This window comes from Blastococcus saxobsidens (assembly GCF_010682065.1).
Lineage (GTDB): Bacteria > Actinomycetota > Actinomycetes > Mycobacteriales > Geodermatophilaceae > Blastococcus > Blastococcus saxobsidens_B.
Genome location: NZ_JAAGWG010000019.1, coordinates 55,698 through 105,114, shown reverse-complemented (window position 1 = coordinate 105,114; position 49,417 = coordinate 55,698). Strand labels below are relative to the sequence as shown.

The following is a 49,417-nucleotide window of genomic DNA, read 5'->3' as shown; positions in this document are numbered from 1 at the left end:
CGGAAGTGGAAGCACCGCAAGGTGTGGAGCTGACCGGTACTAACAGGCCGAGGGCTTGACCACACACACCTACCCACGGCTGTTGCTACGGGTTGTCAGGTCAACAAGATGATTGTCGCGTCCACTGTGCGGTTCTGAACGCACGAACCAGTCGATGGTTCGTACATGTTCACAGAGTTACGGCGGTCATGGCGAGAGGGAAACGCCCGGTCACATTCCGAACCCGGAAGCTAAGCCTCTCAGCGCCGATGGTACTGCCCTGGAGACGGGGTGGGAGAGTAGGACACCGCCGGACATACTTTATGGAGGGGCCCCAGCATTCGTGCTGGGGCCCCTTCGCCATTCCCGGAACACCGGCGCCAGAAAGTGCACCTTCTGCCCGGCAGAAAGTGCACTGAATGCCCGGGTGGACGCTGCATCAGCGGCGGGGGCGGGGTTCCTTCGTGGTGGCTCCGACGTTGTCGGCGAACCACGCGTTGAGGGTCACCAGGTCCCGCCAGGACGTCCGCACGCGGTCGAGGGTGGCCGCGGTGTGCAGCCACTCCTCGGGCGTCCAGTGGCGGGTGGCGTGCAGGGAGCGGTGCTTGAGGAGGTCAATGCGGTCGTCGTCGGCGGAGAAGCCGGCCGGCACCCGGACCAGGCGGTCGCCTTCGATGTCCCAGCCGCCGACGCGCAGACGGTCGACCTCGGCCGCCAGTCGCGGGCCCTGCACGTCGTCGGCCACGGCGCGGCGGTAGCGGGCGACCTGGTCGGACTCCAGCCGCCAGCACCCGCCCGACACGAGCAGCCCGTCGGCGGAGATCTGCACGTACCAGGAGCCCGCGCCGCGCCCCTCGGGCGTCACGACGGCGCCCTGGTGCGTCTTGTACGGCGTCTTGTCGTGGCTGAAGCGCACATCGCGGTAGGGGCGGAACACCTTGGCGGTGCCGAACTCCGGTGCCAGCTCCTCGAGCAGCGCCGTCATGGGGGCGCGCACGTGGGCCTCGTAGGTGGCGCGGTGCGCCGTCCAGAAGGTCCTGCTGTTGTCGGCCTCCAGGCCCTCGTAGAAGACCAGGCCCTCGTCGGGGAAGCCGTCGAAGGTCATGAGGTCCCGTCCTCGTCGTCCAGCGCGGTGTGCCAGCGCAGCTCCCGGAGGGGCGCGGCCCCGGTCTCCAGCGTCCTGGCCCAGCCGTCGGCCGCCCAGCCCGCGGACTCGAAGAAGTCCGCGGAGGGCCGATCGGATTCCAGCAGCCACGCTTGGAGCCGCGTCACGCCGTCCGCAGTCGCGAGGTCGGCGACGGCGGCGAGCAGCCGGCTGCCGTGGCCCCGGCGGCCCCACCTCGGCTCGACCAGCAAGGGACCCACCTCGGCCGCTGAGGGGTCGTCCTCGACCGGCGCGACACCGACGAAGCCCACCACCTGGTTGCCCTCGAGCGCGACGAGCACGCGGTGCCGGGACGTGGGTGGGGACGCCACCGCGGCCGCCCAGGAGGCAGTCACCGCACCGTCGTCCCACTCGTCGAGCACGGCGGCTGGGAGGACCGTGCGGTAGGCCGTCCGCCAGGTGGTGGCCTGCACGCGGGCGATCGCCGGGGCGTCGCCGGGTTGGGCCGGGCGGACGGAGACGTCGGCCGACCCCGTGAGGCGGGGGAAGGGCGGCAGCGAGGTCACCCGGGCAGCGTAGGTGCCCGGCCCCGGGCCGCGGACGTCGTACCCGGGCGGCAGGATCGGACGGCGTGACCGCTGTGGAACGGCTGCCCGCCGCGCTGGCCAGGCGCATCGCCCTCGCGGCCCAAGGGTTCGCGGAGCCCCGACCTGCCACCGCGGTCGGCACGCGCCAGCTGCGCCGGCTCACCGACCGGCTCGCGGTGCTGCAGATCGACTCGGTGAACGTGCTGTCCCGCTCCCACTACCTGCCCGCCTTCAGCCGGCTCGGCCCCTACCCCCGGCCGGTGCTCGACGCGCTCTCCAACCGGCGGCACGAGCTGTTCGAGTACTGGGCGCACGAGGCCTCCTTCCTCCCCGCCCGGCTGCACCCGTTCCTCCGCTGGCGCATGGCGGCCGCCGAGCAGGAGGCGTGGGGCTCGATGACCCGTGTCCAGCGCGAACGGCCCGAGTACGTGGCCGCCCTGCTCGACCGCATCCGCGTCGACGGTCCGCTCAAGGCCAGCCAGCTGCAGGAGGAGCGCCCCAACCGCCCCGGCAGCATGTGGAACTGGCATGCCGGCAAGGCCGCGCTGGAGTACCTGTTCTTCACCGGTGCGCTCACCGCCACCGCGCGGACCGCCGGCTTCGAGCGGGTGTACGACCTGCCCGAGCGGGTGTTGCCCGCCGACGTCCTGGCGGTCCCGACCCCGTCGCGGCCCGACGCCGTCCGCGAGCTCGTCCGCACGGCCGCACGCGCCCTCGGGGTGGCCACCGAGACCGACCTGCGCGACTACTTCCGCCTCACCCCGGCCGATGCGAGGGCCGCGATCGCCGAGCTGGTCGAGGCCGGCGAGCTGCAGCCGGCCGAGGTCGCCGGGTGGGCTCGCCCGGCGTACCTGGACCCGGCCGCCCGGCGACCCCGGTGGATCCGGGCGCGCGCCCTGCTCAGCCCGTTCGACTCGCTGGTCTGGGAGCGCCCGCGCGTGGAGCGCATCTTCGGGTTCCGGTACCGGCTGGAGATCTACACGCCGGCGGAGAAGCGGGTGCACGGCTACTACGTGCTGCCGTTCCTCCTGGGTGATCGGCTCGTCGCCCGGGTCGACCTCAAGGCCGACCGGCAGGCCGGGGTCCTGCGCGTCCAGGCCGCGCACAGCGAGGAGGGGGTCGACCGGCCCGGGGTGGCGGCCGCGCTCGCCGAGGAGCTCCGGCTCATGGCCGGGTGGATGGGGCTGAGCGACGTCGTCGTCGCCCAGCGGGGCGATCTGTGGCCGGACCTCGATCGCGCCCTGGGCGCCGGGTGAGGCCGGCGAGCCGCCGCACCACCTCCAGGCCGGCCGGCTCGCCCGGCCAGTGCCGCACCAGTGCCTCCTCGCCGGCGGCGCGGACCACCGAGCGCAGCGCCCAGGCCACGACCACCACGTCATCGGCATACCCGAGGACGGGGACGACGTCGGGCACCAGGTCGACCGGCGACAGCAGGTAGCCCAGCAGCAGCCACAGCCGTACCCGCAGGCCGCGGGGGAGGGTGCGGTCGGCGGCCAGCCGGCGCACCAGCCGCACGACGTCGGGCAGCAGGCGCAGCCCGTCGCGGACCGTGAGCCCGTCGGGCCGGGTCCGCCAGAGGACGGCGAGCAGCAGCAGCCACACCAGCAGCAGCCCGCCGGCCACCGTCAGCAGCACCCGCACCCAGTCCACGCCGTCAGTGTGCCGGGCGCCCGGCCGTAGGCTCGGTGCGTGCCAGAGGTCGCGCCGCTCCGGGTCCAGATCATCGCGCAGACGCAGTTCACCCCACCGGCGGACGTCCCGTGGGACACCGACGCCGAGGGCGGTCAGGCGCTCGCCGAGTTCGCCGGACGGGCCTGCTACCAGTCCTGGGACAAGCCGGTTCCGGCGACGGCGACCAACGCCGGCTACCTGCGGCACATCCTCGAGGTCGGCCACCTCTCGGTGCTCGAGCACGGCAGCGTCACGATGTACCTGACCGGCATCTCCCGGTCGCTCGCCCACGAGCTGGTGCGCCACCGGCACTTCTCCTACAGCCAGCTCTCCCAGCGCTGGGTCCCCGAGCACGACGCCGCCGTCGTGGAGCCGGCGGTGATCGCCGCGGACCCGGAGCTGCACGCCCGGTTCCTCGCCGCGACCGAGGCCGCCGCCGCCGCGTACGGCGCGCTGCTGGAGGGTCTGGAGCAGCGCCTCGCCGACGGGCCCAACGCCGTCCTCCGCCGCAAGCAGGCCCGCCAGGCGGCCCGCGCGGTGCTGCCCAACGCGACCGAGACGCGCATCGTCGTCACGGGCAACTACCGGGCCTGGCGGCACTTCATCGCCATGCGGGCCAGCGAGCACGCCGACGTCGAGATGCGCGAGCTGGCGGTCGCCTGCCTGCGCGAGCTGCAGCGGGTGGCCGGCAACGTCTTCGGCGACTTCCGGATGAGCGCGCTGGCCGACGGCACCGAGGTGGCTGCGAGCCCGTTCGTCACGGAGGGCTGAGCGCACCCGCGCGGCGCGTGTGGCGGGTGTTCCCGGCGACCTCGGTGCTGTCGGCGGGCGGTCGTAGGCTCGGACCCGTGGCTGCGCCGATCGACACCCAGTACGAGGACCTCCTGCGGCGGATCCTGGAGCAGGGCACGCCCAAGCAGGACCGCACGGGCACCGGCACGGTCAGCCTCTTCGGCGAGCGGCTCCGGTACGACCTGTCGGAGACCTTCCCGCTGGTCACCACCAAGAAGGTCCACTTCAAGTCGGTGGCCGTCGAGTTGCTGTGGTTCCTGCGCGGGGAGAGCAACGTCGGCTGGCTGCGGGACAACGGCGTCACCATCTGGGACGAGTGGGCCTCGCCGGAGGGGGAGCTCGGCCCGGTCTACGGCGTCCAGTGGCGGTCGTGGCCCACGCCGGACGGCGACCACGTCGACCAGATCGCGAACCTGCTGGAGACGCTGCGCACCGACCCCGACTCCCGCCGCATGATCGTCTCGGCGTGGAACGTGGCCGCGCTGCCGGACATGGCGCTGGCGCCCTGCCACGCGTTCTTCCAGTTCTACGTCGCCGACGGCAGGCTCTCCTGCCAGCTCTACCAGCGCAGCGCCGACATGTTCCTCGGCGTGCCGTTCAACATCGCCAGCTACGCGCTCCTGACGAAGATGATCGCCGCCCAGGTGGGCCTGGAGCCGGGCGACTTCGTGTGGGTGGGCGGTGACTGCCACATCTACAGCAACCACGTCGAGCAGGTGCGCGAGCAGCTCTCCCGCGAGGTGCGCTCCTTCCCGACCCTGGAGCTGGCGCCGGCCCCCTCGCTGTTCGACTACACCTACGAGCACTTCGGGGTGCACGGCTACCAGCCGCACCCGGCGATCCGGGCAGCCGTGGCGGTGTGAGCAGGGTCGGGATGATCTGGGCCCAGGCCCGGGGCGGGGTGATCGGCGCCGCCGGCGGGCTGCCGTGGCACCTGCCGGAGGACCTGAAGCTCTTCCGGACGACGACGACCGGCTCCACCGTCGTCATGGGCCGGCGCACCTGGGAGTCGCTGCCCGAGCGGTTCCGGCCGCTGCCCGGGCGGGTCAACGTCGTCCTCACCTCCGACGCGGGCTGGGCGGCCGACGGGGCGCTCCGCGCCGGCTCGGTGGAGCAGGTGCTCGCCGAGCACGACACGTTCTGGGTGATCGGCGGGGGAGCGGTCTACGCGGCCTTCCTGCCGCACGCCGACCGGCTCCTGGTCACCGACATCGACCTGGCCGTGGCGGGCGACACCTGGGCGCCGGCCCTCGACGAGGGCTGGGTGCGCACGTCCCGCGTCCCGACCGAGGGGTGGTCGGTGTCGACCGCGGAGGGGCTGGGCTTCGCCGTGTCGGAGTACGCGCGGGGCACCGTCCCCGCCGCTGGGTAGATTCACCTCATGACCACCGACCCAGCCCGTCCGTTCGGGCGCGTCCTGACGGCGATGGTCACCCCGTTCGCCGAGGACGGCTCGATCGACCTCGCCGGGGCCCAGCAGCTCGCCGCGCACCTGGTCGACCGGTGCGCCAGCGACGGGCTGGTCGTCTTCGGCACGACGGGGGAGTCCCCGACGGTCGGCGACGCCGAGCAGCACGCCGTCCTGGAGGCCGTGCTGGACGCCGTCGGTGACCGGGCGACCGTCGTCGCCGGCGTCGGCACCAACGACACCGCGCACTCGATGGAGCTGACCCGGTCCGCCGAGCGGCTCGGGGTGCACGGCCTGCTGGTCGTCACGCCGTACTACAACCGGCCGCCGCAGGCCGGCCTGCTCCGGCACTTCACGTCGATCGCCGACAGCACCGAGCTGCCGATCATGCTGTACGACATCCCGATCCGCACCGCGATGCCGATCGAGGTGGAGACCCTCGTCCGGGCCGCCGAGCACCCGCGGATCGTCGCGGTCAAGGACGCCAAGGGCGACCTCGGCGCGATGGCCTGGACGATGGCGCGCACCGACCTCGCCTACTACAGCGGCGAGGACATGCTCAACCTGCCGATCCTGGCGCTCGGCGGCGTCGGCATGGTGAGCGTCGTCAGCCACCTCGTCGGCCCGCGTCTGGCCGAGATGCTGGCAGCCGTCGAAGGCGGCGACCTCGCCACCGCCCGGTCGATCAACCAGAGCCTGCTGCCGGTCTACACCGGCATCTTCCGCACCCAGGGCGTCATCACGGTGAAGGCCGCGCTCAACGCGCTCGGCCTGCCCGCCGGTCCCGTCCGGCCGCCGCTGGTCGACGCCACCCCCGAACAGCTCGCGCAGTTGCGCGACGACCTCGCCGCTGGAGGCGTACCCCTGTGAGTGGTCAGGTCACCCAACCGCACCTCGATCTCAAGGCGCCGCCGCCGCTGCCCGAGGGCGGCCTGCGCGTCATGGCCCTCGGCGGCCTCGGCGAGATCGGCCGCAACATGGCCGTGCTGGAGTTCGACGGGAAGCTGCTGATCATCGACTGCGGCGTCCTCTTCCCGGAGGCCGACCAGCCCGGCGTCGACCTGATCCTGCCGGACTTCGGCGTCATCGAGCACCGCCTCGACGACGTCGTCGCCGTCGTCCTCACCCACGGGCACGAGGATCACATCGGGGCCATCCCGTACCTGCTGCGCATGCGCGAGGACATCCCGCTGGTCGGCTCGCGGTTCACCCTGGCGCTGGTCGCGGCCAAGCTCCGCGAGCACCGGCTGGACGCGACGTTGGTGGAGGTGACCGCCGGTGACGACCACCTGGCCGGGCCGTTCCACTGCGAGTTCATCTCGGTCAACCACTCGATCCCCGACGCGCTGGCCGTCGCGGTGCACACCCCGGCGGGCGTGCTGGTGCACACCGGCGACTTCAAGATGGACCAGCTGCCGCTCGACGGCGTCCTCACCGACCTGGGCGCGTTCGCGCGGCTCGGCGTCGAGGGCATCGACCTGCTGCTGGCCGACTCCACCAACGCCGAGGTGCCCGGCTTCGTCACCCCGGAGCGGTCCATCGGCCCGGTGCTCGAGGACGTCTTCGCCCGCGCCACCCAGCGGCTGATCGTGTCCAGCTTCGCCAGCCACGTGCACCGCATCCAGCAGGTCCTCAACGCGGCCGACAAGCACGGCCGCAAGGTCGCGCTGGTGGGCCGCTCGATGGTCCGCAACATGGGGGTGGCCCGCGACCTCGGGCTGCTGCACGTGGCGCCGGGCCTGATGGTCTCCCTGGACGACGCGGCGAAGATGCCGGCGGAGCAGGTCGTGCTGGTGAGCACCGGGTCGCAGGGCGAGCCGCTGTCGGCGCTGGGGCGCATGGCCCGCGGCGACCACCACCAGGTCACGATCGAGGCCGGCGACACCGTCGTCCTCGCCTCGTCCCTGGTGCCGGGCAACGAGACCGCGGTCTACAAGGTCATCAACGGGCTGGCCCGGCTGGGCGCGACCGTGGTGCACAAGGAGACGGCGCGGGTGCACGTCTCCGGGCACGCGCCGGCCGGTGAGCTGCGCACGCTGCTCAACGTCGCCAAGCCGCGCTACCTGATGCCGGTGCACGGGGAGTGGCGGCACCTGCGGGCGCACGCCAAGCTCGCCGAGGAGACCGGCATGGCCACCGACCGCATCCTGCTCGCCGAGGACGGCGTCGTCGTGGACCTCGTCGACGGCAAGGCGACGATCGTCGGCTCGGTGCCGATCGGCAACGTGTACGTCGACGGGCTGAACGTCGGCGACGTCGGCGAGGAGTCGCTGCAGGCCCGCCGGATCCTCGGCGACGAGGGCTTCGTGGCGCTGACCGTGGTGGTCGAGCCGTCCACCCGCACCATCGTGCGGCCGGTGCACCTGTCGACGAAGGGGTTCTCCGACGACCCGTCGGCCTTCGACGAGGTGCTGCGCCTCGTCGAGGACAACCTGCGGCGGGCGCTGCAGGACGACGACGTCGACGCGCACCGGATGTCGCAGATCATCCGCCGGACGGTGGGCAAGTGGGTGTCGGACAAGCACCGCCGCCGCCCGATGATCATCCCCACCGTCCTCGAGGTCTGAGGGAAGCGCGGTAGCTCAACCGGAGCGGAGGCCGGTGTCCAACGCGGACAGAAGGCGGGCGACCCGGCCGGCTCCGGTCGGAGCGGACGGGTAGCGACGGAGGACCTCGACGAGTCGCGGTGTCGCGCGACGACGGGCCCGCTCGATCCACTCGTCCCCGACCGAGGGGTCGTCCCCGGCCGCCGCCTCGGCCGCGCGTGCGGCCCGCGCGGCCGAGCCCAGGATGTGACCGACCTGGGTCGCCTTCGCCAGCGGGTGCAGGTAGGCGGCCGCGGCCGCATCGCCGGCCGCTCGGGCTGCGTGCGCGGCGGCCTCGCTCGTCGCGCTCCTCGCCGCCCGGTGCGCCTCCACCGCGGTGGAGCGCTGCAGGTTGGTCCGCTCCGCGCCGAGGACGAAGGCCCAGGCGGCGTCGACGGCGGCTCGGGCACGCAGGTCCGTGGGGTGGTCCTGCTCGACGAGGGGCAGCACCTCGACGGCTGCCTCCACGGCGTAGCGCACGACGACCCGCAGGTCCTCGGCGCTCAGCTCGATGTCGTTCCCGCCGACCACCACGCCGTCATCGTGGCAGGCGCTCGGCGGTGACGACCAGGTTGTCCGTGTAGCTGCGGGCGCCGGAGTCGAAGTCGCCGGTGCAGGTGATCAGCCGGAGCACGTCGGCGGCGGTTGCACCGAAGACGGCAGCGGTGGGGAACTCGCCCTTGGCGACCTGCTGGGTCTGCGACACCGCGTAGCGCGCCGTGCTCCCGTCGGCCACCGTCACCTCGACGACGTCGCCGGGTTCGAGTGCCCCCAGTTCGTAGAAGACGGCCGGGCCAGCGGTGGAATCGACGTGGCCCATGAGCACGGTCGGCCCGCGTGCACCCGGTCGACCACCGCCGGTGAACCAGCCGACGCGGTCGTAGTCGGCGGGCACCTCCGCGGTTCCGTCCGGGGCCACCCCGAGGTCGACGAGCTCCTCGGAGAGCCCGAGCGCCGGCACCGACACGGAGACCGGGACGGGCACCGAGGCCGGATCGACCACGGGGGAGGCCGGCGGAGCCCCGGTCCCCGCCCCGTCCGTCGGTGCGGACGGGGCGCTGGACGCGGGTGCGGAGGGGAAGGCGGCCCCGGAAACGCCGTCGCCCTGGCCGGCGCAACCGACCAGGAGCGCCGCGGCTCCGGTGCCGGCCAGGAGCCGACGGAGCAGCGCCGCGGATCCGGGGCGCACCGTCAGTTCTCCGTGGTGGCGCGGCGGCGGAGGACGACCGCCCCGGCCGCGGCGAGCGCACCCAGGCCGGCCACTGCGGGCAGGACCGCAGAGGACGAGGAGTCCACGGCCGTGCCACCGGCGCCGGTCTCGACGCCGCCGACCGGGATCTCGGTCAGCTGGCCGCGGACCGCTCCGGCCGGGTTGGCCGCGGTGTGGGTGTCGGTGAAGAAGGCCGACGGGTTCGCCTCGATCTCGGCCAAGGTGAAGCCCTCACCGGTGTCGGTGCCCTCGGGAGCCACTCCGGTCGTGAACGGGCCCTCCAGGCAGCCGCTGCTCACCAGCGTGCCCGAGCCGTCGTCCTCGGGGTTGGGGAACGCGATCCGCGGGGGACCGGACTCGCCGGCACCGGCCTCGTGGATGTGGGTGGCCGTCTTCGCGGGGCTCTCGTAGGGCGGCGTGATGCCCTGGACCGAGATGTCGTAGCAGATGACCTCGAGGTCGGCATTGATCCGGTACGTGAAGGTCCCGGACGCCCCGGCCGTGCCCGGCGTGGGCTCCCCGTCGGAGTTGACGACCATGTCCGGCGTCGCCATGGCGGTGAAGGCGCTGGTGAAGGTCGAGGGCGGGGACACCTCGGTCTCGGCGGAGGCGACGGCGCCACCCGTGAGGACGAGGGCGCCGGCGGCACCGGCGACGAGGGCGGTTCGGGCGGCGGTGGGGCGCATGCGGGTCACGGGAGCTCCTGGGATCGGTGGACGGTCACCCGTACCTACGGAGCCCGGCCGGCCCACGTTCACCGATCACTCAGAAAGTCGAGCGGAGGACCACCGAGCCGTCGGCGTCGACCACCTCGAAGCCCGCGGCGTCCTCCCGGAGCACCGACGAGTTCAGGTTGCACACCAACCGTGCGGGCCCGACCCCGAGGAACTGCCCGGCGGGCACGACGTCGCCGTCCTCCTCGGTGACCGACACGCGGTAGACCTCCCCGGCGGTGAAGCCCTGGCCGGCGAGCTGCACCTCCACGCCCCAGGTGTGCGGAACCACATCGGCCGACGCGGTGATGTCCTCGGCCGCGACCTGGACGGCGACGGCCTCGCGCGGTGGCTGCTCAGGAACCGGCCGGACCAACCAGCCGGCGCCGAACCCGGCCGCCGCGACACCCACCGCGGCGGCCGCGGCCAGCGTCCGGTTCCGACGCCGCCGGGACCCCAGGTCCACCGGCCGCTCGGCCTCCTCGGCCGCGATGCGGGCCAGCACGGCCTCGCCCAGCCCCGGCGGGACCGGCGGTACCTCGTCGAGCCGTGCGGGATCGGCGTCGGCCAACCGGGCCCGCAGGGGGGCCAGTGCTGCCAGCTCCGCCCGGCAGTCGGCGCAGCCGTCGAGGTGGGCGCGTACCGCGGCTCGCTCGGCGGCGGTGCCGTGGCCCAGCGCGTAGACCCCCAGCTGCTCCCGCAGGGCCCGGTGCCCGTCCGCCGGTCGCTCGTTCACGGCTCCACCCCCATCTCCTCCATCGCCAGGCGCAGGGCCTTCAATCCGTAGAACACCCGGCTCCGCAGCGTGCCCACCGGGATGCCCAGCTCGGCGGCGACCTCGTCGTGGGACCTACCGCGCAGATGGGTCTGCACGATCGCGGTCCGGTGATCGTCGCTGATCCGCCGGAGAGCCTCCTCGACCACCCACGAGTCCACGAGCCGCTCGTCCAGGGCCGCACCCCCCGTGCCGACCGTGGCATCGAGGTCGCTGCCGTCGGTGAGGTCCCGCTGCCACGGACGGACGGCGAATCTGCGCGCCTCGTCGACGACGACGTTGCGCGCGATGGCGAACAACCAGGTGCGCAGGCTCGCCAGCTGCGGATCATAGGAGTGCATCGCGCGCCAGGCCCGCAGGAACACCTCCTGGACGACGTCCTGCGCCGCGCCGCCGTCCCCCAGCTGGCGCAGGGCGAAGCGGTAGATCTCGGGCCCGTGGGCGTTGTAGGCGGCGCGGACGTCGAGCTCCTGGGATGCCGCGTGCTCGCGCCGTCGCGCCACAGCCGTTCTCCCTCCGTGCCTGTACCTGTCCCGTTGGTACGGCCGCCACGGCTGCAGCGTTCACCGGACCTCTAGCGGCCCACGACCTCGATCGGCGCGATGCCCTCGGCGGCCGGCAGCTCGAAGCCCCAGACCTGCGCGTAGAAAGAGAGCTCGCCGTCCAGGGCCGCGCGGATGTTCTCCGCCTTGCGGAAGCCGTGCTGCTCGCCGGGGAAGAGCAGGTAGGCGTGCGGCACGCCCCGCTCCCGCAGCGCCGCCACGATCGCCTCGGCCTGCGACGGCGGGACGACCGCGTCCTCGGAGCCCTGGAACACGGCGAGCGGGGTGTCGAAGCTGTCGACGTGGTTGATCGGCGACCGCTCGGCGTGGACCGGGTTGCCCGAGGGGCCCGCATCCGGGTCGTAGGGCGCCACCAGGCCGTCGAGGTACCGCGACTCGAACTTGTGGGTCTCGGCGGCCAGTGCCCCCAGGTCGGCGACGCCGAAGTGGCTGGCCCCGGCGGTGAAGACGCCCGGGCGCATGCTGAGCGCGGCGAGCACCGTGTAGCCGCCGGCCGAGCCACCGCGGATCGCCATCCGCCGAGGATCCACCCGTCCGGCGTCGGCGAGGTGCTGCGCGCAGGCCACGACGTCGTCCAGGTCGACGACGCCCCAGCGGCCCTGCAGCGCGTCGCGGTACCGGCGGCCGTACCCGGTGGAGCCCCGGTAGTCCACGTGCGCGACGCAGAAGCCGCGGGACGTGAAGTACTGGATCTCGAGGTTCAGCACGCGGTCGTGGCTGGACGTCGGCCCACCGTGCACCATCACGATCAGCGGGGGGAGCTCGCCCTGCGGGGCGCTCGCCTCAGGGTTGGTGGGCGGGTAGACCACCGCGTGGGCCACCTCGATGCCGGTGCCGTCGTCCGGGGTCGGGAAGGTCACGAACTCGGGGCGGGAGAACCAGGCCGGGTCGAGCCCGAGGTCGCGGGCGGGGCGCAGCACCTCGACGGACCCGCCGTCGGCGTCGACGGACAGCACCACCCGCTCCGCCGCCGGTCCGCCGGCCGCGCAGACGATCCGGGCGCCCTGCGCGCGCACGAAGGAGAACGAGGCGTAGGGCAGGTCGAGCTCGCGGAGGTCGCCGCCGGGGGAGAGGACCGCGAGCCGGTCGGCGCCGTCACGGCCGTAGGCGAGCGCGATCCGCCCGTCGTCCATCAGGGCGAACCGGCTCTGGTCGAACCGCCACTGCGGGCCGGCGATGTCGCTGCCGACGTCCAGCACCAGGTCCGTCCCGCCGTCCGGGCGCCACCGGTAGAGCGACCAGACGTCGGTGCGGTCGCAGAGGAACCACAGCGAGCCGTCGGGCCCCCACGTCGGCTGGACCACCGACTCGCCGGGGCCACCGGCTACGACCATCTCGTTACCGTCACCCGACCGAACGACCAGCTGGGCGGCGTCCCAGGGCATGGCGGGGTGGTCCCACTGCAGCCAGCACAGCGATCCGTCGGCCGACAGCCGCGGGTCGGAGACGAAGTCCGGCCCCCTCACCAGCACCTGGGAACCGCCGTCGGGTCGCACCCGGACGATCTCGTCGACCACGTCGGCCGCGGCACCCGACGCGCTGTGCGTCTCGCGCACGGCCAGCACGCCGTCGGGGGTGATCCGCAGGTCCGCGTACCGCACGCCCGCCGGGATCGCCGGCTCCGGGCTCACGACGACGGGAGAGCCGTCGGTGCCGATCCGGTACAGCCGCTGGTCCGAGTAGTCCGTGAACCACAGGACGCCGCCGGAGACCGTCCACGAGCCACCGCCGTACTCGTGCACCCGGGTGCGCGCGTTCCACGGGGCGGGGAGGACGTCGACGACCGCGCCGTCGGCGGAGCGGCGGACGAGCACCGACCGGCCGCCCTCGGCCGGGCGGGCCTCGGACCACCAGACGTCGCTGCCGTCAACGACGACCTCCTCCAGCCTGGCCGCCGTGCGGACCACCAGCTCGGAGGTGATCGGGGTGGGCCAGCTGCCGTGGGGGAGCGGGGCGCTCATGCCGGTCACGGTAGCCGCGTTCGCCCGGGTGGTCGGACCTCGGCGGACCGGTCCGGACCTGTAGCCGGTCGGCAGACCGGCCACTAGCGTGCGTGCACAGTGGTTCCGGACGCCGCTCCGGGCAGTGGATGCCTCGCGACGGACGGCGCCGCAGCGCCCGCGGCGAGCCACCGTCCCTCCACCGGGGACGGCACGGTCGACCGGGGCGGGACGCACCTCCGAGAGGGAAGGGGGATGGGGCGGTGGGGCCGCCGAGCGGCCCGGAGCCCCGACCACCGATGAGCGATCACGACCACGACCACGACCACGACCACCCGCAGTACAGCGAACTGTCCGAGATGGAAGCGAAGGTCCGCGCGCTCGAGACCCTGCTGACGGAGAAGGGCCTGGTGGACCGGGCCGCCCTGGATGCCGTGGTGGAGCGCTACGAGAAGGAGGTCGGTCCGCACAACGGTGCCCAGGTCGTCGCCAAGGCCTGGACCGACGCGGACTACCGGCGGTGGCTGCTCGAGGACGCGGACGCCGCCATCGCCTCGCTGGGGCACGTGGGGCGCCAGGGGGAGCACATGGTCGCCCTGGAGAACACCCCCGAGCGCCACAACATGGTGGTGTGCACCCTCTGCTCGTGCTACCCGTGGCCCGTGCTCGGGCTTCCGCCGGTCTGGTACAAATCGCCGGCCTACCGGTCGAAGGTGGTCATCGACCCGCGCGGAGTGCTGGCGGATTTCGGCGTCTCGTTGCCCGAGGGCACCGAGATCAAGGTCTGGGACTCGACGGCGGAGATGCGCTACCTGGTCATCCCGCTGCGTCCCGAGGGGACGGACGGCATGAGCGAGGAGCGACTGGCCGAGCTCGTGACCCGGGACAGCATGATCGGCACCGGGCTCGTCCACGCACCGTCGGGAGCCGCCCGGTGAACGGCGTGCACGACACGGGGGGCATGCAGGGGTTCGGACCGGTCCTCCCGGAGCCCGGGGAACCTCCGTTCCACGCCGAGTGGGAGAGGCGCGCCTTCGCCATCACGCTCGCACTGGGCGCGCTCGGGCTCTGGAACATCGACCAGATGCGGCACGAGCGCGAGTCCCTGCCCCCGGCCGAGTACCTGGCCAGCAGCTACTACCGCATCTGGTTCCGCGCGGTGGAGAACGCGGTCCGCGAGCTGGAGCTCCTGGACCGGGAGGGCCTCAGGGCGCGCACCGCCGAGGAGCTCACCGGGCTGTTCTCGTCACGGTCGAGCTACGAGCGGCGCATCGGGGCCGGGCCGGTCTTCCGGGCGGGCCAGCCGGTGCGGACCCGCACCATCAACCCGAGCGGGCACACGCGCCTGCCCCGCTACGCGCGTGGCCGGGTCGGCACCGTGCTCGCGGTCCGTGGCGCGCACGTCTTCCCCGATCGCCATGCCGTGCCGCTCGGTCAGGAGCCGGACCCCACCCCCGAATGGCTCTACACCGTCGAGTTCCGCGCAGAGGAGCTCTGGGGCCAGGACGCCGACCCCACCGTCACCGTGTCGATCGACGCCTGGGAGCCCTACCTGGAGGCCGCCTGATGGACACGACCGCCGCCGCGACGCTGGCGCGCATCTCCGCGGCTGCGGGCACCGAGCTGCCGCTGCCACCGCCCGGCGGCGAGCAGGTCTTCGCCGCTCCCTGGCAGGCTCAGGTCTTCGCGATGACCGTGACCCTGCACGAGGCGGGTGCGTTCACGTGGTCGGAGTGGGCGCGCACCCTGGGGCGGCACGTCTCCGATGGCCGGCCCGACGGCAGCGACTACTACGAGCGCTGGGCCGACGCACTGGCAGAGATGCTCCGGAACCGCGGCATCGCGAGCCAGGAGGACATCGAGCGGGCGACGAGAGCCTGGCACGAGGCCGCCGCACGCACGCCGCACGGGATGCCGATCGAGCTGTGATCGACGGAATGCCGACCCGATCCGTCGATCCCCGGGCACGTCCGACGGCCGTTTCCCGTGCGTGTGACGTTATGGGGGAGCTGGCGAGGTGGGGGACACGATGCCCGGCCTGCCCGTTCCGGGCCCTCGGCGGGCTTACCGTCTGACGCATGCCTGCCCGCACCACGTCGACGCGCCGGCCGGCCGCCACCCGCAGCCGGTCCGGATCGACGGCGGCGAGCAAGAAGCGGCCGCCCGCCAAGCGCGCTCCCAATCGCCGTCCGGCCGCCAAGAAGAAGCAGCCGTCCGGTCCCGGTTTCTGGCGCATCGCCAGCGGGGGGTGGAACCTGCTCGCGCGGGGGGCCGGCGGGCTCGCCCGCTCGGTCGCCCGGCCGGAGGAGGCCGAGCCGCTCGCCCCGGAGCACCGCCGTGACGGGGTCGGCCTGGCCGTCCTCGGGCTCGCGATCGTGCTCGGCGCCGCCGCGTGGAGCAACGGCATCGGGCCCGTGGGGACCGCGCTGACCGACGGCGTCCGCTGGGTCATCGGGTCGCTGGTGATGGCGCTGCCCGTCGTCCTCTTCTTCGCCGCCCTGCGGCTGCTGCGCCGCGGGCCGCGTCCCGAGGCGCGTGGCCGGCTGGTCATCGGCTGGCTGTGCACGATCGCCTCGATCCTCGGCATCGCCCAGGTGCTCGGTGCCGGGGGCGACCCGCAGAACGGCGTCCCGGGCTCCGGTGGGCTCGTCGGCTGGGCGGTCGGCACGCCGCTGGTCGCCGGGCTGGGGGCGGTCGTCGCCGTCGTCCTGCTGTTCCTGCTCGCGTTCTTCGGGCTGCTCGTCATCACCGCGACGCCGGTCCACCAGATCCCCGAGCGGCTGCGTGAGTTCACCGACCGCCTGCTGGGCCGGGACGACTACGACGAGGACTACGACGAGTACGACGACGAGGAGGAGGACGAGGAGCCGGCTCCCAAGAGCCGCCGTCGCCGTTCCCTGTCGGAGGACCTGCTCACCACCGGGCCCATCGACCACGCCGCCTACGCCGAGGCCCCCGAGGCGACCCGCACCACCGAGCCCGAGCACACCGTGCTGGCGTCCCCGCCGCCGGTACCGGCCGCGCGACCGCCGATCGTGGACCGCACGTCCCCGCCCGAGGACCTGCCGCCGATCACCGAGCCGGAGCAGCTGTCCATCCAGCCGGTCGAGGGCGACTACGTCCTCCCGGCGCTGTCCATGCTGCGGCCCGGCGACCCGCCGCGGGCCCGGTCGAAGGCCAACGACGTCGCCATCGAGGCGATCAGCGGCGTGCTCGACCAGTTCAACATCGACGCCGCCGTCACCGGCTTCACCCGCGGCCCGACGGTCACCCGGTACGAGGTCGAGCTCGGCCAGGGCGTCAAGGTCGAGAAGATCACCGCGCTGACCCGCAACATGGCCTACGCGGTGGCCAACGACAACATCCGCATCCTGGCGCCGATCCCGGGCAAGTCCGCCGTCGGCATCGAGGTGCCCAACACCGACCGCGAGAAGGTGTCGCTCGGCGACGTCCTCCGGTCCGGCGCGGCCAAGCAGGACCCGCACCCGATGCTGGTCGGCCTCGGCAAGGACATCGAGGGCGGCTTCGTCTGCGCCAACCTGGCGAAGATGCCCCACCTGCTGGTCGCCGGCGCCACCGGTGCCGGTAAGTCCAGCTGCGTCAACTCGATCCTGACCTCGCTGCTGCTGCGCGCGACGCCCGACCAGCTGCGGATGATCCTGGTCGACCCGAAGATGGTCGAGCTGACGCCCTACGACGGCATCCCGCACCTGATCACGCCGATCATCACCGACCCCAAGAAGGCCGCCACCGCGCTGGCCTGGCTGGTCGAGGAGATGGAGCAGCGCTACCAGGACATGAAGTCCACGGGTGTGCGGCACATCGACGACTTCAACCGCAAGGTCGACAAGGGCGAGATCACCGTGCCCCCGGGCAGCGAGCGGGTCTACCGCCGCTACCCCTACATCCTGGCGATCGTCGACGAGCTCGCCGACCTGATGATGGTGGCCCCCCGCGACGTGGAGGAGCACATCGTCCGGATCACCCAGAAGGCGCGTGCCGCGGGCATCCACCTGATCCTGGCCACGCAGCGCCCGTCGGTCGACGTCGTCACCGGGCTGATCAAGGCCAACGTGCCCTCGCGCCTGGCCTTCTCCACCTCCAGCCTCACCGACAGCCGGGTCATCCTCGACCAGCCCGGCGCGGAGAAGCTCATCGGCATGGGTGACGCGCTCTTCATGCCGATCGGCGCGGGCAAGCCGATGCGCGTCCAGGGCGCCTTCGTGTCCGACGCCGAGATCGAGGCGGTCGTCGAGTTCAGCAAGCGGCAGGCCGAGCCCGAGTACCGCGAGGAGGTCTTCTCCGCCGGCTCCGCGGCCGGTGAGCAGAAGGAGATCGACGAGGACATCGGCGGTGACCTGGACCTGCTGCTGCAGGCGGTCGAGCTCATCGTCACCAGTCAGTTCGGCTCCACGTCGATGCTGCAGCGCAAGCTGCGGGTCGGCTTCGCCAAGGCCGGGCGGCTCATGGACCTCATGGAGAGCCGCGGCATCGTCGGCCCCTCCGAGGGGTCCAAGGCCCGGGACGTCCTCATCAAGCCCGACGAGCTGGAGTCGGTGCTGTTCACCCTGCGCGGCGGGGCGGCCTGATCCGGCTGACGGCCGCGGAGAGGGGCGAGGTCGTCGCCCGGGCTCACCCTGCGCGGCGGGGCGGCCTGATCCGGCTGACGGCCGCGGAGAGGGGCGAGGTCGTCGCCCGGGCTCACCCTGCGCGGCGGGGCGGCCTGATCGGGCGAGCAGTGGGGGAGACCTCATCAGGATCACCCCGCCGAGCGGTGGGGACGGCTCCGACGGTGACTACGATGGTCGGGTGACAGCCGCGCCCGACCATGCCCGGACCGTGGCGGTGGTGACCCTCGGATGTGCCCGCAACGAGGTCGACTCCGAAGAGCTGGCCGGCCGGCTGGCCGCGGAGGGGTACCGGCTCGTCGAGGACGCCGACGGCGCCGACGCCGTCCTGGTCAACACCTGCGGCTTCATCGAGACGGCCAAGAAGGACTCCGTCGACGCCATCCTGACCGCCACCGACTCCGGCGCCTCCGTCGTCGCCGTCGGCTGCATGGCCGAGCGTTACGGCTCGGAGCTGGCCGGGGCGCTGCCAGAGGCCACGGTCCTGGGGTTCGACGACTACGCGGACATCGGCGGCCGGCTGGACGACGTCCTCTCCGGTCGCCCCCTGGTGCCGCACACCCCACGGGACCGCCGGACGCTGCTGCCGATCAGCCCCGTCCAGCGGACCGCCGCGGTGTCGGCGCCGGACTCGCCCGCCATCCCCGGGCACGACTGGCTGCGCCGCATGCGGCTGGCCTCCGGCCCGACGGCGGCGCTCAAGCTCGCGTCGGGCTGCGACCGGCGCTGCGCCTTCTGCGCGATCCCCACCTTCCGCGGCGCGTTCGTGTCCCGGCCGCCGGCCGAGGTGCTCGGCGAGGCGCAGTGGCTGGCCTCGCAGGGCGTGACCGAGCTCGTGCTGGTCAGCGAGAACTCCACGTCCTACGGCAAGGACCTCGGGGACCTGCGCTCCCTGGAGAAGCTCCTCCCGGAGCTCGCGGCCGTCGAGGGCATCGTCCGCGTGCGGGTGGCCTACCTGCAGCCGGCCGAGCTCCGGCCGGGGCTGCTGGAGCTGATCGCCACCACGCGGGGCGTCGCGCCGTACTTCGACCTGTCCTTCCAGCACTCCTCGCCGACGCTGCTGCGCCGCATGCGCCGATTCGGCGGCACCGAGGACTTCCTGCGCACCATCGAGCGCGCCCGTAGCCTGGCGCCCGGCGCCGGGTTCCGCACCAACGTCATCCTCGGCTTCCCGGGGGAGACCGAGGAGGACGTCGCGGAGCTGGAGCGCTTCCTCACCGAGGGCCGCCTGGACGCGGTCGGTGTCTTCGGCTACTCCGACGAGGAGGGCACCGAAGCCATGCGGCTGCCCGGAAAGCTCGACCAGTCAGAGATCGACGCGCGCGTCCGGCGGGTCACCGACCTGGTCGAGGAGCTGACCGCCCAGCGGGCCGAGGACCGGGTCGGCGAGCGCGTCGAGGTGCTGCTCACCGAGGACCTCGCCGACGACGAGGGGCCGGGCACCTGGTCGGGCCACGCCGCGCACCAGGACCCGGATGCCGACGGCACCACCACGGTCACCGGTGTCCCCGAGGGCGCGGTCGCCGGCGAGCTGGTCACCGCCGAGGTCGTCGGCACCGAGGGGATCGACCTGGTGGCGCGCGTGCTCGTGCCCGCCGTGACGCCGGCCGGGCGGCGAGCGCGGTGACCGACGTCGCCCCGGACCCGGCCGCGACCCCGCCCCAGTCGGCGAAGCTGGTCAACCTCCCCAACGCGCTGACGCTGCTGCGGCTGGCCTTCGTGCCGGTGTTCGCCGTGCTGCTGCTGCAGGACGACGGGCTGGACGACGCCGGCCGCTACTGGGCCACGCTGGTCTTCGGCCTGGCGATCATCACCGACCGGTACGACGGGCAGATCGCGCGCCGCACCGGTCAGGTCACCGAGTTCGGCAAGCTGGCCGACCCGATCGCGGACAAGGCGCTCACCGGCACCGCGCTGATCGGGCTGTCGGTGCTCGCGTTCCTGCCCTGGTGGGTCACGGTGGTCATCCTGGTCCGCGAGGTCGGGGTCACCCTGCTGCGCTTCTGGGTCATCCGCCACGGCGTGATCGCCGCGAGCCGGGGCGGCAAGGTGAAGACGGTCGTGCAGGCGCTGGCGATCGCCCTGTACATCCTGCCGCTCTCCGGCCTGATGGCCTCGGCGCGCTGGTGGGTCATGGCCGCCGCGGTGCTGCTGACCGTGCTCTCGGGGCTGGACTACGTGTACCGCGCGGTCACGCTGCGCCAGACGAGCGCGCGGGCGATGCGCGCGGCGACCGCCCGCCGCGCTGCCGGGCCCGGCACCGGCGGCACCGGCGCGGGGACCCGCACCGACACCGCGGCCTGAGCCGGTGGCGGCGTCCCCCGACCTGGCGGCCCTCGCCGGCCAGGTGCACCGGGCGCTGCTCGCCCGCAGGGAGACGGTCGCCGCCGCCGAGTCGCTCACCGCCGGGCTGCTCTGCGCAGCCCTGGCCTCGGTGCCCGGTGCCAGCGCGACCCTCCGCGGTGGCGCCGTCGTCTACGCCACCGACCTCAAGGCGACCCTGGCGGGCGTGCCCGAGGGAGTGCTGGCCGAGCACGGCCCGGTGAGCCCGCAGACCGCGGCGGCGCTCGCCGAGGGCATCCGGCTGCGCTGCGGCGCCGACTGGGGCGTGGGGCTGACCGGGGTGGCCGGTCCCGACCCCGTGGACGGGCACGGGCCGGGCCGGGTCTACCTGGGCACCAGCGACGGCGAGCGCACCGACGTGGCGCAGCTGGACCTGCCCGGCGGCCGGGCCGACGTGCGCAGCGCTGCGGTCGCCTCGGCGTTCCGCACGCTGCTGGAGCGGCTGGCCGGGAAGCCGAGCTCCGTCACAGGCGTTACGCCATGAGCGGACTCGGCCCCGTCGGTGGGCTGACGGCGTGCGCGCCGCGTACCGTGAGCGCACGGTGCCTGACGGCACCGCCGCTTCCCCGCAGGCAGGACAGGAGACGGCCATGACGCTGCTGCGCACCCAGCTCGGGAACACGCTGCGCGGCCACCGGCTGCGTCAGCACCGCACGTTGCGCGACGTCTCCGGGGCTGCCCGGGTCAGCCTGGGCTACCTCTCCGAGGTCGAGCGCGGCCAGAAGGAGGCCTCCTCGGAGCTGCTCGCCTCCATCTGCGACGCCCTCGAGGTGGAACTGGCCGACCTCCTCGCCGAGGTCAGCCTGGAGCTGCGGGTCGCCGCCGCCGGAGCCGACGTCCGCCCGCTGGCCGCACCCGGGGAGACCCGCGAGGCCGAGCCCGCCGCGGCCGCCGAGCAGGGCGCCCCGGCCGCCGAGCCCGCCCTCGCGCTGGTCGGTGCGGGTGCGCAGGGCCGGGCCGCGCGCCGTCAGGGCGACGCGGTCTCCCTCGCCGCCTGACGGCCCGGCCGCGCCACTGGGGGACGGCGTCGGACGGCGCCGTTCGTCCCGGGGTCGTGCACCGCACGCTGAGCGCTCACCGCAGCGGCAGGCCCCGGGTGAACACCACCCGATCGCGTCCCGGGCCGGCGTGCCCGGGGGAGGGCGCCGGGTGCGCCCCGCAGCGGGCGGCCAGACGGCCGGCGAGGTCGGCGAAGCGTTCCAGCAGCCGGGTCGCGATCCCGTGCCCGCGGAACCGGGGGTGCACCGCGACGGCGTGCACCACGGCCAGCCGGTCGGCGCTCACCACGCCGAGCAGGTAGCCCGCTTCCTCGTCGTCGGCGGTGAGCGCCACCGCACCGAAGCCGCCCAGCTGGTGGAAGAAGACCGGGTCGTGCAGCGCGCGGACCGCGTCGTCGTCCAGCTGGCTGCCGGACCAGAACTCGCCCCGGCTGGCGAGCAGCCTGCCCAGCAGCGCACCGGCGGAGAGCTCCTCGAACCCGACCAGCCGGAGGTCGCCGGCGGTCACCGCGCCGCCCGCGCGGCGATCAGCTCCGCCCGGCTCGGTGGGTCGGCGCCCACCCGGCTGCAGTTCAGGGCGGCTCCCAGCGCGGCGTCGTCGACCAGTGCCAGCAGCTGGTCGTCGGAGGCCGCCTCGAGGGCGGCGCGGCCGGTGATGCCGGCCGCCAGGAGACCGGTCAGCAGCCCTGCTGCGAGGGAGTCGCCCGCACCGACGGTGTCGACGACGTCGACCGGCGGGATGTCCCGGCGGAGCACCGGTCCGCCGGGCCGGGCGATGCGCAGCGGTGCGCCGCCGTCGGTGAGCACGACCAGGGCGGGGCCGCGTCCTGCCCAGCGCCGCGCCGCCTCGTCCAGGTCGGCGGTGCCCGGCTCCAGCCAGGTCAGGTCCTCGGCGCTGACCTTGACCAGGTCGGCGCGGGAGACCAGCGCGTCCAGGCGGCGGGTCACCGACTCCCGGTCATTTCCCAGGGTGGCGCCCACCGGTCCGTCGGCCAGCATGGGCCGGATGTTCGGGTCGACGCTGACCAGTGCGGAGCCGGCCAGGCGGTCGACCAGCCGCGCGATGGCGGTGCTGCCGGGCTCGGTCCAGCTGGAGATCGAGCCGACGTGCAGTGCGCCGACGTCGTCGGGCAGCGCGCGGGTGAGCTCGTCGTCGGTCCACTGCCAGTCGGCGGCGCCGAGGACGTGGAAGCCGTAGTCGGGCGAGCCGTCCTCGCCGAGGCCGACGACGGCCAGGCTGACCGGCTCGGCGGCGTCGACGAATCCCGCGGTGTCGACGCCCGCCAGCTCGGCGTGCCGGCGGAGGTTCGCGGCCAGGGGGCCGGTGCCGAGACGGGCCAGCAGCCGCACGTGGGCCGCCAGGCGGCCGGCCGCCACGGCGACGTTGAGCGCGTTGCCGCCGGGGCGGGCGACGTACTGCGGCGATGTCCCCTCCGGTCCGGCGCCGGCCTCCGGCACGGGCAGCAGGTCGACGACGAGCTCTCCGAGGACGCACAGGACGGGGCTGGCGGGCGGCACGACCGAACCCTAGCCGCGACCCGGAGGGCCTGCGTTGGCTGCCGAGGGTGACCACCTGGGACGATGATGGGGACGAGCATCGCCGGGCCGGCCAGCGTGCCGGAGCAGGAGGACCCAGTTCCATGCCCAACCCGTTCGTGAAGCTGTGGAAGTACCTGACCGCGTCGGCCAACGCGCAGATCGACCAGCGTGCCGACCCCAAGATCCAGATCGCCCAGGCCATCGAGGCCGAGCAGAGCCGCCACCAGTCGCTGGCCAACCAGGCCGCCGCGGTGCTGGGCAACCAGCGGCAGCTGGAGATGCGGCTGAACCGCCAGCTCGGTGAGGTCGAGAAGCTGCAGTCCTCCGCCCGCCAGGCCCTGCAGCTCGCCGACCAGACGCGCGCCAAGGGGGACGCCGCCAAGGCCGGCGAGTACGAGCAGGCCGCGCAGGCGTTCGCCACCCAGCTGGTGGCCGCCGAGCAGTCGATGGAGGACCTCAAGCGCAGCCACGACGAGGCGCTGCAGGCCGCCGAGCAGGCCCGCGGCGCGGTGGAGCAGTCGCGGATGCGGCTGCAGACCACGCTGGCCGAGCGCACCAAGCTCATGAGCCAGCTCGAGCAGGCGAAGATGCAGGAGCACGTCGCCGCCTCGATGAAGCAGGTCAACGAGCTGGCCGCGCCGGGCAACACCCCCAGCCTGTCGGAGGTGCGCGACAAGATCGAGGCCCGGTACGCCAACGCGCTGGGGCAGGCCGAGCTCGCGCAGAGCTCGGTGGAGGGCCGGATGCTCGAGGTGCAGAAGGCGACCCTCGACGTCGCCGGGGCCTCGCGGCTGGACCAGATCCGCGCCTCCATGGGCGGCGGGGCGCCGGCCGTCGAGGGCAGCTCGCCCGCCGCGGCGATCGAGCAGGGTGCGCCCTCGGTGGCCCAGCCGGCCGAGCAGCGCGAGGCGCAGCCGGCCGAGCGGCCCGACCAGCAGTAGAAGGACCCTCCTGCCCCCGCCGCTCGCAGGCTCGCGGTGGGGCCCTGCAGGAGGGCCGGCAGAGGTCCGTCTGCCCCCACCGCCCACCGGCGGTGGGGGCAGACCCGTCTTCAGCCCGGAGTGGCCAGGGGCCGCGGCCGGCCCGGTTCGCCGGTCCGCGCCTCGGGGGCGATGGGGGAGTCCGCAGCCTGGCAGCGGGGGCACCAGTAGGTCACCCGTTCCTGCAGGTGCGGGCCCTGGTCGCCCATGAGGATCGGCGTCCTGCAGCGCCGGCACGGCTTGCCCTTGCGCCCGTAGACCCAGTGGTCCTGGCCGCGGCGCAGGTCCCCGGTGGTGCTCTGCTCCGGGTGGTCGCGGTTGGCGAGCATGAGGGTCCGCGCGCGCGTGACGAGGGGCTCGAGCTTCGCGTCCACGTCCGCGACCCTGGCCCAGGGGTGCACGCCGCAGAGGAAGAGCGACTCGACCTTGTAGAGGTTCCCGGGGCCGCAGAGGTTGCGCTGGTCGAGGATGGCCACGCCGACCTGCTCGTCGGGGTGCGACCGGAGCCGGCGCAGCGCCTCGTCGAGGTCCCAGTCGGGCCCGAGGACGTCGGGTCCCAGGTGCCCGACCAGCCGGTCCTCGTCGCTGGTGGGGACGATCTCGACGTCGTGCAGCCGGTAGCCGACGCACTCCCACTCGTCGGTGGCCAGGACGACGCGGACGTCGTAGCCGGGCCCGCCGCGCCATCGGGCGCCGGGCCGGTAGATGTGCCAGCTGCCGTCCATGCGGTAGTGCGTCCGGAGCGTCCGCTCGTCGGCCAGCCGGATGAGCATGTGCTTGCCGCGGGGCACCACCTCGCTGACGGTCACGCCGGTGAGGTCGAGCGCTGCGAGCTGGGGCAGCCGGAACTCACCGCGGCGCAGCGTGGCGCCGGCCAGCGCCTGGTTCATGCGCTTGGCCGCCAGCCAGACGGTGTCTCCTTCAGGCACACGCCCATGATCCACGCTGACCGTGGACCGTGCCTTCCGCTCGCTCCAGCTGGGCGTTTGACGTGTCAACCGCTTGGTGAGGCCGTGTGGTTGACACGTCAATGCCTGCGGTGGAGCCTCGTGCCGTGGCTCGGAGCACGCGCTGGCTGGACGAGGACCAGGAGGCCTCCTGGAGGTCCTATCGGCAGATGGCGAGCCGGCTGGAGGCGCACCTGGCCCGGTCGCTGGCCCGGGACGGCGGCCTGTCGGTGCCGGACTTCGACGTCCTCACCGCCTTGACCGATGCGCCGGAGCGTCGGCTGTGCCTCAAGGACGTGGCGGCCGGGCTGCTCTGGTCGCCGTCCCGGCTGTCGCACCACCTCGACCGCATGCAGGCGCGGGATCTCGTCCGGCGGGTGCCGTGTCCCGAGGGCCGCGGAAGCGACGTCGAGACGACCGAGCGCGGGGTGGCGGCGGTGACTGCGGCCGCGCCGGCACACGACGCCGCGGTGCGCGACGCCTTCGTCGACGTCATCTCGCGCAAGGACCTGGCCACGCTCGGCCGGATCGCGGAGGCGGTGCTGGAGAACCTCGCCGACGCGCCGGACGCCTGACCGCCCGGTGCCGGGGTGGGTCAGCCGCGCAGCCGCAGACCTCGCGGTGTCGCGCTGAAGCCGGCCGCCTGCAGGGCCGCCGACAGCGGTGTCGACTCGTGCACCGACGCGCCGTCGGCCTTCTGCACGACCATCCGGCCGAGTGCGCCGGCGGCGACTGCCCCGGAGAGCGCGGTGGCGGCCTCCTTGAGCACCTGCTCCTCCTCGGTCCAGGACAGCAGCGTCTTGCCGCCCCGCTCGACGTACAGCACGAGGTCGCCGTCGACGAGGACGACCAGGGCTCCGGCCTTCCGGCCGGCGCGGTGGCCGGCGGCCTTGCGCGCCCCCGTGCCCTCGCCGAGGTCGACCGCCTCGCCGTCGACGGCCACGGTGCGCTCGGGCCAGGGCAGGGCGGCGCCGTAGACGTTGGCCGGGTCGGTGGCGGCGAGCACCACCGCACCGGCGGGGACGCGGTCGGGGGCGGCGAAGCTGCGCAGCCGGTCGACCGAGCCGGGAGTGCCGAACTGGGCGGCGCCGAGGGTCTCGACGAAGTACCCGCGCCGGGCACGGCCGTTCTCCTCGAAGGCCCGCAGCACCGGGTAGACGGCCGAGAAGCCGCCGACGACCTGCTCGGCCATCACCGCGCCGCGGGTGAGCACGCCGTGCCGCTCCAGCAGGGCCTCGGCGCGTGCGGTCGTCCGGCGGGTGGCGTTGGCCTCGCGGTCGGGCAGTCTCGACCAGCGCCCCGCCACGGTGGGCGGGCCGGTGCGGCTGGGCATGACCGCCCGGCCTGCTCGCGGGCGCCCGTACCGGCTGCGGGTGACGCGCGGCGCGGCGGCGGCGCGCTTGTGGGTGCCGCCACCGCCGAGCCGGGTGCGCAGCGGCGCCAGGGTGTCGTTGGTCAGCGCGCCGGCCCAGACCAGGTCCCACACCAGGTCGGCCAGCGCGGCGTCGTCGGTGGCGCCGACGGCGTCGGACAAGCCGCGGAAGAACATGGCCTGACCGCCGGCGAGCAGGTCGAGCAGCGGCTGCGCCTCCCCGGCGACCTCCAGCTGCTCCGGCAGCAGCAGCGGCGCCAGGTCGGCAGGCACCAGGCTGATCCAGCCGTCGTTGCCGGGCAGCCCGCCGGCGCCGGCCCAGAGGACCTCCCCGGCGCTGGTCAGCTCGTCGAGCATGGCGGGGGAGTAGTCGCGCACCCGGGTCGGCAGCACCAGCGACTCCAGGGCGCTGGCCGGCACGAGCGCGCCGGCCAGCTGCTCGACGACGGTCAGCACGCCGTCGGCACCGCGCAGCCGGCTCCCCACCGACTGCCAGGAGGGCGTGAACCGGGCGAGCGTCCCGATCGGGACCGGCTCGACCTCCTGGCGCAGCTTGGCCAGGCTGCGCCGGCGGATGGAGCGCAGCACGTCGGCGTCGCACCACTCCTGGCCGCTGCCGCCGGGACGGAACTCCCCGCTGACGAGCCGGCCGGTGCCGGTCAGCCGCTGCACGGTGGCGGTGACCACCGCGACGCCCAGGCCGAGGCGGGTCGCGACCTCGGCCGGCTGGAACGGGCCGTGGGTGCGTGCGTAGCGGCCGATGAGGTCGCCCAGCGGGTCGGCGACCGGCTCGGTGAACACCTCGGGCACCCCGACCGGGAGCGCGGTGCCGAGGGCGTCGCGCAGCCGCCCGGCGTCCTCGATGGCGACGTAGCGCTCCTCGCCGGCGATCCGCACCAGCAGCGCGCGGCGGGCGGCGACCAGCTCGTCCAGCCACGCCTGCGTCACCCCGCGCCGGGCGGCCTCGGCTGCGGTCAGGTCGCCGACGACGCGCAGCAGGTCACCACCGCCGTCCATGTCCCGCGGGTGGCGTTGCTCGGGCAGCCGCTGCAGCTCGGACTCGATCTCGGCCATCGCCTCGGCGTCGAGCAGCTCGCGCAGCTCGGAGCGGCCGAGCAGCTCGGCGAGCAGGCCGGTGTCCAGGGCGAGCGCCTGGGCGCGGCGCTCGGCCAGCGGGGCGTCGCCCTCGTAGAGGAACTGGCCGACGTAGCCGAACAGCAGCGACTGCGCGAACGGCGAGGCCGACTCCGTCTGCACGTCCACGACCCGAACCCGGCGGGCGCGGACGTCGCGCATCAGCTCGACCAGACCCGGGACGTCGTAGACGTCCTGCAGCACCTCGCGGGCCGCCTCGAGGGTGATCGGGAAGGAGGAGAACTCGCTGGCGACCGAGAGCAGCTGGGCCGCGCGCTGGCGCTGCTGCCACAGCGGGGTGCGCCGCCGCGGGTCGCGCCGGGGGAGCAGCAGCGCCCGCGCGGCGCACTCCCGGAACCGGCTGGCGAACAGCGCCGAGGTGCCGACCTCGGCGGTCACCTCGCGCTCCACGTCATCGGGGTCCAGGACCGCCAGGTCGCCCTCCGGGGGCTCACCGGTGGTGTCGGGCAGCCGGAGCACGATGCCGTCGTCGGAGTGCATCGACGACACGTCGACGCCGTAGCGCTCGCGCAGCCGGGCCGCCAGCACCAGCGCCCACGGCGCGTTCACCTGCGCACCGAACGGCGAGTGCACGACCAGCCGCCAGTCGCCCAGCTCGTCGCGGAACCGCTCGACCAGCAGGGTCCGGTCGTCGGGGAGGTGACCGGTGGCCGCCTTCTGCTCGGCGAGGTAGGCGGCGAGGTTGGCCGCTCCCCACTCGTCCAGCCCCGCGGCGCGGGCGCGCTCGAGCCCGGCCTCCGGCGTCGCGGAGCCGACCTCGCGGAGGAACGCGCCCAGCGCACGCCCGAGCTCCAGCGGGCGGCCGGGTGCGTCGCCGTGCCAGAACGGCATCTTGCCGGGCTGCCCCGGCGCGGGGGTGACCAGCACGCGGTCGTGGGTGATGTCCTCGATCCGCCAAGACGACGACCCGAGGAGGAACACGTCGCCCACCCGGGACTCGTAGACCATCTCCTCGTCCAGCTCGCCCACGCGCCGTCCGCCGGTGCCCTCGCCGCCGACGAGGAAGACGCCGAACAGGCCGCGGTCGGGGATGGTGCCGCCGCTGGTGACGGCCAGCCGCTGTGCTCCGGCGCGTGCCGTGAGGGTGTCGGTGACGCGGTCCCAGGTCAGCCGCGGGCGCAGCTCGGCGAACGCGTCGGAGGGGTACCGCCCGGCCAGCATGTCCAGGACGGCGTGCAGCGCGGACTCCGGCAGCGAGGAGAACGCCGCCGACCGCCGCACCAGGTCCCCGACCTCCTCCACGGTGCGCGGGCGTTCGGAGACCATGGCGACGATCTGCTGGGCGAGGACGTCGAGCGGGTTGCGCAGGTACCGGATGGACTCGATGGCCCCGGCCTTCATCCGTTCGGCGACCAGCGCGCACTGGACCAGGTCGCCGCGGTACTTCGGGAAGAGCACCCCGCGGCTGACCGCGCCCACCTGGTGCCCGGCGCGACCGACCCGCTGCAGACCGCTGGCCACGGTGGGCGGTGCCTCGACCTGGACGACCAGGTCGACCGCGCCCATGTCGATGCCGAGCTCCAGGCTGGAGGTGGCGACGACGGCCGGGAGGCGTCCGGACTTCAGCGCCTCCTCGACGATCGCGCGCTGCTCGCGGGAGACCGAGCCGTGGTGGGCGGCCGCGACCGGCTGCACGCCCTCGGGCACGCCGCCCCCCGAGCCGGCCTGCGCCATGAGCTGGGCGGCGTTCGTGCCGGGGGGCACCGGCTCGCCGGTGGCCCGCTCGTAGGCGAGCTCGTTGAGCCGGCTGGTCAGCCGCTCGGCCAGCCGCCGGGAGTTGGCGAAGACGATCGTGCTGCGGTGGGCCTCGACCAGGTCGAGCACCCGTTCCTCGACCGCGGGCCAGATCGAGTTGCGCGGCTGGTTGCCGGCCGCCGAGCCCTCGAGCTCACCGGTGGGCTGACCCAGCTCGCTCATGTCCTCGACTGGGACGACGACCGAGAGGTCCCACTGCTTGGTCGAGCCGGGGGACACCACCTGCACCGGCCGCCCACCCGCGAGGTAGGTGGCGACCTCCTCGATCGGGCGCACGGTGGCCGACAGGCCGATCCGCTGGGCCGGCCGCTCCAGCAGCTCGTCGAGCCGGTCGAGGGAGACGGCCAGGTGCGCGCCGCGCTTGGAGTCGGTGACCGCGTGGACCTCGTCGATGATCACCGTCTCCACGCTGCGCAGCGCCTCCCGTGCCGCGCTGGTGAGCAGCAGGAACAGCGACTCGGGCGTGGTGATCAGGATGTCCGGCGGCTTGCGGGTGAAGGTGCGCCGCTCGTCGGCGGGGGTGTCGCCGGACCGGATCCCCACCTTGATCTCGGGCCGGGGCAGGCCCAGCCGGGCCGCGGCCTGCCCGATGCCGGCGAGGGGGGCGCGCAGGTTGCGCTCGACGTCGACGGCCAGCGCCTTGAGCGGTGACACGTAGAGGACCCGGCAGCGGGACGTCTCGTCCACCGGCGGGGTGGCGGCGAGTCGGTCGAGCGACCACAGGAACGCAGCGAGGGTCTTCCCCGAGCCGGTGGGGGCGACGACGAGTGCGTGCTGCCCGCTGCTGATCGCCTCCCAGGCGCCGTCCTGGGCCGCGGTCGGCCGCTCGAAGGCACCGGTGAACCAGGCCTGGGTGGGCTCGGAGAAGCGGGCCAGCGCTCCCTCGCTCCGGGAGCTGCCGGCGGACGCGCGGGCGGACACGTGATGAGTGTCCCCGGGGTGTACGACACTTCGCTGGCCGGCGGGACTGTTCCCGTCGTCAACCCCCCGTTCGGGAGACAGGAGCGCACCCCGTGTCGCTGCAGCAGGGGCTGGACGGAGTGGACGTCGCCCGCGTCCAGCGACGCACCGTCGGCGTCCTCGGTGGAGGGGTCGCGCTCGCGGGACTGGGGGTGACCGTCGGCATCACGGCGGGTGGTCTGCTGGCCCGCGACGTCGCCGGCACGGAGACCGCGTCGGGGCTCGGCACGACGGCCGGCGTCCTCGGCGCCGCCGTCCTCGCCGTCCCGCTGGCCCGGATCAGCGACTCGGCCGGCCGCCGGGCGGGGCTGGCAGTCGGTTACGGCATCAGCGTGGCCGGCGCCGTCGTCACGGTCGTCGCCGCGGCCGCGTCGTCCCTCCCGCTGCTCCTCGTCGGGCTCTTCCTGTTCGGCGCCGCCACCGCCAGCGGGTTGCAGTCGCGGTACGCGGCCGCCGACCTCGCCACCGCCGAGCGGCGCGGCCGCGACCTGTCCCTCGTCGTGTGGGCGACGACGCTGGGGTCGGTCATCGGCCCCAACCTGGCACTTCCGGGCGCCGGCCTGGGGGAGGCACTGGGGCTCCCGGCGCTGGGCGGCGTCTTCGCCCTCTCCGCCGTCGTCTTCGCCGTCGTCGGGGTCGGCTTCCTCGCGCTGCTGCGCCCCGACCCACTGCTGCTGTCGCGACGCGTGGGCGGACAGGTGCCCGGCCCTCGTTCCCGGCGGGCGACCGGCGCCGCCCTGCGGGCGGTCTGGGCGGCGCCGCACGGTCCGCTCGGCCTGGTGTCGGTGGTCGTCGCCCACTCGGTGATGGTCGGGGTCATGGTCATGACGCCGCTGCACATCGGGCACGGAGGCGGCACCGAGGACGCCGTCCTGCGCCTGGTCGGGGTGGTCATCAGCATCCACGTGGCCGGCATGTACCTGTTCTCGCCGCTGGTCGGGATGGTCGTCGACCGCGTCGGTGCCCCGGCCGTCGCCGCGGGCGGTGGCCTGCTGCTGCTCCTGGCCGCCGCGGTCGCCGGCACCGCGTCGCCGTCGGACTCGGTCCAGCTGTCGGTGGGGCTGCTGCTCCTGGGCCTCGGCTGGTCCTGCGGGCTGATCGCCGGGTCGGCGCTGGTCACCGCGTCCGTCGGTCCGGACCTGCGGGCGACCGCGCAGGGCGGGACCGACCTGCTCATGGGACTCGGAGCGGCGCTGGCCGGCGCGGTCGGCGGGCCGCTGCTGGCGTGGGGCGGCTTCGGGCTGGTCTCAGCGGTCTCGGCCGCGCTGGTGGTGCCGCTCGCCGCCGTCTGGATCCGGACGGCGCGGGCTCAGCGGCCGCGGTAGTTGCGCCACAGCAGCAGGATGCTGGTGAGCGCAGCCAGCGCGATGCCGAGCTGCAGGACGACGTCCAGCGACGAGGAGCCGGTGCTCGGGATCATGTCGCCAGCCTAGGACCACGCCGGCGTGCACGGGTTAGCGTCGTGGGGTGCGACTGCAGGAGTTCTGGCGCCGGCTCGACGCCCAGTTCGGGAGCATGCGCGCGCAGAGCGTCGCGCGTGATCACGTGTTCTCGGTGCTGGGTGGACGCAGCGCGGTGGAGGCGATCGACGCCGGGGTCCCGGTGCGCAAGGTGTGGCTGGCCGTCTGCGAGGAGTTCGACGTGCCGGTCAAGGAGCGCTGAACGGGTCCCTCCGCGTCCTGCCGGATCGCCGGCGTGTCGATGTGGCGATCGAACATGTGTTCGTCCTACTGTGGCATCCACAGGGCGGCGTGTTCTCCACACTGCAGCCCGGAATCCGAGAACTGTCGGTGGCTCGCCCTAGCGTCGGTCCCGACCCGCAACTCGCGAACCGAAGGTGACGCACCATGGCAGCAACGCTCGACCGCGGCAAGGCCCTCGACATGGCCCTCGCCCAGATCGACAAGCAGTTCGGCAAGGGCTCGGTCATGCGGCTGGGCGACAGCCCCGAGGTGGCCATCAAGGTCATCCCGACCGGTTCGATCGCCCTCGACATCGCGCTGGGCATCGGCGGGCTGCCGCGAGGCCGGGTCATCGAGGTCTACGGTCCGGAGTCCTCCGGTAAGACCACGGTGGCCCTGCACGCCGTCGCCAACGCCCAGGCCGCCGGCGGCATCGCCGCCTTCATCGACGCCGAGCACGCGCTCGACCCGGAGTACGCCCGCGCCATCGGCGTGGACACCGACGCCCTCCTGGTCAGCCAGCCCGACACCGGTGAGCAGGCGCTCGAGATCGCCGACATGCTGATCCGCTCCGGCGCGCTCGACATCATCGTCATCGACTCCGTGGCCGCCCTGGTGCCCCGCGCCGAGATCGAGGGCGAGATGGGTGACAGCCACGTCGGTCTGCAGGCCCGCCTGATGAGCCAGGCGCTGCGGAAGATCACCGGAGCTCTGAGCAACTCCGGCACGACGGCGATCTTCATCAACCAGCTGCGCGAGAAGGTGGGCGTGGTCTACGGCTCGCCCGAGGTGACCACCGGTGGTCGCGCGCTGAAGTTCTACTCCTCGGTCCGCCTCGACGTGCGCCGCATCGAGACGCTGAAGCAGGGCACCGACGCGGTCGGCAGCCGCACCCGCGTGAAGGTCGTCAAGAACAAGGTGGCCGCTCCCTTCAAGCAGGCCGAGCTCGACATCCTCTGGGGTCAGGGCTTCAGCCGCGAGGGCGGGCTCATCGACGTCGGTGTCGAGCAGGGCTTCGTGAAGAAGTCCGGCGCTTGGTACACCTACGACGGCGATCAGCTGGGCCAGGGCAAGGAGAACTCCCGCAACTTCCTGAAGGACAACCCCGACCTGGCCGACGAGCTGGAGAAGAAGATCAAGGAGAAGCTGGGCATCGGGCCGCAGCTGGATGCCCCGGTCGCGGTCGACGCCCCGGACTTCTGACCTGACCATGGACGACCGGCCCTCGAGCCGCCGGCGAACCCTGGGTGGACCCCGGGGCTCCCGGCGGACCAGGCCGCCCGGGAACGACGATCCCTTGACCCCGGACGTCGCCCCCGGCTCGCCCGAGGACGCACCGGCCGACCCGGAGGCCGTGGCCCGCGCTGTGTGCCTGCGGGCGCTGACCGGCGCGCCCAAGACGCGGAAGCAGCTCGCGGACCTGCTCGCCGAGCGCGACGTCCCCGAGGAGGCCGCCGCCACCGTCCTCGACCGCTTCACCGAGGTCGGTCTGATCGACGACGCGGCCTTCGCCCGCGCTTGGGTGAACAGTCGGCAGGCCGGGCGCGGGCTGGCCCGGCGGGCGTTGTCCTCGGAGCTGCGGGCCAAGGGGGTCGACCCCGAGGTCGCGGCCGAGGCCGTCGAGCTGGTCGACGACGAGGACGAGCGCGCGGCGGCGCACCGGCTGGTGGAGCGGCGCGCACGGTCGATGAGCCGGCTGGACCGCACCACGGCCACCCGCCGTCTCATGGGCATGCTGGCCCGCAAGGGATACAGCGGCGGGCTGGCCGCAGCAGTCGTCCGCGACGTGCTGGACGGGGTCGCCGCCGAGGGTGCCGACGAGGCGCTGCTGGACTACGACGAGGAGGGCGCGCTGCCCTGAGCAGCCGCCGAACAGCACGCGAGCCCCGCGCCGGAGATCCGGAGCGGGGCTCGCGTGCGTCTGTCAGGAAGCGCTGCTCCAGGCGGTGACGTCCACGGCGAGGCCGTCGAGGGCCTCCGGGTCCTCGACCAGCCACGCCGGGTCGCGGGGCTGACCGGCGCCGAGCCAGCTGCTGATCTGGCTCTCGAACACGTCGTGGTCGGTCGCGCCCGGGCGGCGGTGCTCGCCGACGAACGTCAGGTCGGTCTCCGTGCCGTCGGCCAGGCGCAGCACCACCCGGCACCGCGACCGGCGGTGGCGCGCCGGCGGGACGACCTCGCGGACGACGGCGCTGTCAGCGCCTGCCGCCGTGGCGAACCCGCGTGCGGCGGCGCGCAGGCGGGCGACGAATGCCTGGCCGGCGTCGATGCGGGCGGTGACGTCCACCGCCACCGCCGGCGCTGCGGAGGTGCCAGCGGTGGGCGGTGACGCGACGACCGCGGGGGCGGTGCGGGCGGTGAGCGCCGTCTCGACAGCGGCCCGGGGGACCGGGGGCAGATTGCGGCGCCCCGCCGCGTGCATCGTCTCCATCGTGACGACCAGTCTCGTCACGTCCGGGCTGGTCAACCGCTCGGCGCGCCCGGGTGGGACGACTGAGTCGGAGGAGTCGAGTGGGTGGCCGCGGACGGTTGGCGCGGGTCAGACCCCGCCGCCGCCACCCATCTGCACGTCCGCCGGGAGCTCGGCCTTGCCGGTCGCCGCCGCCTTGGTGTCCCGCCGCGATCGCCGCTCGAGGATCCGGGCCAGCAAGGACAGCAGCAGGTTCACCACGATGTAGATGAGGCCCGCCGCCACGTACAGCTGGAAGGTGTAGATCGGCCCGAACTGGAAGTTGAGCGTCTCCACCAGGCTGCGGGCGGTCCGGAGCAGCTCCAGGTACCCGACGATGAAGCCGAGCGAGCTGTCCTTGAGCAGCACGACGAGCTGGGCGATCAGGACCGGCAGCATCCGCCGGACCGCCTGCGGCACGAGGATGAACGTCATGACCTGCCACTTGCGCAGGCCGATCGCATACCCCGACTCGCTCTGCCCGCGGTCGATCGACAGGATCCCGGCGCGGATGATCTCGGCCAGCACCGCCATGTTGTAGAGCGTCAGCCCGAGCGCCAGGGCGCCGAAGGCGCTGGTGGAGATGCCCACCCGGGGGAGGAAGAGGAAGCAGAAGAGGATCAGCACCAGCAGCGGCACGGCGCGGAAGAACTCGATGATCGCGGCCACGGGGACCCGGACCCAGGCGTGATCGGACAGCCGTCCCACGGCGAGGAAGGCGCCGAGCACGGTGGCGGCCACCATGCCGACGGCGGCGACCTCGAGAGTGTCCACCAGCGCCCCCAGCAGGCGCTGCGGCACGTTGGTGCGGGTGTCGAAGAGGATGGCCCAGCGAGCCGGCTCGAGCTGCCCGTTGATGCCCAGCCGCCAGAGCGCGAGGCCGACCAGCGCGAGGACGAACAACAGGCCGATGGCGCTGCCGATGCGCTGTCGCCGACGGCCGCGCGGGCCGGGGACGTCGAAGAGAACGGTGGCGCTCATCGCACGATCGCCAGACGTCGCTCGAGCACGCTGATCGCCCACGCCGAAGGCAGGGTGATCACGAGGTAGCCCGCGACCACCGCGACGAACACCAGGGCCAGCTCGTCCGCGGCCGAGTTCGACAGGCGCTGCAGGAGGGCGGTGAGGTCGGCGACGGCGAAGCCGGCGGCGATCGACGTGTTCTTGGCCAAGGCGATCCAGACGTTGCCCAGCGGGGGGACGACGGTCCGGAACGCCTGGGGCAGGACCACCGTCGTCAGGCTCTGCCGGAAGTCCAGACCCAGGGCCCGGGCGGCCTCGGCCTGTCCGGCCGGGACGGCGTTGATGCCCGATCGCAGCGCCTCGCAGACGAAGGCGGCGGTGTAGAGGGAGAGGGCGGCCACTGCGGTGATGAAGCGGCTGGGGAACTGCAGGTCGACGTAGACGATGCCGAACGCGAGGAAGAAGAACACCACGGTCAGCGGGGTGTTGCGGAACAGCTCGACGTAGAACGTCGCCAACCCGCGGAGCGCCGGGACGGGGCTGACCCGCATGGCGGCGAGCACGGTGCCCAGGATCAGCGCGCAGATCCCGCTGACCACCGCGAGGCTCAGCGTGGTCAGGAAGGCGTCGCGGATCAGCGGGAAGTTCTCCGCCAGGAACGACACTGCCCCTCCTCTCTCGTCCGTCGGGGGCAGGCGGTCACGCGGGGAGCCGGGACGACCCGGCTCCCCGCGTGAGCCTGCGGTGGGAGATCAGTAACGGTCGACCGACGGCGGCTCGGGAGCCTCCGTGCCGGTGATGGCGCCGGCGGTGCTGTCCCAGGCGGCGGCCCAGGTGCCGTCCTCGTAGGCCTCTTCCAGGACGTCGTTGATGAAGTCGCGGAACTCGTCCTCGCCCTTCTGGACGCCGATGCCGTAGGGCTCCTCGGTGAACGGGTTGCCGACCAGCTCGAACGCGTCCGGTGCGCCGGCCACGAAGCCGGTCAGGATGACGTTGTCGGTGGTGACGGCGGCCACGTTGCCGTTGCGCAGGTCGTCGGCGCACTTGGAGTAGGCGTCGTAGAGGACCAGCTCGGCCTCGGGGTAGTTGGTGCGGATGTTCTCGGCGGGCGTGGACCCCTCGACCGAGCAGACGGACTTGCCGGCCAGGTCGTCCGGGCCCTCGATGTTCTCGGGGTTGCCGGCGGCGACCATGATGTCCTGCCCGGCCTCGTAGTACGGGCCGGCGAAGTCGATCAGTTCCTTGCGCTTGTCGTTGATCGTGTAGGTCGCGACGACGATGTCGACGCGGTCCTCGACGAGGAACGGCTCGCGGTTGGCCGACACGGTCTCGGTGAAGGTGATCTGGTCCTCGGAGAGGCCCATCTTCGCCGCGATGATCTTGGCCATCTCGACGTCGAAGCCCTCGGGCTCGCCGGCGGTGTTGGCCAGGCCGAAGCCGGGCTGGTCGATCTTGGTGCCGACGCGGAGCTCGCCCGCTTCGACGATCTCGGCCATGGTCGACCCCTCGGGGAACTCGACCTCCTCGACCTCCGCGGTGGTCTCCGGTGCCTCTTCGGCCTGGTTGCCGGCCTCGCTGGCGCAACCGGCCAGCAGCAGGCCGGCGGCGGCGAAGCCGGCGGCGTAACGGGTGATGCGCATGGAGCGATCCCTTCGGTTCAGTGGTTGAGGATCTTGGACAGGAAGTCCTGGGCCCTCGGGGACTGCGGGTTGGTGAAGAACGTCTCCGGCTCGGCCGTCTCGACGATGCGGCCGCCGTCCATGAAGACCACCCGGTTGGCCGCCCGGCGGGCGAAGCCCATCTCGTGGGTGACGACGACCATGGTCATGCCCTCTCGGGCGAGCGACGTCATGACGTCGAGGACCTCGTTGATCATCTCGGGGTCGAGTGCGGACGTCGGCTCGTCGAAGAGCATGACCTTGGGGTCCATGGCCAGGGCGCGGGCGATGGCCACGCGCTGCTGCTGACCGCCGGACAGCTGGGCCGGGTACTTGTCGGCCTGCGCGGTGACGCCGACGCGCTCGAGGAGCTCACGGGCGCGCTTCTCGGCGTCGCCCTTCGACTGCTTGCGCACCTTGAGCGGCCCCAGGGTGACGTTCTCGAGGATCGTCTTGTGCGCGAAGAGGTTGAAGCTCTGGAACACCATGCCGACGTCGGCGCGCAGGCGGGCGAGCTGCTTGCCCTCCTCGGGCAGCCGCTCGCCGTCGATGGTGATCTCGCCCTTCTCGATCGGCTCGAGGCGGTTGATCGTGCGGCACAGCGTCGACTTGCCCGACCCCGACGGGCCGATCACGACGACGACCTCGCCGCGGGCGATGTCGAGGTCGATGTCCTGCAGGACGTGCAGTTCACCGAACCACTTGTTGACGCCGGACAGGCGGACGAGAGGCTCTCCGTTCGGACGGCTGGTCACCCTGGGGACCCTAAGGGTGAGAGGTCGCGGTTCCCGCACCGTGGGATCACGAAGGCGTAACGAAGGGCTGCCCGAGCGCGTTCAGGACCCCGATCGTGCCCGATCGGGGGACGGGTGAGGCAGCACGGTGAGGAGATCGCCGGGCTGGCAGGCCAGGGCATCGCAGACGGCCGTGAGGGTGGAGAAGCGGACGGCCCGTGCCCGGGCGTTCTTCAGCACCGACAGGTTGACCACCGAGATACCGACCCGCTCGGACAGCTCGACGAGCGTCATGCCCCGCTCGTCCAGGAGCCGGTCGAGGTGGCACACCACCCGGTGGGTGATCTCCTCGACGGGCGCGGGCTCGCCTCTGCGGGGGCTCACACCGTCCCCTCGATCTCGTCCTCCAGTGCTCGCCCGCGGCGGAAGGCCTCGGCGGCGGCCAGGAGGGCGAACGCCAGCCCGATCGGTGTCAGCGGGAGCGAGGTGCTCAGCAGGACGAGCGGGGAGTCGGGGCCCGCCAGGTCCAGGTGCTCCAGCACGGCGGTCGCGACCAGGCCCTCCGCCAGGGGGACGACGAGGCCACCGAGGACGACGGCCGCGGCGAGACCGGCCAGCCGGCCGGGGTTGCGCCGGTCGAACGGATGCCCGTCGTGGATGGCCCACAGCGTCCGCGCGAGCAACCAGGCGCCCACGGCCACGGCGATCGCGCCGAGCGAGGCGGGCAGCTCGGTCAGCGCCCGCAGACCGGCGGGCAGCTCGAACGCCGTGAGCAGGGCGTCCGGGTCCGCGGCGGTCAGGACGACCCCCTCGGGGAGCCCGGGGAGGTCGAAGGCCCGGTCGCCGGTGAGATCGCTCGGGGTGACGACGACGCTGCCGCCCGGTTGGGTGAGCTGGTTGATCGGCTGCACCACCGCGACGAGGGCGGCGACGCCGGCGACGACGAACAGCACGGCCGCGCCCAGGTTCGTCCCGGTGCGTCCGAGGAAGGGGCGGCTCGTCGTCATGAGCGGCAACATAACGACAATCGATACCAATGACAATCGATATGGGCCCCGGGGTCGTACCCTCACAGCTGTCATGGAGAGCCTTGCCGAGAGCCCCGTGCGCACCTACCGCGTGCGCACCTACGGGTGCCAGATGAACGTGCACGACTCCGAGCGCCTGTCCGGCCTGCTGGAGGACGCCGGCTACACCGCCGCGGACGAGGGGGACGACGCCGACGTCGTCGTCCTCAACACCTGCGCGGTGCGGGAGAACGCCGACAACCGCCTCTACGGCAACCTCGGCCACCTGCGCCCGGTCAAGGACGCCCACCCGGGCATGCAGATCGCCGTCGGCGGCTGCCTGGCGCAGAAGGACCGCGGCGAGATCGTGCGCCGCGCCCCGTGGGTCGACGTCGTCTTCGGCACCCACAACGTCGGTTCGCTGCCGGCGCTGCTCGACCGGGCCCGGCACAACGCCGAGGCGCAGGTGGAGATCGTCGAGTCCCTCGAGGTCTTCCCGTCCACCCTGCCGGCCAAGCGGGACTCCGCCTACTCCGGCTGGGTCTCGATCAGCGTCGGCTGCAACAACACCTGCACGTTCTGCATCGTCCCGGCGCTGCGCGGCAAGGAGAAGGACCGCCGCCCCGGCGAGATCCTGGCCGAGGTGCAGGCGCTGGTCGACCAGGGCGTGCTCGAGGTGACGCTGCTCGGCCAGAACGTGAACGCCTACGGCGTGGAGTTCCGCGACCGCGGCGCCTTCGCCGACCTGCTGCGCTCCGCCGGCCGGATCGAGGGCCTCGAGCGGATCCGGTTCACCAGCCCGCACCCGCGCGAGTTCACCGACGACGTCATCGACGCGATGGCCGAGACCCCCGCGGTCTGCCACCAGCTGCACATGCCGCTGCAGAGCGGTTCGGACGACGTGCTGCGCCGCATGCGCCGTGGCTACCGGCAGGACCGCTACCTCGGCATCATCGACCGGGTCCGGGCCGCCATGCCCGACGCGGCGATCACCACCGACATCATCGTGGGCTTCCCCGGCGAGACCGAGGAGGACTTCCAGCAGACCCTCGAGGTCGTCCGCCAGGCCCGCTTCGCCAGCGCCTTCACCTTCCAGTACTCCAAGCGCCCCGGGACGCCGGCCGCCGAGATGGACGGCCAGCTGCCCAAGGACGTCGTCCAGGAGCGCTACCTGCGGCTGACCGCGCTGCAGGACCGGATCAGCTGGGACGAGAACCGCGCGCTCATCGGGCGGACGGTCGAGCTGCTGGTCGCCTCGGGGGAGGGCAGCAAGGACGCCGCGCGCGGCCGGCTGTCCGGCCGCGCGCGCGACGGCCGGCTCGTGCACTTCACGGCGGCTGACGGCGTCCGCCCCGGCGACGTCGTCGAGACGGTCATCACCGAGGCCGCGCCGCACCACCTCGTCGCCGACGGCGCCCTGCTGTCCCACCGGCGCACGCGCGCCGGCGACGCGAGCGAGGCCGGCACCCGGCCGACGACGCCGGGCGTCTCGCTGGGCATGCCGCGGGTCGGCGTCCCCGACCCGCTGCCGGTGGTCACCTCCGGCTGCTGAACCGATGCGAACGACGAAGGGCCCCGTCCGATCCGGACGGGGCCCTTCGACGTACCTCGACCTAGCGGCGGGCGGACTTCTCCGCCTCGGCGAGCCACTCCTGGCGGGTGGCGAGGTTGGCCCGGGCCTCGTCGATCCGGCGCTTGTCGCCGGCCGCCTCGGCCTTGGCCAGCTGCTCCTCGGCCTTGGTCACGGCGGCGCGCATCGAGGTGACCATCGGGTTCTCCGGCGCGACGCGGACGCGGCCGGCGTCGGCGGCGCCCCGGACCTTCTCCTCGACGGCCTGCATGCGGTCCTCCAGCGAGCGCATCGCGCCGCGCGGCACGTGGCCGATCGCGTCGTAGCGCTCCTGGATCTTCCGCAGCGCGTTCTGGGCGCCGCGCAGGTCCTTGGCCGGGTCGAGCTTCTCCGCCTCGGCGAGCAGCTCCTCCTTGGCCTGCTGGTTGGCCACCTGCTCGGCGTCGCGGGCCTTATCCTGCTCGGCGCGCGCGTTGAAGAAGACGTCCTGGGCGGCCCGGAACTCCTTCCACAGGTCGTCGTCGCCGTCCCGGCCGATGCGGGGGATGGCCTTCCAGCGGTCCATCAGCGAGCGCATGGCGGCGCTGGTCGGGCCCCAGTCGGTCGAGGACGCCAGCCGCTGCGCCTCCTTGATCAGCTCCTGCTTCGCCCCGCGGGACTCGCCGCGCTGGGCGTCGAGCTGGGCGAAGTGGCTGCCCCGACGGCGACCGAAGGCGTCGCGGGCGGCGGCGAACCGCGACCACAGCGCCTCGTCGGTCTTGCGGTCGATCCCGCGGATGGTCTTCCACTCCTCGACGATCGCCTTGAGGCGGTCACCGGAGGCCTTCCACGCCGTCGACTCCGCGGCGATCTGCTCTGCTTCGGCGGCCAGCGCCTCCTTGCGGGCGACCTGCGCGGCGCGGGCGGCGGCCTTCTCGGCGCGGTACTCCGCGCTGGCGGACTCCGCGGTCTCCACCATCGCCCGGGCGCGGGCGGCCAGCCCGTCGAGGTCGCCGACGGCCGTGGCGGTGGGGATGGACTCCGCCAGCTCCTGGGCCTTGTTCTTGATCTCGCCCGGGTTGCCGGTGTGCGCCTTGAGGCGCGCCTCCAGCAGCGACACCTCGGTGGCGAGGTCGTCGTAGCGACGGCCGTAGTGGGCCAGCCCCGCCTCGGCGTCGCCGGCCTGCCACGAGCCGACCGCGCGCTCGCCGTCGGCGGTGCGCACGTAGACGGTGCCCTCGTCGTCCACCCGTCCCCACTGCGTGGGGTCGCTGACGACGGTCTCGACCGGTGGGGTCGGGGTCGCCGCGGCGGGGGTCGCCGCCGGCGCGGACGGGCGGGGACCCGGTCCGGGGCCCGGCATGGGCCTGGGCGCCGGAGCCGTCCCGGCCGCCGGAGCCGCCTCAGGGGCCGGAGCCGCCTCAGGGGCCGGAGCCGCCTCAGGGGCCGGAGCCGCCTCGGGGATCGGGTCCGGCTCCGCGGCGCCGTCCGTGGGGTCGGCGAGGGCGGCGTCCGCGGGGGTGGGCGCCGCCGGCGTACCGGCGGCGGGGGTCACCGCATCCGGGCTCCCGGTCTCCTGCGCCGCCTCCGGGACGGTCGTCTCGAGGGTCTCCGCAATCGGCGGAGCTTCCTGCTGCACCCCGGTGCCGGGGTTGTCCGTGCTCGACACGTTCGGCAGTGTCCCACGTCGCATCGGCGAGACTGCTGCCGTGACCACCGTTCCGCACGGCCGGGCCCGTCCCTCGGCCGCCGTCGCCTTCTGCCCGAGCCCGCCGCTGCTGCTCCCGGCGGTGGAGGGCCGGGCGGCTCCGGAGACCGTCGCGCTCCGCAGCGCGTGCGCCGAGGCGGTCACCGCGCTGCTCGAGGCGACACCGGACGTCGTGGTCGTCGTCGGCGACGGCCCGGCGGCAGGCGAGCGCTTCGGTGCCGGTGACGGCGGCGACCTGCGCGGGTACGGCGTCGACCTCCGCGTCCCCCTCGACGGCTGGGTGCGACCGGGCGGGCGCACGCTGCCGCTGCAGCACATGGTGGGCGCGTGGCTGCTGGACCAGGCGTCCTTCGCCGGCACGAGGGTCGGCGTGGGGCCGGCCGACCTGGGGGAGCTGCTGCGCCACCTGCCGCCGACCGTGGGTGTGCTGGCGATGGGCGACGGGTCCGCACGCCGCTCGGGAAAGGCGCCGGGCCACCTGGATCCGGCGGCGGGGCCGTTCGACGCCGCGGTGGCGGCGGCGCTGGCCGCCGGGGACGCCGCGGCGCTGGCCGCGCTGGACCCCGACGAGGGCGGCCGGTTGCTGGCCGCCGGGGTGCCGACCTGGCGGGCGGTGGGCGAGGCGTTCGGGGGGCGGCACGTGACGGCGCGGCTGCGCTCCGACACGGCCCCGTTCGGCGTGGGCTACCTCGTGGCCGACTGGGTGGTCGCGTGAGCGGCGTGCTGCCGGTGGTCGCCGTCGTCGGCCCCACGGCGACCGGCAAGACGGCGCTCGCCGTCGCCCTGGCGCAACGGCTCGGCGGCGAGGTGGTCAACGCCGACTCGATGCAGCTCTACCGCGGGATGGACATCGGCACCGCGAAGCCCGACGGAGCCGAGCGGGGTGGGGTGCCGCACCACCTGCTGGACCTGTGGCACGTCCGCGAGCCGGCCTCGGTCGTCGAGTACCGGCAGCGGGCGCGCGCCGAGATCGACCGGCTGCGGGCGGCCGGGGTGCTGCCCCTCCTCGTCGGCGGCTCCGGGCTCTACGTCCGCGCAGTCCTCGACGAGCTCGACTTCCCCGGCACCGACCCGGCGATCCGCGCCCGCCTGGAGGCGGAGCTGGCGACCGTCGGTCCGGGGGAGCTGCACGCCCGGCTGGCGCGGCTGGACCCCGCGGCCGCGACCGCGGTGCTGCCCGGCAACGGACGGCGGATCGTGCGCGCGCTGGAGGTCATCGAGCTGACCGGCGGGCCGTTCCGCGCCCAGCTGCCCGAGCCGGTGCCGCACTACCCGGCGGTGACGATCGGCCTGGACCGGGAACCGGCCGAGCTCGACGAGCGGGTGGCCCTGCGGGTCGACCGGATGTGGGCGGCCGGGTTCGTCGAGGAGGTGGCGGCGCTGGCGGCCGACGGGCTGCGCGAGGGGCCGACGGCGTCGCGCGCGCTCGGCTACGCGCAGGTGCTGGCGCAGTTCGACGGCACGCTGACCGCCGAGGAGGCGCGCGAGCGGACCGTCGTCACCACTCGCCGGTTCGTGCGCCGGCAGCGCTCCTGGTTCCGGCGGGACCCCGCGACCACGTGGCTCGACGCCGCCCGGCCCGACCTGGTCGAGGCCGCCGCCGCGGTGATCACCGGCCGTACGATCGGCGCGTGACCTCCTCGCCCCGCGTGCTGATCGGGCACGGCACCGAGAACGACTTCGTGGTGCTGCCCGACCCCGACGGCACCGTGTGGGCGGGCGGCCGGCTGGACGCCGCCGTGGTCCGGCGGCTGTGCGACCGCCGGGCCGGGCTCGGTGGCGACGGCGTCCTGCGGCTGGTCCGCAGCGCGCACGTGCCCGACGCGCCGGCGGTGCTGGGGGAGGACCTCGACCGCTGCGAGTGGTTCATGGACCACCGCAACGCCGACGGCTCCTACGCGGAGATGTGCGGCAACGGCATCCGGCTGTTCCTGCACGCCCTGATCGGCGAGGGCCTGGTGGACCGCGCCGCCTGCGCGGACGGCCTGCTGGTCGGTACCCGGGGCGGACCCCGCCGGGTCGGGGCGACGGCGGACGGGAGCTACTGGGTCGACATGGGCCCGGCCCGCGAGTTCGGCCGGGGCAGCGCGCAGCTGGACGGGCGGTCCTTCGACGGTCTCGCCGTCTCCATGGGCAACCCGCACCTCGCGGCCATCACCGACGTGGACGTCGACACCCTGGACCTGACGACGCCGCCGCGCTTCGACCCCGAGCTGTTCCCCGAGGGCGTGAACGTCGAGCTGGTCAACGTGGTCGAGCCCGCGGCGCACGTGCGGCTGCGGGTGTTCGAGCGCGGGGTGGGGGAGACCCGCTCCTGCGGCACCGGCGCCTGCGCGGTGGCCTACGCGGCGCTCGTCGCCGAGGGGTACCGCGAGGGCACCGTCGTCGTCGACGTCCCCGGTGGGCGCCTGTCGGTGCAGGTCGGACCGGAGACCACCGTGCTCACCGGGCCCGCCGTCCTGGTGGCAACCGGCGTGCTCTGCCCGGAGTGGCTGCCGGCCTGACGGCTCCCCGGCCACCGGGCCGCCCCCGCCGGGATGGTCCGGGGGGTGTCGTGCGTTGTACCCGTCGATGACAACTCAGGTGACCCGCGCGCGGGACCGTGCCACGCTGGACCCGATGACGACCGCAGCCGACGCTCCGCTCGACGACGAGCAGACCCCCTCGACCCGCCCTGCCCCCGCCGGGCAGTGGGACGAGCCCGACGACTCCACCGGCTCCTACGCACTCGAGGCCCGTGGGGCGCTCCGCCGCGTCGCCGGTCTCTCCACCGAGCTCGCCGACGTCACCGAGGTCGAGTACCGGCAGCTCCGCTTCGAGCGGGTCGTGCTGGTGGGCGTCTGGACCGAGGGGACGCAGGTCGACGCCGACCGTTCCCTGGCCGAGCTCGCCGCCCTCGCCGAGACGGCCGGCTCCGAAGTCCTGGAGGCGGTCAGCCAGCGCCGGGACAAGCCGGACGCCGCCACCTACGTGGGGTCGGGCAAGGCCAACGAGATCCGCGACATCGTCGCGGCGACCGGCGCGGACACCGTGATCTGCGACGGTGAGCTGACCCCCGGCCAGCTCAACCAGCTGGAGAAGGTGCTCAAGGTCAAGGTCGTCGACCGCACCGCGCTGATCCTCGACATCTTCGCCCAGCACGCCACCAGCCGGGAGGGCAAGGCCCAGGTCGAGCTCGCCCAGATGCAGTACATGCTGCCGCGGCTGCGTGGTTGGGGTGAGTCGATGTCCCGGCAGGCCGGTGGCCGGGTCGCCGGGGGTGGCGGTATCGGTACCCGCGGTCCCGGTGAGACCAAGATCGAGACCGACCGTCGCCGAATCCGTTCGCGGGTGAGCAAGTTGCGGCGCGAGATCGCCGGCATGGCGACCGCACGGGCGACCCAGCGCAACAGCCGCGACCGCAACGCGACCCCGAGCGTGGCCATCGCCGGCTACACCAACGCCGGCAAGTCGAGCCTGCTCAACCAGCTCACCGGAGCCGGCGTCCTGGTGGAGAACGCGCTGTTCGCCACCCTGGACCCGACCGTGCGCCGGGCGCAGGGCCCGGACGGCCGCGAGTTCACGCTCACCGACACCGTCGGCTTCGTGCGCCACCTGCCGCACCAGCTGGTGGACGCCTTCCGCTCCACCCTCGAGGAGGTGGCCGCCGCCGACCTGCTGCTGCACGTCGTCGACGGCTCCGACCCCGACCCGCTGGGTCAGATCAACGCGGTGCACATCGTGCTCCAGGAGATCGACGCGTCCGCGGTGCCCGAGGTCATCGTCGTGAACAAGGTCGACGCGATGGACGAGGAGGACATCCTCGCCCTGCGCCAGGCCCTCCCGGGTGCCGTGTGGGTCTCGGCCCGCACCGGCGTGGGCATGGACGAGCTCCGCGCCCTCATCGCCGAGCGGCTGCCGCACCCCGATGTCGACGTCGACGTGCTGGTGCCCTACGAGCGGGGTGACCTGGTGGCGCGCGTGCACCGGGACGGCGAGGTGCTCAGCGAGCAGCACGAGGGCGAGGGCACCCGGCTGACGGCGCGCGTGGACGGCGCCCTGGCCGCGGCGCTGGAGGAGTTCGCCGCACCGGTCGCCTGAGCGCGCCGCCGACCCGGAGCCGGATCACGATCCGGTCACGGGCCGGTACGGTGGCCCGGTGACCAGGGGAGCAGTGCGGGAGGTCGATCTGCCCGGATCGCCGCCCGTCGTCTCCACCGGCCGGCCGCCGTGGTGGCTGGTCGGCGTCGCCCTCCTGCTGGGCGCGCTGGTCACCGCCGACCTGCTGAGCCGGGGACGCCTGGAGCGCATGGACCTCCGCATGTCGGAGGTCGTCAGCGACTGGGGGCTGCAGGACTCCGCCGCGTACCCGCTGGTCTGGGTGCTGACCCAGGTGGGCGGGCGGGTGACGATCCTGGTCGTCCTCGCCGGGCTGGTGGGCTACCTCGCCTGGCGTCGCGGCACGTGGGTGCCGGCGATCCGGGTCCTGCTGGCGGTGGCGGTGCTGACGGCTGGGGTCTACGCGATCAAGCACGGGACCGGCCGCACCGCACCGGCGTTCCCCGGCTCGTACTTCTTCCACGACGACGGCGCCTCCTTCCCGTCGGGGCACGTGGCCAACGCCGTCCTCATGTGGGGCGTGGCCCGGTGGCAGGCGGTCCAGTACGGACTGTCGCCCACGGTCCAGCGCACCTTCTGGTGGCTGAGCATCGCCGGGCCGCTCGTCACCGGGGCCGCCATGGTGTCGCTGGACTTCCACTGGGTCACCGACGCCGTGGTCGGTGCCGCGGCCGGGATCGTGCTGTTGGGCGTGGTTCACGCACTCGACGCAATCATCCTGTCACGCTGGGTTTATGCCCATGAAGGACCCGGCACCACGTAGCCGCGCCTGGAGGCGCCGGCTCGTCGTGGCGACGGCGCTGGGCGCTGCCCTGGGTGCGGCGGCTCCCGCGGCGGCCGAGGAGACGACCGCGCCCTCGACGACCACGCCCTCGACGGTCCGCTGCTCGATCACCGACGAGCGCCTGGCCGAGCTCTCTGGTCTGGTCGTCGTCGGCGACCAGATGCTGGCGCTCAACGACGGTGGCGCCCAGCTCGCCGTCCACGGCCTGGACGCCGCGTGCCAGGTGGTCGACGTGCAGACGGCGCCCGTCGACCCCTACGACCCCGAGGACCTCGCGGTCGGCGCCGACGGCGCGGTGTGGGTGGCCGACACCGGCGACAACAACGGCCAGCGCCCGACCGTCGCGCTGCACGTGCTGCGACCCGACGGGACGTCCCTGTACCGGCTGACGTACCCCGACGGCCCACACGATGCGGAAGCCCTGCTCCTGGCCCCGGACGGCACCCCGTACGTGGTCACCAAGGAGGTGCTCGGCTCCAGCGGCGTGTACCGGCCCGTGGGTGCGCTCACCGACGGGGGTTCCGTCCCCATGGAGCGGGTCGGCACCGTGAACGTGACCCTCACCGGCACCCCCGGGGGGCCGGTCGGGCGGGCGGGTCAGCTCATGATCACCGGGGGAGCGGTCGCGTCCGACGGCAGCGCGGTGGCGCTGCGCACCTACACCGACGCCTACGTCTGGCCGCTGACCGGCTCCGACGTCGCCGGCGCACTGACGACCCCGCCGGTGCGGGTGGCGCTCCCCGAGTCCCCGCAGGGTGAGGCGATCAGCTTCAGCGCTGATGCCCGGAGCCTGGTCGTGGCGAGCGAGGGACTGCCGAGCGCGGTCACCGAGGTGCCGTTGCCCACGGTGGTCGCCGCGCCCACGCCCGCCACGGACACGGCCGTGCCCGGCTTCGCGGCGCTCACCCGCGACGGATCACCGCTGCCGGCGGCGCTCTTCGCCGCGCTGGGCGCCACGATCGTCGTCTGGATCGGCGGCCGGCTCATCCGCCGTCCCTGACGCCGACGACACGAGCGGGGAGCCCGGTGGGGCTCCCCGCTCGTCGGGCGGTGGGCGAGATGTCGGTCAGACCCGGCGGAGCACCGACACCACGCGGCCGAGGATGGTCGCCTCGTCACCCGGGATGGGCTCGTAGGCCGGGTTGTGCGGCAGCAGCCACACGTGACCGTCCCGGCGCTTGTACGTCTTCACCGTCGCCTCGCCGTCGATCATGGCGGCGACGATCTCGCCGTTCTCGGCCGTCGGCTGCTGCCGGACGACGACGTAGTCGCCGTCGCAGATGGCCGCCTCCACCATCGAGTCCCCGACGACCTTGAGCATGAACACGGTGCCCTCGCCGACCAGCTCGCGGGGGAGGGGGAACACGTCCTCCACCGCCTGCTCCGCGAGCACCGGGCCACCGGCGGCGATCCGGCCGACCAGCGGGACGTAGGTCGGCGCCGAGGCCTGCTCGCCGTCGGCCATCGCCGGCCGATCGACCGCCGGGGCGGCGCTGCGGCCGGCCTCGCCGGGCAGGCGGACGTCCAGGGCGCGGGGCCGGTTCGGGTCCCGCCGGAGCCAGCCCTTCTTCTGCAGCACCGACAGCTGGTGCGCGACCGACGACGCCGACGACAGGCCCACGGCCTCGCCGATCTCGCGTACCGAGGGCGGGTAGCCCCGCCGCTCGATCGAGTCGCGGATGACCTCCAGCACCCGGCGCTGACGCTGGGTCAGACCGTCGCCGTCAGCGGTGCGGTCGGGAAAGGTGCGGACCGAGGCCGAGGTGGCATCCGCCGTCCGGGTGTCGCCGGTCGTCCCGCTCGAGTCCGTCACGTGTCCTCCTCGTCGGCCGCCGTGCGGCCCGTGCCGTCTTCCGTCCTGGCGACCGTAGCGCCCCCGGCCGGTCAGTTCAAACAGGTGTTCGAAAAATTCACCGTGTCCCGTCGCTTCTGTCGGCGGCATCCGGTAGACATCGGGCAGGCGTTCGGATCGAACAGGCGTTCGACCGGACCGGAAAGCGGCTGATGAGGGGCGGTACGGGACATGGCGAGCACTGCGGTTCTGCAGGCGGACGGAACGACGGGCGCACGGGGGGCGGGCTCTCCGGAGCCGGGATCGACGCGACCCGCGCGCCACCTGCGTGTCCTGCCTCCGGTTCCCGCCGCCTACGCGGCGCCCCCCGTGCGCCGGGCTGCCGCCCCGGTGGCGGCTCCCCGGCAGGGCGCGCAGGCACCCCGGCTGCGGCTCACCGCACGCGGCCGGCGGCTGGTGGCGGTGCTGGTGCTGGCGGCAGGCGTCGGTGTGGTGGCGCTCGCGGACTCGCTGCTGGGCGGCGGGACCGGCGGCCTCGAGCTGATGGGGACGAGCAGCGTCACCGTGGAGCGTGGCGACACGCTGTGGTCCATCGCCGGCTCGGTCGCCGGCGAGCGGGACGTCCGGGAGGTCGTCGACCGCATCCAGGAGCTGAACGGCCTGGACAGTGCCGCCATCGAACCCGGGCAGGTGCTGCACCTGCCGTGAGACCGCGCGGTGGTGAGCACGCTGGCGCGCGGCCGTGCGCACCGCCGCGTCAAGAGGTTCACAAGCCACGGCAGCGACTTCGTCAACCCTCTGTGTGGGCGCATTCACCCAGCGTGCTCGCCGCCGACATACCTTCCTCGACGTGTCCAGCGTCATGGAGAACCGAGCAGCCGTGTTCACCAGCCAGCCCCAGGTCGTCGAGGTCTTCCAGGCGGGTGCCTGGTGGGCCGGTGAGCTCCTCGGCTGGCGCCACGACGAGAAGGGCGCCTGCCAGGTGTGG

Annotated in this window: 52 protein-coding genes and 1 rRNA gene (1 of these 53 running past the window's edge); 30 read left to right on the top strand and 23 right to left on the bottom strand. The window is 73.9% G+C overall.

Annotated features, from left to right (window positions below; all coding sequences use genetic code 11):
* The first annotated feature begins 178 nt into the window (after window positions 1-178).
* A 5S ribosomal RNA gene (gene rrf, locus GCU60_RS13740) occupies window positions 179-295 on the top strand.
* Between the two features lie 123 nt (window positions 296-418).
* Here rrf and GCU60_RS13735 read toward each other — a convergent pair.
* Both GCU60_RS13735 and GCU60_RS13730 read right to left on the bottom strand, forming a co-directional pair.
* On the bottom strand, window positions 419-1,084 hold the full coding sequence (locus GCU60_RS13735; protein WP_163206131.1) for a DUF2461 domain-containing protein: 666 nt from the start codon (window positions 1,082-1,084) through the stop codon (window positions 419-421).
* Entirely contained in the window at window positions 1,081-1,650 is a 570-nt protein-coding gene (locus GCU60_RS13730) for a GNAT family N-acetyltransferase (protein ID WP_163206129.1), read from the bottom strand. Before GCU60_RS13730 ends, GCU60_RS13735 begins: the two co-directional genes overlap by 4 nt.
* 65 nt (window positions 1,651-1,715) lie before the next feature.
* On the opposite strand from GCU60_RS13730, the gene GCU60_RS13725 reads away from it, so the two are divergent.
* Window positions 1,716-2,927 carry a DNA glycosylase AlkZ-like family protein gene (locus tag GCU60_RS13725; protein ID WP_163206127.1) on the top strand — a complete coding sequence of 404 codons (1,212 nt, stop codon included), beginning with the start codon at window positions 1,716-1,718 and terminating at the stop codon, window positions 2,925-2,927.
* Here the strand turns inward: GCU60_RS13725 and GCU60_RS13720 are convergent.
* Window positions 2,836-3,321: a DUF1232 domain-containing protein gene (locus GCU60_RS13720; protein ID WP_163206125.1), complete on the bottom strand. Its 486-nt coding sequence runs from the start codon at window positions 3,319-3,321 to the stop codon at window positions 2,836-2,838. The two genes, GCU60_RS13725 and GCU60_RS13720, sit on opposite strands and share 92 nt — an antisense overlap.
* Window positions 3,322-3,360: 39 nt before the next feature.
* Here GCU60_RS13720 and thyX point away from each other — a divergent pair, with 39 nt between their 5' ends.
* The 5 genes from thyX (at window position 3,361) to GCU60_RS13695 (ending at window position 8,109) form a co-directional block, all read left to right on the top strand.
* A complete protein-coding gene (gene thyX, locus GCU60_RS13715; RefSeq protein ID WP_163206123.1) occupies window positions 3,361-4,113 on the top strand; it encodes an FAD-dependent thymidylate synthase in 753 nt (250 codons plus the stop codon).
* A 77-nt stretch (window positions 4,114-4,190) separates the two neighbouring features.
* Entirely contained in the window at window positions 4,191-4,997 is an 807-nt protein-coding gene (locus GCU60_RS13710; RefSeq protein WP_163206121.1) for a thymidylate synthase, read from the top strand.
* Between the two features lie 11 nt (window positions 4,998-5,008).
* Complete coding sequence (locus GCU60_RS13705) at window positions 5,009-5,506, top strand: dihydrofolate reductase (protein ID WP_163206119.1); 498 nt, start codon at window positions 5,009-5,011, stop codon at window positions 5,504-5,506.
* 9 nt (window positions 5,507-5,515) lie between these two features.
* Window positions 5,516-6,412: a 4-hydroxy-tetrahydrodipicolinate synthase gene (dapA, locus tag GCU60_RS13700; protein WP_163206117.1), complete on the top strand. Its 897-nt coding sequence runs from the start codon at window positions 5,516-5,518 to the stop codon at window positions 6,410-6,412.
* Window positions 6,409-8,109: an RNase J family beta-CASP ribonuclease gene (locus tag GCU60_RS13695; RefSeq protein WP_163206115.1), complete on the top strand. Its 1,701-nt coding sequence runs from the start codon at window positions 6,409-6,411 to the stop codon at window positions 8,107-8,109. The genes dapA and GCU60_RS13695 overlap by 4 nt, the downstream gene beginning before the upstream one ends.
* Window positions 8,110-8,124: 15 nt before the next feature.
* On the opposite strand, the gene GCU60_RS13690 is transcribed toward GCU60_RS13695, so the two are convergent.
* The 6 genes from GCU60_RS13690 to GCU60_RS13665 all read right to left on the bottom strand — a co-directional run bounded on the left by GCU60_RS13690 (window position 8,125) and on the right by GCU60_RS13665 (window position 13,349).
* Window positions 8,125-8,661 (bottom strand): putative immunity protein, encoded by a 537-nt coding sequence (locus GCU60_RS13690; protein WP_163206113.1) that lies wholly within the window; start codon window positions 8,659-8,661, stop codon window positions 8,125-8,127.
* A gap of 4 nt (window positions 8,662-8,665) precedes the next feature.
* Complete coding sequence (locus GCU60_RS13685) at window positions 8,666-9,316, bottom strand: sortase domain-containing protein (protein WP_204261998.1); 651 nt, start codon at window positions 9,314-9,316, stop codon at window positions 8,666-8,668.
* A gap of 2 nt (window positions 9,317-9,318) precedes the next feature.
* Complete coding sequence (locus GCU60_RS13680; RefSeq protein WP_163206148.1) at window positions 9,319-10,023, bottom strand: CHRD domain-containing protein; 705 nt, start codon at window positions 10,021-10,023, stop codon at window positions 9,319-9,321.
* Between the two features lie 79 nt (window positions 10,024-10,102).
* Window positions 10,103-10,786 (bottom strand): zf-HC2 domain-containing protein, encoded by a 684-nt coding sequence (locus GCU60_RS13675; protein WP_163206111.1) that lies wholly within the window; start codon window positions 10,784-10,786, stop codon window positions 10,103-10,105.
* Window positions 10,783-11,328, bottom strand: a complete 546-nt coding sequence (locus tag GCU60_RS13670; protein WP_163206109.1) for a sigma-70 family RNA polymerase sigma factor — start codon at window positions 11,326-11,328, stop codon at window positions 10,783-10,785. Before GCU60_RS13670 ends, GCU60_RS13675 begins: the two co-directional genes overlap by 4 nt.
* Window positions 11,329-11,399: 71 nt before the next feature.
* The gene (locus GCU60_RS13665; protein ID WP_163206107.1) at window positions 11,400-13,349 is read right to left on the bottom strand and encodes a prolyl oligopeptidase family serine peptidase; all 1,950 of its coding nucleotides are present in this window, start codon (window positions 13,347-13,349) and stop codon (window positions 11,400-11,402) included.
* Between the two features lie 278 nt (window positions 13,350-13,627).
* On the opposite strand from GCU60_RS13665, the gene nthA reads away from it, so the two are divergent.
* From nthA to GCU60_RS13625, 8 genes are all read left to right on the top strand, one after another.
* The gene (nthA, locus tag GCU60_RS13660; RefSeq protein WP_163206105.1) at window positions 13,628-14,266 is read left to right on the top strand and encodes a nitrile hydratase subunit alpha; all 639 of its coding nucleotides are present in this window, start codon (window positions 13,628-13,630) and stop codon (window positions 14,264-14,266) included.
* 5 nt (window positions 14,267-14,271) lie between these two features.
* Window positions 14,272-14,895, top strand: coding sequence for a nitrile hydratase subunit beta (gene nthB, locus GCU60_RS13655; RefSeq protein ID WP_204261996.1), 624 nt, complete (start codon window positions 14,272-14,274; stop codon window positions 14,893-14,895).
* Complete coding sequence (locus tag GCU60_RS13650; protein WP_163206102.1) at window positions 14,895-15,257, top strand: nitrile hydratase accessory protein; 363 nt, start codon at window positions 14,895-14,897, stop codon at window positions 15,255-15,257. Before nthB ends, GCU60_RS13650 begins: the two co-directional genes overlap by 1 nt.
* A gap of 149 nt (window positions 15,258-15,406) precedes the next feature.
* Complete coding sequence (locus GCU60_RS13645) at window positions 15,407-17,917, top strand: FtsK/SpoIIIE family DNA translocase (RefSeq protein WP_163206100.1); 2,511 nt, start codon at window positions 15,407-15,409, stop codon at window positions 17,915-17,917.
* A 259-nt stretch (window positions 17,918-18,176) separates the two neighbouring features.
* Entirely contained in the window at window positions 18,177-19,583 is a 1,407-nt protein-coding gene (rimO, locus tag GCU60_RS13640) for a 30S ribosomal protein S12 methylthiotransferase RimO (protein WP_345770587.1), read from the top strand.
* Entirely contained in the window at window positions 19,580-20,260 is a 681-nt protein-coding gene (gene pgsA / locus GCU60_RS21090) for a CDP-diacylglycerol--glycerol-3-phosphate 3-phosphatidyltransferase (protein WP_163206096.1), read from the top strand. The genes rimO and pgsA overlap by 4 nt, the downstream gene beginning before the upstream one ends.
* A gap of 4 nt (window positions 20,261-20,264) precedes the next feature.
* Window positions 20,265-20,783, top strand: a complete 519-nt coding sequence (locus tag GCU60_RS13630; RefSeq protein WP_345770586.1) for a CinA family protein — start codon at window positions 20,265-20,267, stop codon at window positions 20,781-20,783.
* A 106-nt stretch (window positions 20,784-20,889) separates the two neighbouring features.
* The gene (locus tag GCU60_RS13625) at window positions 20,890-21,297 is read left to right on the top strand and encodes a helix-turn-helix domain-containing protein (protein WP_163206094.1); all 408 of its coding nucleotides are present in this window, start codon (window positions 20,890-20,892) and stop codon (window positions 21,295-21,297) included.
* A gap of 76 nt (window positions 21,298-21,373) precedes the next feature.
* On the opposite strand, the gene GCU60_RS21635 is transcribed toward GCU60_RS13625, so the two are convergent.
* Both GCU60_RS21635 and GCU60_RS13615 read right to left on the bottom strand, forming a co-directional pair.
* Window positions 21,374-21,805 carry a GNAT family N-acetyltransferase gene (locus GCU60_RS21635; protein ID WP_163206092.1) on the bottom strand — a complete coding sequence of 144 codons (432 nt, stop codon included), beginning with the start codon at window positions 21,803-21,805 and terminating at the stop codon, window positions 21,374-21,376.
* Window positions 21,802-22,815 (bottom strand): PfkB family carbohydrate kinase, encoded by a 1,014-nt coding sequence (locus GCU60_RS13615; RefSeq protein WP_163206089.1) that lies wholly within the window; start codon window positions 22,813-22,815, stop codon window positions 21,802-21,804. The genes GCU60_RS21635 and GCU60_RS13615 overlap by 4 nt, the downstream gene beginning before the upstream one ends.
* A gap of 122 nt (window positions 22,816-22,937) precedes the next feature.
* Between GCU60_RS13615 and GCU60_RS13610 the strand changes: the two genes are divergently transcribed.
* Window positions 22,938-23,777 carry a PspA/IM30 family protein gene (locus GCU60_RS13610; protein WP_163206087.1) on the top strand — a complete coding sequence of 280 codons (840 nt, stop codon included), beginning with the start codon at window positions 22,938-22,940 and terminating at the stop codon, window positions 23,775-23,777.
* A 110-nt stretch (window positions 23,778-23,887) separates the two neighbouring features.
* On the opposite strand, the gene GCU60_RS13605 is transcribed toward GCU60_RS13610, so the two are convergent.
* Window positions 23,888-24,745 carry a DNA-formamidopyrimidine glycosylase family protein gene (locus GCU60_RS13605; protein ID WP_163206085.1) on the bottom strand — a complete coding sequence of 286 codons (858 nt, stop codon included), beginning with the start codon at window positions 24,743-24,745 and terminating at the stop codon, window positions 23,888-23,890.
* Between the two features lie 125 nt (window positions 24,746-24,870).
* Between GCU60_RS13605 and GCU60_RS13600 the strand changes: the two genes are divergently transcribed.
* Window positions 24,871-25,338 carry a MarR family transcriptional regulator gene (locus GCU60_RS13600; protein ID WP_163206083.1) on the top strand — a complete coding sequence of 156 codons (468 nt, stop codon included), beginning with the start codon at window positions 24,871-24,873 and terminating at the stop codon, window positions 25,336-25,338.
* Window positions 25,339-25,358: 20 nt separating this feature from the next.
* Here GCU60_RS13600 and GCU60_RS13595 read toward each other — a convergent pair whose 3' ends face one another.
* Complete coding sequence (locus GCU60_RS13595; protein ID WP_163206081.1) at window positions 25,359-29,966, bottom strand: ATP-dependent helicase; 4,608 nt, start codon at window positions 29,964-29,966, stop codon at window positions 25,359-25,361.
* A 92-nt stretch (window positions 29,967-30,058) separates the two neighbouring features.
* Between GCU60_RS13595 and GCU60_RS13590 the strand changes: the two genes are divergently transcribed.
* Window positions 30,059-31,330 (top strand): MFS transporter, encoded by a 1,272-nt coding sequence (locus tag GCU60_RS13590; protein ID WP_345770585.1) that lies wholly within the window; start codon window positions 30,059-30,061, stop codon window positions 31,328-31,330.
* On the opposite strand, the gene GCU60_RS13585 is transcribed toward GCU60_RS13590, so the two are convergent.
* Window positions 31,315-31,425 (bottom strand): LPXTG cell wall anchor domain-containing protein, encoded by a 111-nt coding sequence (locus GCU60_RS13585; protein WP_163206079.1) that lies wholly within the window; start codon window positions 31,423-31,425, stop codon window positions 31,315-31,317. The genes GCU60_RS13590 and GCU60_RS13585 overlap by 16 nt on opposite strands.
* A gap of 47 nt (window positions 31,426-31,472) precedes the next feature.
* On the opposite strand from GCU60_RS13585, the gene GCU60_RS13580 reads away from it, so the two are divergent.
* The 3 genes from GCU60_RS13580 to GCU60_RS13570 all read left to right on the top strand — a co-directional run bounded on the left by GCU60_RS13580 (window position 31,473) and on the right by GCU60_RS13570 (window position 33,548).
* Window positions 31,473-31,667 (top strand): DUF3046 domain-containing protein, encoded by a 195-nt coding sequence (locus GCU60_RS13580; protein WP_163206077.1) that lies wholly within the window; start codon window positions 31,473-31,475, stop codon window positions 31,665-31,667.
* Window positions 31,668-31,852: 185 nt separating this feature from the next.
* On the top strand, window positions 31,853-32,890 hold the full coding sequence (gene recA, locus GCU60_RS13575) for a recombinase RecA (RefSeq protein ID WP_163206075.1): 1,038 nt from the start codon (window positions 31,853-31,855) through the stop codon (window positions 32,888-32,890).
* 94 nt (window positions 32,891-32,984) lie between these two features.
* Window positions 32,985-33,548: a regulatory protein RecX gene (locus tag GCU60_RS13570; protein WP_239521164.1), complete on the top strand. Its 564-nt coding sequence runs from the start codon at window positions 32,985-32,987 to the stop codon at window positions 33,546-33,548.
* Window positions 33,549-33,611: 63 nt separating this feature from the next.
* Here the strand turns inward: GCU60_RS13570 and GCU60_RS13565 are convergent, their stop codons facing one another.
* From GCU60_RS13565 to GCU60_RS13535, 7 genes are all read right to left on the bottom strand, one after another.
* Window positions 33,612-34,139 (bottom strand): hypothetical protein, encoded by a 528-nt coding sequence (locus tag GCU60_RS13565; protein WP_163206070.1) that lies wholly within the window; start codon window positions 34,137-34,139, stop codon window positions 33,612-33,614.
* A gap of 87 nt (window positions 34,140-34,226) precedes the next feature.
* Window positions 34,227-35,117, bottom strand: a complete 891-nt coding sequence (locus GCU60_RS13560; protein WP_163206068.1) for an amino acid ABC transporter permease — start codon at window positions 35,115-35,117, stop codon at window positions 34,227-34,229.
* Window positions 35,114-35,764, bottom strand: a complete 651-nt coding sequence (locus tag GCU60_RS13555; protein ID WP_163206067.1) for an ABC transporter permease subunit — start codon at window positions 35,762-35,764, stop codon at window positions 35,114-35,116. The genes GCU60_RS13560 and GCU60_RS13555 overlap by 4 nt, the downstream gene beginning before the upstream one ends.
* A gap of 87 nt (window positions 35,765-35,851) precedes the next feature.
* Window positions 35,852-36,739: a glutamate ABC transporter substrate-binding protein gene (locus GCU60_RS13550; protein ID WP_163206066.1), complete on the bottom strand. Its 888-nt coding sequence runs from the start codon at window positions 36,737-36,739 to the stop codon at window positions 35,852-35,854.
* A gap of 17 nt (window positions 36,740-36,756) precedes the next feature.
* A complete protein-coding gene (locus GCU60_RS13545) occupies window positions 36,757-37,512 on the bottom strand; it encodes an ATP-binding cassette domain-containing protein (protein ID WP_163206065.1) in 756 nt (251 codons plus the stop codon).
* A gap of 81 nt (window positions 37,513-37,593) precedes the next feature.
* Window positions 37,594-37,875: a helix-turn-helix domain-containing protein gene (locus GCU60_RS13540; protein ID WP_163206064.1), complete on the bottom strand. Its 282-nt coding sequence runs from the start codon at window positions 37,873-37,875 to the stop codon at window positions 37,594-37,596.
* Window positions 37,872-38,498 (bottom strand): DUF2975 domain-containing protein, encoded by a 627-nt coding sequence (locus tag GCU60_RS13535; protein WP_163206063.1) that lies wholly within the window; start codon window positions 38,496-38,498, stop codon window positions 37,872-37,874. The genes GCU60_RS13540 and GCU60_RS13535 overlap by 4 nt, the downstream gene beginning before the upstream one ends.
* A 73-nt stretch (window positions 38,499-38,571) precedes the next feature.
* On the opposite strand from GCU60_RS13535, the gene miaB reads away from it, so the two are divergent.
* Window positions 38,572-40,050, top strand: coding sequence for a tRNA (N6-isopentenyl adenosine(37)-C2)-methylthiotransferase MiaB (gene miaB, locus GCU60_RS13530; RefSeq protein ID WP_163206062.1), 1,479 nt, complete (start codon window positions 38,572-38,574; stop codon window positions 40,048-40,050).
* A 61-nt stretch (window positions 40,051-40,111) separates the two neighbouring features.
* On the opposite strand, the gene GCU60_RS20390 is transcribed toward miaB, so the two are convergent.
* Window positions 40,112-41,716 (bottom strand): DUF349 domain-containing protein, encoded by a 1,605-nt coding sequence (locus GCU60_RS20390; protein ID WP_345770584.1) that lies wholly within the window; start codon window positions 41,714-41,716, stop codon window positions 40,112-40,114.
* A gap of 40 nt (window positions 41,717-41,756) precedes the next feature.
* Here GCU60_RS20390 and GCU60_RS13520 point away from each other — a divergent pair, with 40 nt between their 5' ends.
* The 6 genes from GCU60_RS13520 (at window position 41,757) to GCU60_RS13495 (ending at window position 47,637) form a co-directional block, all read left to right on the top strand.
* On the top strand, window positions 41,757-42,470 hold the full coding sequence (locus tag GCU60_RS13520) for a hypothetical protein (RefSeq protein WP_163206060.1): 714 nt from the start codon (window positions 41,757-41,759) through the stop codon (window positions 42,468-42,470).
* Window positions 42,467-43,390 carry a tRNA (adenosine(37)-N6)-dimethylallyltransferase MiaA gene (gene miaA / locus GCU60_RS13515; RefSeq protein ID WP_163206059.1) on the top strand — a complete coding sequence of 308 codons (924 nt, stop codon included), beginning with the start codon at window positions 42,467-42,469 and terminating at the stop codon, window positions 43,388-43,390. The genes GCU60_RS13520 and miaA overlap by 4 nt, the downstream gene beginning before the upstream one ends.
* A complete protein-coding gene (gene dapF / locus GCU60_RS13510; RefSeq protein ID WP_163206058.1) occupies window positions 43,387-44,259 on the top strand; it encodes a diaminopimelate epimerase in 873 nt (290 codons plus the stop codon). The genes miaA and dapF overlap by 4 nt, the downstream gene beginning before the upstream one ends.
* A gap of 115 nt (window positions 44,260-44,374) precedes the next feature.
* Complete coding sequence (gene hflX, locus GCU60_RS13505; RefSeq protein ID WP_204261994.1) at window positions 44,375-45,835, top strand: GTPase HflX; 1,461 nt, start codon at window positions 44,375-44,377, stop codon at window positions 45,833-45,835.
* A 58-nt stretch (window positions 45,836-45,893) separates the two neighbouring features.
* Window positions 45,894-46,616: a phosphatase PAP2 family protein gene (locus tag GCU60_RS13500; RefSeq protein WP_345770583.1), complete on the top strand. Its 723-nt coding sequence runs from the start codon at window positions 45,894-45,896 to the stop codon at window positions 46,614-46,616.
* Complete coding sequence (locus GCU60_RS13495) at window positions 46,588-47,637, top strand: hypothetical protein (protein ID WP_239521163.1); 1,050 nt, start codon at window positions 46,588-46,590, stop codon at window positions 47,635-47,637. Before GCU60_RS13500 ends, GCU60_RS13495 begins: the two co-directional genes overlap by 29 nt.
* A 66-nt stretch (window positions 47,638-47,703) precedes the next feature.
* Here the strand turns inward: GCU60_RS13495 and lexA are convergent, their stop codons facing one another.
* The gene (gene lexA / locus GCU60_RS13490; RefSeq protein WP_163206056.1) at window positions 47,704-48,450 is read right to left on the bottom strand and encodes a transcriptional repressor LexA; all 747 of its coding nucleotides are present in this window, start codon (window positions 48,448-48,450) and stop codon (window positions 47,704-47,706) included.
* Window positions 48,451-48,798: 348 nt separating this feature from the next.
* On the opposite strand from lexA, the gene GCU60_RS21630 reads away from it, so the two are divergent.
* Together GCU60_RS21630 and GCU60_RS13480 are read left to right on the top strand one after the other, a co-directional pair.
* The gene (locus GCU60_RS21630; RefSeq protein ID WP_163206055.1) at window positions 48,799-49,137 is read left to right on the top strand and encodes a LysM peptidoglycan-binding domain-containing protein; all 339 of its coding nucleotides are present in this window, start codon (window positions 48,799-48,801) and stop codon (window positions 49,135-49,137) included.
* Between the two features lie 142 nt (window positions 49,138-49,279).
* Window positions 49,280-49,417: the beginning of a hypothetical protein gene (locus GCU60_RS13480; protein WP_163206054.1), read on the top strand. It continues 591 nt past the right edge of the window; 138 of the gene's 729 nt are visible here — the first part of the coding sequence; the start codon lies at window positions 49,280-49,282; its stop codon lies off the right edge, out of view.

Bases quoted from the DNA above. Each gene is read 5' to 3' on its own strand.
- GCU60_RS13705 (WP_163206119.1), top strand. From the start codon at position 5,009: ATGATCTGGGCCCAGGCCCGGGGCGGGGTGATCGGCGCCGCCGGCGGG.
- GCU60_RS13680 (WP_163206148.1), bottom strand. From the start codon at position 10,023: ATGCGCCCCACCGCCGCCCGAACCGCCCTCGTCGCCGGTGCCGCCGGC.
- GCU60_RS13550 (WP_163206066.1), bottom strand. From the start codon at position 36,739: ATGCGCATCACCCGTTACGCCGCCGGCTTCGCCGCCGCCGGCCTGCTG.
- GCU60_RS13625 (WP_163206094.1), top strand. From the start codon at position 20,890: ATGACGCTGCTGCGCACCCAGCTCGGGAACACGCTGCGCGGCCACCGG.
- GCU60_RS13665 (WP_163206107.1), bottom strand. From the start codon at position 13,349: ATGAGCGCCCCGCTCCCCCACGGCAGCTGGCCCACCCCGATCACCTCC.
- GCU60_RS13735 (WP_163206131.1), bottom strand. From the start codon at position 1,084: ATGACCTTCGACGGCTTCCCCGACGAGGGCCTGGTCTTCTACGAGGGC.
- miaB (WP_163206062.1), top strand. From the start codon at position 38,572: ATGGAGAGCCTTGCCGAGAGCCCCGTGCGCACCTACCGCGTGCGCACC.
- dapA (WP_163206117.1), top strand. From the start codon at position 5,516: ATGACCACCGACCCAGCCCGTCCGTTCGGGCGCGTCCTGACGGCGATG.
- GCU60_RS13645 (WP_163206100.1), top strand. From the start codon at position 15,407: ATGCCTGCCCGCACCACGTCGACGCGCCGGCCGGCCGCCACCCGCAGC.
- GCU60_RS13560 (WP_163206068.1), bottom strand. From the start codon at position 35,117: ATGAGCGCCACCGTTCTCTTCGACGTCCCCGGCCCGCGCGGCCGTCGG.
- hflX (WP_204261994.1), top strand. From the start codon at position 44,375: ATGACGACCGCAGCCGACGCTCCGCTCGACGACGAGCAGACCCCCTCG.
- nthA (WP_163206105.1), top strand. From the start codon at position 13,628: ATGAGCGATCACGACCACGACCACGACCACGACCACCCGCAGTACAGC.
- GCU60_RS13585 (WP_163206079.1), bottom strand. From the start codon at position 31,425: ATGATCCCGAGCACCGGCTCCTCGTCGCTGGACGTCGTCCTGCAGCTC.
- GCU60_RS13495 (WP_239521163.1), top strand. From the start codon at position 46,588: ATGCCCATGAAGGACCCGGCACCACGTAGCCGCGCCTGGAGGCGCCGG.
- GCU60_RS13650 (WP_163206102.1), top strand. From the start codon at position 14,895: ATGGACACGACCGCCGCCGCGACGCTGGCGCGCATCTCCGCGGCTGCG.
- recA (WP_163206075.1), top strand. From the start codon at position 31,853: ATGGCAGCAACGCTCGACCGCGGCAAGGCCCTCGACATGGCCCTCGCC.
- GCU60_RS13610 (WP_163206087.1), top strand. From the start codon at position 22,938: ATGCCCAACCCGTTCGTGAAGCTGTGGAAGTACCTGACCGCGTCGGCC.
- GCU60_RS13535 (WP_163206063.1), bottom strand. From the start codon at position 38,498: ATGACGACGAGCCGCCCCTTCCTCGGACGCACCGGGACGAACCTGGGC.